Annotated in this window: 44 protein-coding genes and 3 pseudogenes (2 of these 47 only partly in view); 23 read left to right on the forward strand and 24 right to left on the reverse strand. The window is 71.2% G+C overall.

The window, feature by feature from the left end; genetic code table 11:
• The 17 genes from AB0D27_RS01285 to AB0D27_RS01365 all read right to left on the reverse strand — a co-directional run.
• Positions 1 to 596: the start of a hypothetical protein gene (locus tag AB0D27_RS01285; RefSeq protein ID WP_362500927.1), read on the reverse strand. It extends 694 nt beyond the left edge of the window; the window shows 596 of its 1,290 coding nt (coding positions 1–596); it begins with the start codon at positions 594 to 596; its stop codon lies beyond the left edge, outside the window.
• Positions 597 to 601: 5 nt separating this feature from the next.
• Positions 602 to 1,891 carry a DUF4910 domain-containing protein gene (locus AB0D27_RS01290; protein WP_362500857.1) on the reverse strand — a complete coding sequence of 430 codons (1,290 nt, stop codon included), beginning with the start codon at positions 1,889 to 1,891 and terminating at the stop codon, positions 602 to 604.
• Positions 1,888 to 2,913, reverse strand: a complete 1,026-nt coding sequence (locus tag AB0D27_RS01295) for an SDR family oxidoreductase (protein WP_362500858.1) — start codon at positions 2,911 to 2,913, stop codon at positions 1,888 to 1,890. Before AB0D27_RS01295 ends, AB0D27_RS01290 begins: the two co-directional genes overlap by 4 nt.
• A gap of 3 nt (positions 2,914 to 2,916) precedes the next feature.
• Positions 2,917 to 3,564 carry a PIG-L family deacetylase gene (locus tag AB0D27_RS01300; protein WP_362500859.1) on the reverse strand — a complete coding sequence of 216 codons (648 nt, stop codon included), beginning with the start codon at positions 3,562 to 3,564 and terminating at the stop codon, positions 2,917 to 2,919.
• The gene (locus AB0D27_RS01305; protein WP_362500860.1) at positions 3,561 to 4,355 is read right to left on the reverse strand and encodes a glucose-1-phosphate cytidylyltransferase; all 795 of its coding nucleotides are present in this window, start codon (positions 4,353 to 4,355) and stop codon (positions 3,561 to 3,563) included. The genes AB0D27_RS01300 and AB0D27_RS01305 overlap by 4 nt, the downstream gene beginning before the upstream one ends.
• A gap of 13 nt (positions 4,356 to 4,368) precedes the next feature.
• Positions 4,369 to 5,604 (reverse strand): class I SAM-dependent methyltransferase, encoded by a 1,236-nt coding sequence (locus tag AB0D27_RS01310; RefSeq protein WP_362500861.1) that lies wholly within the window; start codon positions 5,602 to 5,604, stop codon positions 4,369 to 4,371.
• Complete coding sequence (locus AB0D27_RS01315; RefSeq protein ID WP_362500862.1) at positions 5,601 to 6,842, reverse strand: glycosyltransferase; 1,242 nt, start codon at positions 6,840 to 6,842, stop codon at positions 5,601 to 5,603. Before AB0D27_RS01315 ends, AB0D27_RS01310 begins: the two co-directional genes overlap by 4 nt.
• A gap of 2 nt (positions 6,843 to 6,844) precedes the next feature.
• Positions 6,845 to 8,167 (reverse strand): O-antigen ligase domain-containing protein, encoded by a 1,323-nt coding sequence (locus AB0D27_RS01320; protein WP_362500863.1) that lies wholly within the window; start codon positions 8,165 to 8,167, stop codon positions 6,845 to 6,847.
• A 1-nt stretch (position 8,168) separates the two neighbouring features.
• Positions 8,169 to 9,701, reverse strand: coding sequence for a right-handed parallel beta-helix repeat-containing protein (locus AB0D27_RS01325; protein WP_362500864.1), 1,533 nt, complete (start codon positions 9,699 to 9,701; stop codon positions 8,169 to 8,171).
• A 161-nt stretch (positions 9,702 to 9,862) separates the two neighbouring features.
• Positions 9,863 to 11,869, reverse strand: a complete 2,007-nt coding sequence (locus tag AB0D27_RS01330) for an alginate lyase family protein (protein WP_362500865.1) — start codon at positions 11,867 to 11,869, stop codon at positions 9,863 to 9,865.
• On the reverse strand, positions 11,866 to 14,064 hold the full coding sequence (locus tag AB0D27_RS01335; protein WP_362500866.1) for a bi-domain-containing oxidoreductase: 2,199 nt from the start codon (positions 14,062 to 14,064) through the stop codon (positions 11,866 to 11,868). The genes AB0D27_RS01330 and AB0D27_RS01335 overlap by 4 nt, the downstream gene beginning before the upstream one ends.
• A gap of 25 nt (positions 14,065 to 14,089) precedes the next feature.
• Positions 14,090 to 16,018: an asparagine synthase (glutamine-hydrolyzing) gene (gene asnB, locus AB0D27_RS01340; protein WP_362500867.1), complete on the reverse strand. Its 1,929-nt coding sequence runs from the start codon at positions 16,016 to 16,018 to the stop codon at positions 14,090 to 14,092.
• Positions 16,019 to 16,021: 3 nt separating this feature from the next.
• A complete protein-coding gene (locus AB0D27_RS01345) occupies positions 16,022 to 17,542 on the reverse strand; it encodes a Wzz/FepE/Etk N-terminal domain-containing protein (protein WP_362500868.1) in 1,521 nt (506 codons plus the stop codon).
• Positions 17,539 to 18,909 (reverse strand): Wzz/FepE/Etk N-terminal domain-containing protein, encoded by a 1,371-nt coding sequence (locus AB0D27_RS01350; protein WP_362500869.1) that lies wholly within the window; start codon positions 18,907 to 18,909, stop codon positions 17,539 to 17,541. Before AB0D27_RS01350 ends, AB0D27_RS01345 begins: the two co-directional genes overlap by 4 nt.
• Entirely contained in the window at positions 18,906 to 20,171 is a 1,266-nt protein-coding gene (locus tag AB0D27_RS01355; protein ID WP_362500870.1) for a glycosyltransferase family 4 protein, read from the reverse strand. The genes AB0D27_RS01350 and AB0D27_RS01355 overlap by 4 nt, the downstream gene beginning before the upstream one ends.
• A complete protein-coding gene (locus tag AB0D27_RS01360; RefSeq protein ID WP_362500871.1) occupies positions 20,161 to 21,486 on the reverse strand; it encodes a nucleotide sugar dehydrogenase in 1,326 nt (441 codons plus the stop codon). Before AB0D27_RS01360 ends, AB0D27_RS01355 begins: the two co-directional genes overlap by 11 nt.
• Positions 21,487 to 21,559: 73 nt before the next feature.
• Positions 21,560 to 23,038, reverse strand: coding sequence for a sugar transferase (locus AB0D27_RS01365; RefSeq protein WP_362500872.1), 1,479 nt, complete (start codon positions 23,036 to 23,038; stop codon positions 21,560 to 21,562).
• 663 nt (positions 23,039 to 23,701) lie between these two features.
• On the opposite strand from AB0D27_RS01365, the pseudogene AB0D27_RS01370 reads away from it, so the two are divergent.
• From AB0D27_RS01370 to AB0D27_RS01395, 6 genes and pseudogenes are all read left to right on the forward strand, one after another.
• Positions 23,702 to 24,085: pseudogene (locus AB0D27_RS01370) on the forward strand (IS5/IS1182 family transposase); the annotation flags it as partial.
• A 435-nt stretch (positions 24,086 to 24,520) separates the two neighbouring features.
• Positions 24,521 to 24,847, forward strand: coding sequence for a hypothetical protein (locus AB0D27_RS01375; protein WP_362500929.1), 327 nt, complete (start codon positions 24,521 to 24,523; stop codon positions 24,845 to 24,847).
• A gap of 473 nt (positions 24,848 to 25,320) precedes the next feature.
• Positions 25,321 to 26,016, forward strand: coding sequence for an aquaporin (locus AB0D27_RS01380; protein ID WP_362500873.1), 696 nt, complete (start codon positions 25,321 to 25,323; stop codon positions 26,014 to 26,016).
• Positions 26,017 to 26,125: 109 nt separating this feature from the next.
• On the forward strand, positions 26,126 to 27,586 hold the full coding sequence (locus AB0D27_RS01385) for a catalase (RefSeq protein ID WP_362500874.1): 1,461 nt from the start codon (positions 26,126 to 26,128) through the stop codon (positions 27,584 to 27,586).
• 185 nt (positions 27,587 to 27,771) lie between these two features.
• Positions 27,772 to 29,109 carry a glutamyl-tRNA reductase gene (hemA, locus tag AB0D27_RS01390; RefSeq protein WP_362500875.1) on the forward strand — a complete coding sequence of 446 codons (1,338 nt, stop codon included), beginning with the start codon at positions 27,772 to 27,774 and terminating at the stop codon, positions 29,107 to 29,109.
• Between the two features lie 198 nt (positions 29,110 to 29,307).
• Entirely contained in the window at positions 29,308 to 29,697 is a 390-nt protein-coding gene (locus tag AB0D27_RS01395) for a response regulator transcription factor (RefSeq protein WP_362500876.1), read from the forward strand.
• Here the strand turns inward: AB0D27_RS01395 and AB0D27_RS01400 are convergent.
• A complete protein-coding gene (locus tag AB0D27_RS01400) occupies positions 29,675 to 30,328 on the reverse strand; it encodes a response regulator transcription factor (RefSeq protein WP_362500877.1) in 654 nt (217 codons plus the stop codon). The genes AB0D27_RS01395 and AB0D27_RS01400 overlap by 23 nt on opposite strands.
• 91 nt (positions 30,329 to 30,419) lie before the next feature.
• Here AB0D27_RS01400 and AB0D27_RS01405 point away from each other — a divergent pair, with 91 nt between their 5' ends.
• Positions 30,420 to 31,820: a CHASE3 domain-containing protein gene (locus tag AB0D27_RS01405; RefSeq protein WP_362500878.1), complete on the forward strand. Its 1,401-nt coding sequence runs from the start codon at positions 30,420 to 30,422 to the stop codon at positions 31,818 to 31,820.
• Between the two features lie 431 nt (positions 31,821 to 32,251).
• On the opposite strand, the gene glpK is transcribed toward AB0D27_RS01405, so the two are convergent.
• Together glpK and AB0D27_RS01415 are read right to left on the reverse strand one after the other, a co-directional pair.
• Positions 32,252 to 33,769: a glycerol kinase GlpK gene (gene glpK, locus AB0D27_RS01410; RefSeq protein WP_362500879.1), complete on the reverse strand. Its 1,518-nt coding sequence runs from the start codon at positions 33,767 to 33,769 to the stop codon at positions 32,252 to 32,254.
• Positions 33,770 to 33,809: 40 nt separating this feature from the next.
• Positions 33,810 to 34,577, reverse strand: coding sequence for an IclR family transcriptional regulator (locus AB0D27_RS01415; protein WP_362500880.1), 768 nt, complete (start codon positions 34,575 to 34,577; stop codon positions 33,810 to 33,812).
• Between the two features lie 197 nt (positions 34,578 to 34,774).
• Here AB0D27_RS01415 and AB0D27_RS01420 point away from each other — a divergent pair, with 197 nt between their 5' ends.
• Complete coding sequence (locus tag AB0D27_RS01420) at positions 34,775 to 35,200, forward strand: ATP-binding protein (protein WP_362500881.1); 426 nt, start codon at positions 34,775 to 34,777, stop codon at positions 35,198 to 35,200.
• 147 nt (positions 35,201 to 35,347) lie between these two features.
• Here the strand turns inward: AB0D27_RS01420 and AB0D27_RS01425 are convergent, their stop codons facing one another.
• Positions 35,348 to 36,676, reverse strand: a complete 1,329-nt coding sequence (locus AB0D27_RS01425) for a PP2C family protein-serine/threonine phosphatase (protein WP_362500882.1) — start codon at positions 36,674 to 36,676, stop codon at positions 35,348 to 35,350.
• A 96-nt stretch (positions 36,677 to 36,772) separates the two neighbouring features.
• Positions 36,773 to 37,528 (reverse strand): IclR family transcriptional regulator, encoded by a 756-nt coding sequence (locus AB0D27_RS01430; RefSeq protein ID WP_362500883.1) that lies wholly within the window; start codon positions 37,526 to 37,528, stop codon positions 36,773 to 36,775.
• A 302-nt stretch (positions 37,529 to 37,830) separates the two neighbouring features.
• Between AB0D27_RS01430 and AB0D27_RS01435 the strand changes: the two are divergent.
• The 5 genes and pseudogenes from AB0D27_RS01435 to AB0D27_RS01455 all read left to right on the forward strand — a co-directional run.
• Positions 37,831 to 37,996 (forward strand): annotated as a pseudogene (locus AB0D27_RS01435) (CBS domain-containing protein); the annotation flags it as partial.
• 73 nt (positions 37,997 to 38,069) lie between these two features.
• Entirely contained in the window at positions 38,070 to 38,894 is an 825-nt protein-coding gene (locus AB0D27_RS01440; protein WP_362500884.1) for an intradiol ring-cleavage dioxygenase, read from the forward strand.
• Positions 38,895 to 39,233: 339 nt separating this feature from the next.
• Positions 39,234 to 41,474: a LuxR C-terminal-related transcriptional regulator gene (locus AB0D27_RS01445; protein WP_362500885.1), complete on the forward strand. Its 2,241-nt coding sequence runs from the start codon at positions 39,234 to 39,236 to the stop codon at positions 41,472 to 41,474.
• A 175-nt stretch (positions 41,475 to 41,649) separates the two neighbouring features.
• Positions 41,650 to 41,871 (forward strand): annotated as a pseudogene (locus AB0D27_RS01450) (winged helix-turn-helix domain-containing protein); the annotation flags it as partial.
• A gap of 229 nt (positions 41,872 to 42,100) precedes the next feature.
• A complete protein-coding gene (locus AB0D27_RS01455; RefSeq protein WP_362500886.1) occupies positions 42,101 to 43,726 on the forward strand; it encodes a right-handed parallel beta-helix repeat-containing protein in 1,626 nt (541 codons plus the stop codon).
• 44 nt (positions 43,727 to 43,770) lie between these two features.
• Here the strand turns inward: AB0D27_RS01455 and AB0D27_RS01460 are convergent, their stop codons facing one another.
• The gene (locus AB0D27_RS01460; RefSeq protein ID WP_362500887.1) at positions 43,771 to 45,264 is read right to left on the reverse strand and encodes an FAD-dependent oxidoreductase; all 1,494 of its coding nucleotides are present in this window, start codon (positions 45,262 to 45,264) and stop codon (positions 43,771 to 43,773) included.
• Positions 45,265 to 45,341: 77 nt separating this feature from the next.
• A complete protein-coding gene (locus AB0D27_RS01465) occupies positions 45,342 to 46,553 on the reverse strand; it encodes a polysaccharide pyruvyl transferase family protein (protein ID WP_362500888.1) in 1,212 nt (403 codons plus the stop codon).
• Between the two features lie 511 nt (positions 46,554 to 47,064).
• Between AB0D27_RS01465 and AB0D27_RS01470 the strand changes: the two genes are divergently transcribed.
• From AB0D27_RS01470 to AB0D27_RS01515, 10 genes are all read left to right on the forward strand, one after another.
• Positions 47,065 to 48,027: an NAD-dependent epimerase/dehydratase family protein gene (locus tag AB0D27_RS01470; RefSeq protein ID WP_362500889.1), complete on the forward strand. Its 963-nt coding sequence runs from the start codon at positions 47,065 to 47,067 to the stop codon at positions 48,025 to 48,027.
• A gap of 123 nt (positions 48,028 to 48,150) precedes the next feature.
• Positions 48,151 to 49,812, forward strand: a complete 1,662-nt coding sequence (locus tag AB0D27_RS01475; RefSeq protein ID WP_362500890.1) for a carbamoyltransferase C-terminal domain-containing protein — start codon at positions 48,151 to 48,153, stop codon at positions 49,810 to 49,812.
• The gene (locus AB0D27_RS01480; RefSeq protein ID WP_362500891.1) at positions 49,812 to 50,900 is read left to right on the forward strand and encodes a glycosyltransferase; all 1,089 of its coding nucleotides are present in this window, start codon (positions 49,812 to 49,814) and stop codon (positions 50,898 to 50,900) included. Before AB0D27_RS01475 ends, AB0D27_RS01480 begins: the two co-directional genes overlap by 1 nt.
• The gene (locus AB0D27_RS01485; RefSeq protein WP_362500892.1) at positions 50,897 to 51,604 is read left to right on the forward strand and encodes an HAD family hydrolase; all 708 of its coding nucleotides are present in this window, start codon (positions 50,897 to 50,899) and stop codon (positions 51,602 to 51,604) included. The genes AB0D27_RS01480 and AB0D27_RS01485 overlap by 4 nt, the downstream gene beginning before the upstream one ends.
• Positions 51,601 to 52,761, forward strand: coding sequence for a glycosyltransferase family 9 protein (locus AB0D27_RS01490; RefSeq protein ID WP_362500893.1), 1,161 nt, complete (start codon positions 51,601 to 51,603; stop codon positions 52,759 to 52,761). The genes AB0D27_RS01485 and AB0D27_RS01490 overlap by 4 nt, the downstream gene beginning before the upstream one ends.
• Positions 52,758 to 53,723 carry a glycosyltransferase gene (locus tag AB0D27_RS01495; protein ID WP_362500894.1) on the forward strand — a complete coding sequence of 322 codons (966 nt, stop codon included), beginning with the start codon at positions 52,758 to 52,760 and terminating at the stop codon, positions 53,721 to 53,723. The genes AB0D27_RS01490 and AB0D27_RS01495 overlap by 4 nt, the downstream gene beginning before the upstream one ends.
• A complete protein-coding gene (locus tag AB0D27_RS01500; protein ID WP_362500895.1) occupies positions 53,720 to 54,991 on the forward strand; it encodes a glycosyltransferase in 1,272 nt (423 codons plus the stop codon). The genes AB0D27_RS01495 and AB0D27_RS01500 overlap by 4 nt, the downstream gene beginning before the upstream one ends.
• 164 nt (positions 54,992 to 55,155) lie before the next feature.
• Positions 55,156 to 55,803 (forward strand): SIS domain-containing protein, encoded by a 648-nt coding sequence (locus AB0D27_RS01505; RefSeq protein ID WP_362500896.1) that lies wholly within the window; start codon positions 55,156 to 55,158, stop codon positions 55,801 to 55,803.
• Positions 55,800 to 57,203, forward strand: coding sequence for a PfkB family carbohydrate kinase (locus AB0D27_RS01510; RefSeq protein WP_362500897.1), 1,404 nt, complete (start codon positions 55,800 to 55,802; stop codon positions 57,201 to 57,203). The genes AB0D27_RS01505 and AB0D27_RS01510 overlap by 4 nt, the downstream gene beginning before the upstream one ends.
• Before the next feature lie 46 nt (positions 57,204 to 57,249).
• On the forward strand, positions 57,250 to 57,671 hold the beginning of the coding sequence (locus AB0D27_RS01515; protein WP_362500898.1) for a glycosyltransferase family 9 protein. The gene runs 688 nt beyond the window's last position; only the first 422 of its 1,110 coding nucleotides appear in the window; the start codon lies at positions 57,250 to 57,252; the stop codon falls past the right edge of the window.

Below are 57,671 nucleotides of genomic sequence, written 5' to 3' on the forward strand. Positions count from 1 at the left end.
TAGCCGTACCCCGCCGCCACCGTGGCGGACGCGCCCCAGGCGAGCACGAAAGCGGCCACGCTGCCCACATGGGCGGCCAGCACCATGGCCGGGACAAGTGCGACACCCCACACGACGTCGTTGAGGAACGCCTTCCGCCCGGCGCCCGCGGCGAAGAACGAGAACCGCCAGGCGTCCTGGAGCAGCAGCCCCGGCAGCATGACACCGAGGGCGGCGAACGCGGGCCCCACGCGGCCGCCGACGCCGAGCCCGGCCATCAGACACACCGCGCCGAGGGCGAGACCTACGCCGAGTGCGGTACCCGTCGACCGGCCCACCGCCCCGCGCCAGGACGCGTCCGGCACGCCGCTGAAGCGCACCACGAGCGGATCGGTGGCCAGCCCGCGGGAGACGTTGAGCACCACGCCGTAGGTCACCCAGGCGAGGCTGAACACGCCGAACGCGGTCACCCCCAGCGAGCGGGCCACGTAGATGCCCACCACGAAGTTGGACATGCTGGAGGCCGCCTGGTCGGCCAGTCCCCAGGACAGCCGGCCGGCGAGGGCCCGCTTGGCGGATCCGGCCGGTGCCGTCGCCTTTTCCCCCTCGGTGGTCATCGGCGTCATGCCTTGATCAGCTCGGCGCCGTGCAGGGCGCCGGCCGCGGCGGCGACGGCGCTGAACGGCAGCCCGGACCGCTCGGCGACGTCCAGCAGACTGTGCTCGCCGTCGGAGAGATTGAGCACCCAGAGCATGGCCATCTGGGCCTGCTTGGTGTCGCTACGGCCGCCGAGCGCGTCGTACAACCCGCGCCGGCCCAGCTGTGGCTCGCCGTAGGGGCTGAGGTTGACGTACCGCCGGTTGCGGTCTAGGACGGCGAATGCCTCGCGGCAGACTGCGAGGGTGTCCGCCATCGCCTCCGGGGAGACGAAGTCCGGGTTGTCCGCCGAGGTGTGGTACTCGGGGTAGCCGGCGTACGGGGTCCGGCTGAGCGAGCCCACACCGAGATTGAACCCGGGCGAGCAGTACTGCCGCTCGTCGTAGCCGTACGGAGTGAACTCGGTGACGTGGTGCGGGCGTTCGGAGGCGGCCAGCACGTGCCGCATCACTCGGTCTATCTCCGCGTCGCCGCGCCTGCTCGGCTTGTACGTCAGCCGGCCCGGATCGCCGGCGCAGGCGAGCACCAGGCCGTGCTTGACCCGCTCCACCCGTTCCGCGTTGCGGGCCAGCCAGGTGATCGCCCCGATGGTGCCGGGCGCGTAGATGAACCGGTAGGTGTAGTACGGCGTCTCCTGCGCCAGCGCGCGGGCCAGGAACGTCGCCACCGCGATGCCGGCCAGGTTGTCGTTGGCCAGCGACGGGTGGCAGACGTGGCAGGAGACGATCACCTCGTCGGCGACCTGCCCGGGGACCACGTGCTCGGCGTAGGTGAGGTGGCCATCGGCGAGTGTGGAGTCGATGCGCACCTCGTACTCGCCGTCCGGCATCGCGTCCAAGGTCTCCTGGGCCAGGCAGAAACCCCATTCCGGCTTGTAGTAACTCGTGCGGTACGGCACCCAGGTCGGGTGGTCCGGAAGGGTGTGCAGGTGCGCGCGAAGCTCGGCCAGCGGCATGGTCGCCGACACCGGCACGCTGTAGCCGAGTACGTGCAGGCTGGACGCGGCGAAGTCGACGACCCGGTTGCCGGAGGTGTCGGCGATGTACGCGTCCCGGATGTTCCACTCCTGCGGCACCGTCCAGTCGAGCACCTGAGTCCCGGTCGGCACCTCGTGCACCTGCAGCGGGACGTACTCGCCGACGATCTCCAGGGTGGCGCGCACGCCGTCGCCGGTGATGCTCCGGCACAGCGGGTACAGTCGCTCCACCAGCGCGTGCATCTCGTCGCCCGCACTCTTTTTCAATGGCTCGGTCATCGGCGCCACCGCAGGGTGTCGTCGACGGCACCGGCGTCGGACGCCGCGCGCAGCACGGCAAGGCGGGTGAAGCGTCGCTCGAAGTCCTCCCGGGTCAGCCCGAACTTCCGGTATGCGTCGGCGAGTTCGAGCGCGCCCTGCTTCACCGTCCACTCGCATTCGAAGCCGGGCAGCGCGGCGCGGAACCGGGAGAAGTCCACCCGGTACGACCGCGGATCGGCACCGTTCTCCCCCGTGATCACCACCTTCGCGCCGGACACCGCCTCGGCGACCTGCTCGGCGATCTCGGCGACCGTGACGTTGTTGATCTCACTGCCGATGTTGAACGCCCGGTCGTGCACCGCTTCCCGCGGCGCGGTCAGCGCGGCCGTGAAGGCCCGGGCGATGTCGGCGGCGTGCACCAGCGGGCGCCAGGGGGTGCCGTCGGACAGCACCAACACCTCGCCGGACAGGAGCGCGTGACCCACCAGGTTGTTCAGCACGATGTCGGCGCGCAGCCGGGGCGAGTAGCCGAAGGCGGTGGCGTTGCGCATGAACACCGGGCTGAAGTCGCCGTCGGCCAGCGCGTGCAGGTCGTCCTCCACCCGCACCTTCGACTCCGCGTACGGCGTCACCGGGCGCAGCGGGGCGTCCTCGGCCACCAGGTCGTCACCGCCGGAGGCGCCGTAGACCGAGCACGTCGACGCGTACAGGAAGCGCCGCACTCCGGCGTCGCGGGCCAGCCGGGCAAGGCGTACGGACGCGTGGTGGTTGATGTCGTAGGTGAGGTCCGGTGCCAGCGATCCCAGCGGGTCGTTGGACAGCGCGGCCAGGTGGATCACGGCGTCCACCCCGGCCACGTGCTCGGCCGTGACGTCGCGCAGGTCCACCCGGTGCCCCGGCGGGTCCGCGGGCGGCTCGCCCAGCACGCAGTCGGCGAACAGGCCGGCGTCAAGGCCGACGACCTCGTGCCCGGCGGCCGTGAGGACCGGGGCCATCACGGTGCCCAGGTAGCCCTGGTGTCCGGTCAGTAGTACGCGCAAGGTTCAATCCCCCAGGTTGAGCATGAGTTTGGTGACGGCGAACGCCTCGGCGTAGCGCGCGTGGCATTCGATGCCGCGGATCCGTGCGAGGCCGAGGAAGGCCTCGCGGTCGTACCAGGGCCGGTGCCGCTGCGAGGGGTAGTGCTCCTGCAGCAGCCGCACCTTCTGTTCGGCGATCTCCGGCGACAGCGGCTGATACGCCGCCATACGGCCGAGATCGCCGTCCCACTTGACGATCTCGTAACCGAGGACCAGGTGGTCACGGAACGCCGTGGGTACCAGCCTCGCCAGGCCGCGGTGATCCTGGTGCGCGTCGTCCGTACGCGGGGCCAGGATCAGATCCGGCTCGGTCTCCCCGCGCAATTCCTCGACCGCGGCCTTGGCCTCTTCCCAGTGCACGGGCATCCGGCCGTCCGGCAGCTTGAGCACGGTCAGCCGCAGGTCGGCGCCCGGGCAGAAGGCGGTGAGCGCGGCCTGCTCCTCCTGCTCCCGCTCGCCGCCACCGCCGGAGAGCACCAGCGCGTCGATACGGATACCCGGCCGCGCGAGGCACAGCGTCAGCAGTGTGCCGCCGGCGCCGATGGCGATGTCGTCGCAGTGCGCGCCCACCGCGACGATCCGGTCCAGGCGCCCGGCACCGAGCCGGATCACGCGCTCAGCCCGGCGTTGTCGCGTTCCCACACGGCCCACGGGCGGTCGCCCCGGGCGTAGGCGGCGTCGAGCGCGGCCCGCTCCTTCACGGTGTCCGTCGGTTTCCAGAAGCCGCGGTGCTGGTGCGCCACCAACCTGCCCTGCTTGGCCAGTTGGGCGCATCCGTCGGCGACCAGGTCCCCGTTCTCCGGTATGTGGTCGAAGACCTCCTGGCGGAGCACGAAGTAGCCGCCGTTCTCCCACAGCGGCAGTTCGCTCACCGCGGTGATGCCCCCTACGAGACCGTCCTCGCCCAGCTCCACGCAGTGGAACGAGGACTGCGGCGGCACCACCATCATCGACGCACCGGCGTCACGCCGGGCGAACCGGTCGATCATCTCCGGCAGCGGGGCGTCGGTGAGCACGTCGGCGTAGTTGGCGAGGAACATCTCCTCGCCATCCAGGTGGTGCCGCACCCGGCGCAGCCGCTCCCCGATCGGTGACTCGATGCCGGTCTGCGCGAACGTGATGGTCCAGTCGGCGATGTCGGTGGACAGCAGCTCGGTCCGGCCGCCGCGCAGCACGAAGTCGTTGGACACCGTCTCCTCGTAGTTGAGGAAGAAGTCCTTGATGTGGTGAGCCCCGTACCCGAGGCACAGGATGAACTCCCTGTGCCCGAAGTGCGCGTAGTAGCGCATGACATGCCAGATCAGCGGTCGCGGGCCGACCATCGCCATCGGCTTGGGCATGTCGTCGGCGGCACCGTCGCGCATCCGCATCCCATAACCGCCGCAGAACAGAACGACCTTCATGCTGTGACCTCTTTCAAGACGCGACCTCGACAATGCTCAGTTCCGGGATGGGAAAGACAAGGCGGCCGCCCCAGTCGTGCACGAAGGACAGCTGCTCGACCAGCTCGGCCCGCAGGTTCCACGGGAGGACGAGGACGTAGTCCGGTTTGTCGGCGGCTATCTGCTCGGGCGGCAGGATCGGGATGCGGGTGCCCGGGGTGAACCTGCCGTGCTTGTAGGGGTTGCGGTCGACCGTGTACGGGAGCAGGTCGGGCCGGATGCCGCAGTGGTTGAGCAGGGTGTTGCCCTTGCCCGGGGCGCCGTAGCCGACGACCGTCTCGCCGCGCTCGGCCGCCTCGATGAGGAACCGCAGCAGATCCCGGCGCACCTTGGCCACCCGAGCGGAGAACTCGGTGTACCCGGACAACTCCTGCAGCCCGGCCGCCTTCTCCCGGGCCAGCACGTCGGCCACCCGCCGGGTCGGCTCGCCGGCCACCTCGGCCGGCCGGGCCCACAGCCGGATGGAGCCGCCGTGCGTGGGCAGCAACTCGACGTCCACGAGCACGAGTCCGCCGCTCGCAAGGGCCCGGATCGCGGAGGCGACCGTGTAGTACTGGAAGTGCTCGTGGTAGATCGTGTCGTACTGGTTCTCCTCGATCAGGGTCAGCAGGTGCTGCACCTCGATGGAGACCCAGCCGTCGTCGGCGACCAGGGCGCGCAGCCCCTGGGTGAACCCGACGACGTCGGGGATGTGCGCGTACACGTTGTTGGCCACGACCAGGTCCGCCGGGCCGTGCTCGGCGCGGACAGCCGAGCCGGTGTCCGGGGACAGGAACTCCGTGAGCGTGGGCACACCCGCCTCCCGCGCCGCGGCGCCGACGTTCACCGACGGCTCGATGCCGAGGCAGCGGATCCCCCGGTCCACCACATGCTTCAGCAGGTATCCGTCGTTGCTCGCGACCTCGACCACGAAGGCGTCGGAGCCGAGCCCCACCCGCTGTACGGCGTCGGCGACGAACGTACGCGCGTGCTCCACCCAGGAGGTCGAGTACGAGGAGAAGTACGCGTACTCCTTGAACGTCTCCTCCGGCGTGATCAGCGGCGGGATCTGCGCGAGCCAGCAGTCGGTGCAGACCTGCAAATGCAGCGGGTACGCCGGTTCCGGCAGGTCCAGTTGGTCCGCGGCGAGAAAGCTCTCACACGGCGGGGTCGCCCCCAGATCGACGACGCTCGCCAGCGTCACCGAGCCGCACAGTCGGCAACGTGTCATTTACTGCCCCCCATTGATTCCGTCCCTATCGGCGGCGCGCTGTCCCCGCCGCCGGACCGCCCCGCGATCGCGGTGCGGTACCCCTCCACCAGGCGCTCCAGGCCGACGGCCGGGCTGAACCCCTGCTCGTAACGGCGCCGGGCCGCCTGGCCCATCTCCCGGTTGCGGACCGGCTCGGCCGCGATCCGGCGTATGCAGGACGCGAGCGAGGCGGGCTCGCCCGGCCGGTGCAGCAGCCCGGTCACGCCGTCCTCGACGAGTTCGACGAAGGCGCCGTGGCCTGCGGCGACGGTCGGCACCCCGGCCGCCATCGCCTCGACGACCACCAGGCCGAACGCCTCCAGCCACGTCGAGGGAGCCACCACGGCGACCGACCGCGCGATGACCTGTCGGCACTGCTCCGGGTCGTACAGGCCGACGTAGCGCACGTCGTCCCGGCCCGCCGCCCAGGCGGTCACCTCTGGCTCCAGCGGCCCCGCGCCGGCGATCACGAGCGGTACGCCCACTCCGCCGCTCGCTGCGATCTCGTCCCACGCGGTCATGAGCAGCCGTACGCCCTTGGCCTCCGCGAGCCGGCCGAGATAGAGCACATGCTCGCCCGCGCCCGCTCGGCACACGCCCGGCTCCGGCACGAAGTTGTGCTTCACCGCCAGCCGCTCGGCCGGCATGCCCGACCGCACCAGGACGTCGCGCTGCGCCGCGGAGATGCAGAAGAAGCGCTCCACGCCGGACCACCACCGCCGCCGGTTGACCGACAGGCTGACCGCGAGCGGCACCGTCGCAAGGCGCGAACTCCGGTAACAGCCGTGCCGGACGGCCGGCAGTGGTGCGGAGCCGACGCACTCGGTGCACGGCCGGCCGTCCCGCTGCAGCGTGCCGGGCGGGCAGACCTGGGTGTAGTTGTGCAGCGTGGCGACGGCGGGCACGCCGGCGTCGGCGCAGGCGGCAAGGACCGCGGGCGACAGGAGCGGGAAGACGTTGTGGACGTGGACCACGTCCGGCCGCTCGGTGCGGAGCCGGGCGGCGAGTTCCGTGCGGACCGCCGGGTTCCACGGCACGAGCAACGCCACTGCGGCCTTGCCGAGCAGGGACCGGGCGGCGATGTCGTCGCTGCGCCGCTCGAACACCTCGACCCGGTGGCCGGCCGCGCGCAGCAGCTCCACCTCCTGGTCGACGACCTTGTTCTCGCCGCTCGGCTGCGCCGAGGCGTAGCGGTTGTGCACCACGAGGACGTGCATGGTCAGCTCACCTCCGTTCTCCGGGCCCAGCGCGGGATGCGTCGTCGAGGGACTTCGGGCGTCGATTCGGGCAGCGAGACGGGAGCGGCCTCGGCCTCGGCAGGTGCCGCCAACAGCGAGGCGGCCAAGGCCAGATGCAGCAGATACGGCGAGGCGTCGCCAAGGCCTGCCTCGGTGTACGACGCGATCGCGCAGTAGCTGATCAGGAAGATCGCGCAGGCCCGCTGCAGCGACGGTGGCCGCAGCAACGCGATGCCGCCAAGGACGATGATGATCGCCGCCACCAAGGCGACGCCGATCAGACCCTGTTCCTGGTAAACGGCCAGCCAGCTGTTGTCGATCGGCAGCCCGCCGAACGACTTGTCGCCCAGGCCCATGCCGAACAGCTTCTCCCCGGTCGTCCTGGGCGCTGCCAGCAGGGCGTCCCAGACCTTGGCCCGCCCGGTGAGGTTGGAGAAGTTCTCCTGGCTCTGCCCGCGCAGGAACCACGCCTGGAGCGCGGAGCTGAACCCGACCGCGGCCACCGTGGCGCACAGCACCGTCCAGGTGAAGAACCGGCGGGCCGCGGCGCTAGTCAGGATGAGCGAGCCGATCGCCAACGCAAGGCCGATGAACAGGCCGAGCGTGGCCGTCCGGGTATGGGTCAACGCGAGCAGGACGAGTGACGGCACGATGACCACCGCCGCACTGGCCCTGTCCGTCCTGCGGCCCAGTACGAGCAGCACGGTGAGCCCGATGATCACCGCGGCGTACTGTCCGATCTGCGGCGGGGTGAGCGGCCACAACGCGCCGACGAGGCGTCCGCCGTAGAGGTCGGGCAGGGCCGCACCCGGTGAGGCGACCAGGCCGACGGCCACAGAGCCGAGCACCGCGAAGTACATCCGGATGTGGTGCCGAACGAACGTCAGGCCGCCGTCCCACCAGCGGCTGAGCAGCCACAGCGTGCCGACGAAGAGAGCCAGCCGGGTGCAGCGGAACAGCGCGCCGAAGCCGGACTCCAGGTTCACGCTGGAGATCACGCTCGGCACCAGCAGCAGCGTCAGCAGGAACACGTAGGCGCCGGCTCGGATGCGCAGCCGGAGATTGACCGCGAGCGCCAGCGCGAAGGCGGCGACCAGCGCGCCCATGGTGACCATCTGGATGAGGGAGCGGGGCAGCGGGATGATGGTCTTCGCCCCGGCGGAGCCGAGCGTGTTGAGGACCAGCAACCCCCAGACGATCCCGACGATCTTCGGTGTCCCGGCAGGGCGCGGTCCGGCGCCGGGCCGCGTGCCCGCCGTGTCCGGTCCGCCCGGCAACCCGCCGCGCCGTAGGTCCCCGCCCATCTCAACCACCGGCCCGTACGCGGAAGGTGCTGCCCGCGTCCTGCTGGTACGGCGTGCCCTGCCACTCCCCGAAGGTGAATACCCGGCTCGGGTCGTAGGCGACGAATTTCCATGGACCGAGGTAGACGTTGTCGTGCCAGCGGTTGTGCTGCTCGCGGGTGATCGCCTCGGCCACCCGCTCGCCCTTGTAGGGCGACCAGTCCGGATAGGTGCCGTAGTTGGCAAGGACCGCCATGCGGTCGCACTTCTCCGTGCACTTGACGACGGACTTGTCCAGCACGAAGCGGTTGTCGTGGATGTCCACCCGCTGGGTCTTCCACCGGCAGTCGGCGTAGAGCGGTGCCTTGGCGATCGCCGGCTTCGCGCAGCGGTCGGTGTCCCGCACCAGCAAGGTGCAGTCACCGGACGAGGTGTTGGCCGGACTGTTGCAGAACCGGTCGGCGTTCTCCCACAGAGTGATCCCGGACCAGTTGTTCTCCAGCACGTTCCGGTAGATCTCGATCTTGTCGGTGCGGGCCTTGATCCGTGGTTCGCCGCCGGACTCGGACAGGTAGACGGTCGCGAACGGGAAGTTGTCGCCGAGGTCGGCTTCCCTGCGGCCCTCGACCCAGTTGTTCCGCCGGATCGTGTTCTTCCGGATGACCGCGTTGTAGCTGGTCTCGTAGATCAGCGCGGCACCGTCGTTGGCCTCGAGCACGTTGTTCTCGATGCGAAAGTCGTTGTTGTTGGTGTCCGCCCATAGCCCGGTTCCGCGGTTGTCGTGCACCCAGTTGCCGCGTACGTCGGCGCCGTTGACGGCCCAGAACTTGATACCTCCGGTGCAGCCGCAACCCTCCCGCCGCCGCTCCCAGTCGCCGGTGTTGTTGCCCACGATCTCGTTGCCCTCGACCACCAGGCCGCTGATACGGCCTTTGGCCTTGTACGCGTTCATGCCGTACTGGCCGTTGTCGCGCAGGCAACTGGCGCGGACCTTCTGACGGGCACCGGCCATCAGCCCGGCGCCGGAGTTGTACTGGATCTTGTCGTGCTCGATCACCCATCCGTCGGCCGAGTCATGGTTGACCACGCCCTCGTCGGGCGGCGCCACGAAACGTTGCACGGTCAGGTAGCGGATGGTGACGTTGCGGGCGCTGCCGCCGAACGCGTACTGGTTCTTCTTCCGGCCGTCGAGCACCGCGCCCGGCGCACCGAGGTAGCGGTTCCCCTCCTTGGGGATGACCTGGGCGTAGCGGTCCGGGTCGAGCCTGTGCTTGCCCGGTCGAAGCCAGAACGTGGTGTTCGGGGGGCTGCTCTTGGTCTTCGCTGCCAGGTCACCGACCACCGCGGGGTCGACGGTCACCGCGCCCGCCGGTGCCTTCGCGGGCCCGGCCGCGGGCTTGGCGCACATCCGGGCCACGGATGGGGCTGCGGACGTGGATGGCGCGGCCTTCGGCTCCGCCCCGGCGCCCGGCGTGCTCTCACAACCGGTCGCCGCCAGAAGGGCCAGCGCCAGCGGTGCCGCCGCCAACGCCGAGTGCCGCCTCTTGATCCCCACGCGCCCCCCTTGGGGGTGTTGTGAGTGCCCCACACAGCACCCGCGGCGCCCGGCACGCACCCTCGCCGCACCAGCCAAAGACCCAAGTAGCTCCGCTATGAGGGCCTTCGTCCGGCACGCCGAGGCCACGCACCGGACACCGCGGGCACCGCACAGGACTCTCACAACACCCCCAAGCCGCGGAACCTGAGTACGGTGATGAACCCCTCCGCGCCGTCGGCCAAGCCGGTGCCGACCAGCGTTGTGGTGGGTTCCTTGCGCCCGAAGCCGGCGGAGTACCAGCCCAGCGGCGGGTCACTCTCGCCGCGATGCGCCCGCCAGCTCAGCTGCCCGGGCAGGTCGAGCACCGCGGAGCGCCCCTCACCGTCCCGGGTCCAGGTGAGCACTGCCCGGTTCCCCACCAGGTCCGCGGCGATCGCCGGGCCGAGGTGGAACGTCAGGTGCACGGCCCGGCGCGGGCTGTGTTGGTCGCGGACCTCGTCAACCACCCTCAGCTCCTGGCTCGCGGCCGTCAGCTCCACCCGGCGGCGGTGCACTGCGCCCTCGGTGCGCCGGTAACCGTCGTGCTCGGCACACCAGCGGGCCGTCCCCCCTTCGGAGGCGCCGGATGTGTCCGCGGCCAGGACGCGGCTGCGGGCATGCCGGGTCCACAGGAACGGGCCGCCGGAGACGGACTGGTCACTGCCGTCCAGCTGCAGGGTGTTGTGGCCGCGGGTCGAGCGGAAGTACTGCCGCCACTCGGGTTGCCCGTGGTAGCAGAACGTCCCCGGGTCGGCGAGCACGTCGACCCCGTCGTGCCGGACCTCCACCGACAGCGCGTCCGCGTGGGCATGGGCGGCGATGGACAGGAAGCCGTGCGGACCACCGTCGCAGCGGCACCAGATCTCCTCCGGACCGCGCAGGATGGTGAGCCCCGCGTCGGCGAAATGAGCCGGTCGGCTTGCCGGGCGGGTCACGGCCGGTGCGGTTCCATCTTTCGCGTACGGCCGGATGAGCGCGGCCAGCAGCGGGGTGCGCACATCGGTGCCGGTCACCGCCGGCCACCAGGCGAGTCGACCGAACACGGCGTCCCCGGTGGCAAGGAGCGAGGCCCAGCGGTCGGTGCCCGCGCCGTCCACGACCAGACCGTGCCCGTCGTCCGCGTCCCCCTGGCGCGGCGGCCGCAGGTGGCTGTCCACGATGGCCGCGAGCGCGTCGGTCATCCGCAGCAGCACCAGCCGGATCGACGCGGGGACCGGCACGCCTGCGGCATCCGCCTCGGCCACCGCGGCCAGGCCGAGCTCCAGCACGAGTCCGTGATACTCGGTGGCCAGCTCGCGGTTGAGGCCGGAGTCGAAGGTGTTGCCGCGCAGGTGTCGCTCCAGCGACTGCAGCGCGCCGGCTCTCCAACGTGCCGAAGAGGGAAACCACCCGAACGCGCAGGCCCCGGCAAACTGCCCGGCGGCCTCGGCGATGACGTGGTTGTTCGCCGAAGACCCCCGGCTGGGGAAGGCGGCCAGCCAGCGCTGGTGGTGCCAGATCTGGTTCAGCGCCACCGGGTTGCCCTCGAACAGCCCGGACGCACCCGGCCAGCCGTCGAGCAGCCGGCGGATCCACACCCAGGACAGCAGCCGGATGCCCAGCTCGATGCCGCTGATCCAGTGCACGCCGCGCAGCGGTGGGTTGGCCGCCCACCACGACCGCAGATGCTCGGCCACTCGCTCGGCGTACCGCTCGTTCCCAGTGATCGCGTAGGCGGCGGCGAGCACGGTGAGGTACTGATGCCGGGACAGCTCCCAGATCTGCTTGATGTCCCCGACCGCGTCCTCGCTGCGGTACGGCACGTCGAAGGCGTAACCCGCCGGAGCCCGGCGCCCGGTCTTCGGGTCGCACCACCAGTCCGGGTCGGCCAGGTCGTCGCGGACCACCCCGAAATACTCGACGTGCCCGTCCATCAGCCGGTCCGCCTCGGCGACGAGACGTTTCGCGGCGTCCGGAGGTATTGCGGCGATCGTCCCGGCGGGCAGTACCGCGGTGAACCGGGCGCCGGTCACCCTCGGGCACTCCGGCCGCGCCGACCGCCACCGCCGCCTGCGCACCGCGTCGCCCACCCGGCCGCCGACCTCCCGCGGTCCCATCCGGGACAGCCGCCGCAGGTACCAGCCCGGACTCCCCGAGCTCACAGTCATCGAACCCTCGCCAACGTCACCGGCACGCCGCCCGCCAAGCCGGCCTGCACGGCGAGGGTGGCCGCCGTGGTGGCGGCCAGCGACTCCAGCGGCACCGGCATCGGCCCGCCGGTCCGCACGGCCTTGATGAACGCGGCCAGCTCGGCGGACTGGCCCTTGTCCCGGGCCTTGGGCAGCCGCGAACTGACCCACCGCTTGCGGCGGCCGTCGTACACAGAGGCACGGACGAAGTCGTCGAGCCGCAGCACCTTGCCGTCCGCGACCAGATCCAGCGTCTCCTTGGGGAAGCTGGGCGCGCCGGTGGTGACGTAACTGATGGTGGCGGTGGACCCGTCCGGGTAGCGCAGCACGACCTGCAGGTCCTCGTTGCCGGACGTGGCGACCGCGTACACCGATACCGGGTCTGCCTCGAGCAGCCAGCTCGCCGTGTCGATGAAGTGTCCGCCCTCGCCGGCGAACCGCGAGCCCTCGGTGCCCTGTTGGAGATACCAGCTGCCATGCTGCAGCCGTCCCGCGTTGACCAGGTAGCGGAGGCTCGCCGGACCGGTCCGGGCGCCGAACCGCTCCCTGGCCTCCTGCAGCAGCGGCGCGTACCGACGGTTGAAGCCCACCTGCAGCCGGTCGTTGCCGGACTCCTCCACCGCCGCGAGTACGCCGGCCAGCTCGTCCTCGGTGAGGGCCAGAGGCTTCTCCACGAACACCGTCTTGCCGGCGAGCAGTGCCCTTCGGGTCAGTTCGGCGTGCGAGCTGTGCCGGGTGACCACGAACACCGCGTCGATGGATTTGTCGCCGAGCACGGCGTCGAGATCGGTGGTCGCGTCGGCGAAGCCGAACTTCCGCTGCGCGTTGGCCGCGGACAGTGCCGTCGTGGTGACGACTGTAGACAACTCGACGCCGTCGCGCTGTGCCAGGTGCGGCAGCAGCATCGACGTCGCGTAGTTTCCCGCGCCGACGAACGCAAGGCGCACCGGCGTCTTGGCGGTCCGAGACGGCGTGGACACTCCGCCGTTGCCTCGCTTCACCGCGGGCACGGCCACCGCCGGGGCCTCCGTTTCCGCTATGGGTTCAGCGGGGCCGGGGTACCGGAACAGCACAGCCACGGCCTTCAGGTCGCCGTCCTTCAGACGCTGGTACGTCTCGACGGCGTCGTCGAAGTCGGCGATGTGGGAGACCAAGGGCTCCACGTCGACGCTGCCGCGGGCGAGGAGATCGAGGAAGCACGCCAGGTTGCGGCGCTCGGTCCAGCGCACGTAGCCGATCGGGTAGTCCCGCCCCTCGAGTTCGTACTCCGGGTCGTAGCGCCCGGGGCCGTAACTGCGGGAGAAGCGGACGTCGAGCTCCTTCTCGTAGTACGCGTTCCACGGCAGGTCCAGGCGGCACTTGCCGATGTCGACGACCCGGCCGCGGTCCCGGCAGAGCCGGGCGGCCAGCTCGACGGGCTGGTTGCTGGCGCCGCCGGCGGCCAGGTACACCTGGTCCACGCCGTGACCGCCGGTGAGTTCGGCGACGGCGGTTTCGACGGACGCGGAGGCGGGATCGCCGCAGGCCGCAGCGCCCAGGCGCTCGGCGAGCTCGCAGCGCACCGGGTCGGGGTCGACCCCGACGACGCGGACCCCCGAGGCGGTGAGGAGCTGCACCACCAACTGCCCGATCAGCCCGAGACCGATGACCAGCGCCGCATCGCCGAGCTGTGACTCGCCGCGGCGGACGCCCTGCAACGCGATCGAGCCGACGGTGCCGAAGGCCGCGTGCCGCGGCGCGAGGCCTTCCGGCACCCGGGCGTAGAGGTTCTTCGGCACCCAGTTCAGCTCGGCGTGCAACGCGTGCTCGTTGCCGGCGCAGGCCACGAGGTCGCCGACCTTCACATCGTCGATCCCGGTGCCGACCTGCTCGACCACCCCGCACAGCGAGTAGCCCAGCGGCGTGTAGGAGTCCAGCTTGCCCATCACCTTGCGGTAGGTGGCGGGCACCCCGTTGGTGGCCACGCTCTGCATGACCTTGGCCACCTGGTCCGGCCGGGAGCGGGCCTTGCCCAGCATCGACATCCCAGCCTCGGACACCTTCATGAGCTCGGTCCCGGTGGATATCAGCGAGTAGGCGGTGCGGACCAGCACACCGCCCGGCTTGCACCCCGGCACCGGCACGTCGAGCACCGCCAGCTCGCCGCTCTTATAGTTCTGAACAACCTGTTTCACTCGAGCTCCTCTTGTTTCCACGCCGTCAAGCCGCTTGGCTCTGGCCGGAGCCAGAGGTCGCGTCGCGATACCAGTACTCGAGCGTCAGCACATGCCACAGATGCTTGGAGAAGTCCCGCTGCCCGGCGGCGTCCTCGGCGACCATGCGCGCCAGCGCGTCGCGGCGCAGGAGCCCGGAGTTGACGAGCACGCCGTCGTTGACCACCTCGCGCACCAGCGGTGCCAGATCCCGGCTCATCCAGGCGCGCAGCGGGGCGCTGAACAGGCCCTTGGGCCGGTACACGATCTCCCGGGGCAGGATCGAGGTGGCCGCCTCCTTGAGGACGGCCTTGCCCTGTCGTCCGACGATCTTGCGATCGCCGGGCACGGCGAACGCCGCCTTGACCACCTCGACGTCCACGTACGGCACCCGCACCTCGGTCGAGGCGGCCATGCTCGACCGGTCGGTGTACGCGAGGTTCAGGCCCGGCAGGAACATCCGGGAGTCGCCCAGGCACATCCGGTTGACGAAGTCGTCGAGGTCGTTGTCCTGGTAGATGTCCGCGTGCTCGGTCAGCACGTCCTCGACCGTCCCGGCCAAGTCCGGATTGACCAGGGCGAGCAGTTCGTCCTGGTCGTACATGGTGTAGCTGCGCCGGAACGCGGTCTCCTCCGGGAGATCGGCGAAGGAGAGGAACCGCTTCGCGAAGCGCACCGACCGGTACCCCCGGCGGGCCGTGGCGACCGGCAGCCGGTCCACGGCCCTGGACAGGCCACGCCGCAGGGGCCGCGGGACGCGCTGGTAGCGCAGCGCGAGCAGGTTGGCCAGGTGCTTGCGGTACCCGGCGAACAGCTCGTCGGCGCCCATCCCCGAGAGCATCACCTTGACCCCGGCCTCCCGGGCGGCCGAGCAGATCAGGAAAGTGTTGATCGCGGCGGGGTCACCGATCGGCTCGTCCAGGTGGTACGTCATCTGTGGCAGCAGGTCGAGCACGTTCGGAGCGATCTCGATCTCATGCAGGTCGACGCCGAACCGCTCGGCCACTTGCCGGGCATAGCGCAGGTCGTCCGGCATCGCCTCGAACTTGGCGTCCTCGGCGCGGAATCCGATCGTGTACGCGGAGATCCCCGGTCGGTCGCGGGCCGCCAGCGCGGTCAGGTAGCTGGAGTCGAGGCCGCCGGAGAGGAAGGTCGCCACGGGTACGTCGGAGAGCAGGTGGCGCCGAGTCGACTCCTCGACGATGGCGGCCACGTCCGGCTGCTCGCCGGCCCGGGCCCGCTCCTGGCCCTCGGCGGCGACGTCCCTCAGGTTCCAGTACTGGCCGCGCTCCACCCGGCCGTCGGGCCGGCACCGCAGCCAGCTCCCCGGCGGCAGCTTCTCCGCTTGGCGGAACGCGCACCGTGAGTCCGGCACCCAGTAGTACAGCAGCGAGGCCACCAGCGCCGCATGGTCCACCTCCAGCGTCCCGCCGGTCGCGGCGGCGAGCGCCTTGAGCTCGGAGGCAAACACGAGGCCCGCACCGCGCCGGAGCAGGAACAGGGGCTTGATGCCGAGCTGGTCGCGGGCGAGCACCAGTTCACCGGTTCGCTCGTCAAAGATCCCGAACGCGAACATGCCGCGCAGCCGGGGCAGGCAGTCCGTGCCCCAGCGCCGCCAGGCCTCAAGCAGCACCTCGGTGTCGGAGGTACCGCGAAAGCGCACCCCGGCGGCCGCCAGCTCGGCACGCAGCTCGGGCGCGTTGTACAGCTCGCCGTTGTACGTCAGGGCGAGGCCGCCCGAGACCATCGGCTGGGCGCCGGTCTCGGACAGGTCGATGATGGCCAGCCGGCGGTGCCCGAGCTGCACTTCGCCGTCACCGACGGGGTGGCCGTAGCGGCCCGCCCCGTCCGGACCGCGGTGGGCGAGGGTATCGGTGAGCCGGTCGGTCACGGCCTTCCCGTCCGGCCATCGGTAAGTACCTGCGATGCCACACATGTCCTACCGCACTTCCTGGTCGTTGTCCGGGACCCGTACGGCCCACACCGGCAGCCGCTCCGTCCGCCGCTGGTCCATCACGTTCTGCCGGGCCGACCGCTCGCTCCGGCCGCGCAGCGCGGTGTGCAGCCCGTCCCACAGCGTGCCGTCGGTCCGATCACGCGGATCGGGGTCGATCAGCACCACACCGATCACCGGAATGCGCTGGTCCGCGAGTTGGCGCGCCACGGTGTGCAGCCATGCGGCGCTGCCGTGCCCGGCACGCACGACCAGCACGGTCTGAGTGCCGAGGTACTGGAGGTCGGTCCACGCCGTGCCGGGCGCCACCGAGCCGACGCCGATCCGGCGCTCCTGATGCGACACGGCCTCGGCACGCTCGCCGCTGACCACGGTGGGGCCTCCTGGCTTCGGGCGGTGGCCCCCGAGCTGCGGGCCAGGCAGGCCATCGACGATGACCACTGGCCCCTCCGCCGTCAGTGCACCGGCGAGGTCCAGGGCGATCACGCTCGTGCTGCGCGCACAGCCCAGTTCCAGCAGCGACACCGGTTCCGCGGAGCCGCGCACGGTGCGGGCCAGGGTCGCGGTGAGCCGTTCGCGGGTCGCCCGGGTCCGCCGGAGCTGCCACAGCCTGCCCGACCGGTGGGGCAGCTCCGCGATGACCGAGGCGCCCAGGTTCGCCGCGATGTCCCGGCGCAGCACGGGGCGGTCCGCCACCACCGCGCCGACCGCGGCCAGCGCGAGCCCGAGGACGAGCCCGAGGACGAGCCCGATCGCGGCGTTGGTGACGGCGGCCTTGGGCATGGAGTGTCGCACCGCGCGCGGGGCGTCCACGATCTCCGTGCCGGCGACGACCTTGGGTGTGCCGGTGCGAGCCTCCGCGGCGCGCTGGTCGAACTCGGCGATCCGCGAGTTGAGCTCGGCCCGGCGGGCGAAGAGCGACTCGATGCTCGCCGACGCTTTCGGGTCGCTCTCCGGCGATCGGTCTCCTATCGCCTTGTTGACCTGGGCGAGCTCGTTCCGCATGCGGTCACGCTGAACGAGCAGGGCGTCGGCTTCGGCCTTTGCGGTGTCCCGCATCCGCCGCACATGGTCCGCGACGAACGCGTCGGCCAGCGCCTTGGCCCGGGCGACAGCCTCCGCGTCGCTGTGCCCTGTCACATCGATCTGCAGCAGGTTGTTGGTCAAGCCGATGCCCCGGTAGTCCCGCATGAAGTCCTCAGGTTTTTCCGGGGACTTGAGGGACTGCAGGGCCAGCTCGGCGATCCGCGTGGTCCCCAGCACCTGGACGTCGGTGCGGATCAGTGTCCCGGTGTCGTTCGGCTGGTCCTCCGCATGCGCGACCAGCACCTTGGTCACCGCGCTCGGCGGCGGCGGCAGCAGGACCGCCACCGCCGCGCCGATCAGAAATCCCAGGAGCGCCATGGCGCACCAGAGGCGGCGGCGCCTGCGCACCGCAACCACCAGCGCCTGCAGGTCAAACAGCGGAGCGGCTGCAGACGACTCCGAAGTCGTGCTCGTCGTCACACCGAACCTCCCGTCGCATGGCCGCGAACCGCGAGCGCGGGAGTGGGTTCATCCGAAGGAGGGCCGGCAGACCGCTTCGGACGGGCCCGGACCGTGCCGGCGACGACGATGCCGACAACCTCATGCCTGCCGTCCGCACACGCCTCGGCGATGCCGGCGAGTTCCTCCGCGGTCCATCTGCCCGCGCTGAGGACGACCAGGGCACCGGACTCGGTGTCGCGGTCCGGCACGATCGGCCGGTCCACCGAGACCTCCACCACCCGCAGCAGCGGATCGCTCCTCGCCTCGGCGACGAGCTGCCCGGCGGCCCGGCGGGCGATCTCGTCGCCGTCCGGTACGACAGCCAGCAGCCGCCGGGGGGCAGGCAGCTGGTCCCGGAGGCGAGTGCATATCCGCCGGTAGCGGATCCGCCTGCCGGCCTCGTCGCCGGACCTCTGCGGGGCCGGTACGTCCCACCGGGTGTCGACACCAAGGAGTCGGCGGGTCCAAGCCAGTGGGCCACGGCCTTGTGGCCGGTGCGCGCCGCGCCGCTCATCGGGCACGTCGACCGTGCCCAGCAGCGCCGAGCCCAGCGCCGCGGCTATCTCCGGTTCGGTGCGCAGTCGGCGGTTCATCCGTGCGGCGGCGAGATGGCCGATGACCGCGAGCAGGAAGAACAGCACCGCCCCGGCGATGATGAGCTGCATCCTCGTCGGCGGCGCCTCGCCGGTCGGCCGGGCCGCAGGACCCATGACGACCATGCCGGCCTTGTTGGTCGCCGGGTCGGCCTCGTCCAGCTTCGTCATGGCCTCCTCCAGCGAGGTGCGCAGCTTCTCGAGCGCGGTGCGGGCCTCCACGCTCTCCACGGACTGCCCCGGATCGGCCGCATTGGCCAGGTCGGTGATGCGGCGGTTGGTCTCCTCCACCTTCTGCCGCAGCGCCCCGGGCCCCGTAGCCGCTCCGGGGTCGGTGCTGCCGCCCGCGATCCGCGCGGCGAATCTGACGAACTGCTGGGCCACCTGGTCGGAGAGCTGCTGCGCCCGCTCCGGGGTGTCGGCCGTACCCGAGATCTTGATGATGTTCCCGTCGGCGGCCTTGGCGCTCACGCGATCCCGCAGCTCGGTGCCGCTGACGCCGCTCCAGTGGAGAGCGGCGGCCGCGCGGTCGACCACTGTCGAACTGGTCGCGATATCCACCTGAGTCAGCAGCTCGCGCTCTTCCCACTGCCCCGGCAGCAGTACCGATGCCGACGTCGTGTACTGCGGCGGGAACACCACCGAGGCGCCGTAGCCGACGAGCGCGCCCACCACGGCGAGGACGGCGAGAAGCCGCCACCGCCGCCGGAAGATCCGCCCGATCGTGACCAGGCGGATCGTGTCATCGCTCAACGGCGCTGCCTCTTCCCTGTGCGGACCGGGTCGCCCGCCGACACCGGAGTGTGGTCACTGCACGCAGCGGCATAGGCGGCGAGCAGCGACGCTTGCGAGTTCAGCCAGGAGAGCGGCCCGCTGATCCGCTCCTGGCCGATCTTGCCCATCCGGGCCCGCTTCTCCGGATCGTCAAGGAGCAGCGCGATGAGCTTGGCGAATGCGGCCTCGTCGTTGGCGGGCGCGTAGACGGCGGCGTCACCGGCGGAGACGCGCGCCTCCCGGAGGTCGAACGAGACGAGCGGCCGGCCCATCGCCATGTACTCCAGGACCTTGTTCATGGTCGACACGTCGTTGAGCGGATTGCGCGGATCGGGGGAAAGGCACACGTCCGCGGTGGACAGGTAGCGCACCAGGTCGGCGTCCGGAATGCGCCCGGTGAACTGGACCTGCTCGCAGAGACCGAGGCGCCGGGACAGCTCCACCATCGCGTCGAAGGCGTCGCCGGCGCCGACGAACACCGCATGCCAGTCGGTCCGCCCGAACTCGTCGCGCAGCTTCGCGAGGGCGCGCAAGGCGTAGTCGACGCCGTCCTGCGGTCCCATGACGCCGAGGTAACACAGCAGATGAGGCTTGCCGCGCTTCAACTCCGGCTCGGGCGGCACCGGTTGGAACCGGTCGATCTGGGGGGCGCTGCGCACGACGAAGACGTCCTCCGGCCGCCGGCCGCCACGGCGCATCGCGACGTCCCGGTAGCTCTCGTTCGTGGCGAGCACGACGTCCGCGGCCCGGTACGTCAGCCGTTCCAGCGCGCACACGGCGCGGTAGAGCAGATCTTCGCCGCGGTCGAACCGGGAGAGGTACAGCTCGGGTACCAGGTCGTGCTGGTCGAAGACGAACCGCGCGCCGCGCCGCTTCAGCCACAGCGCCGGCAGGAACAGCAGGTCGGGCGGGTTGCAGGCGTGGACCACGTCGACCGGGCCGACCTTGCGGGCCAGCCGGGCCGTATGCCACAACGCCGATCCGTACTCCCGCAGGTAGCCGACCGGCCCTCCGGTGGCCGCGCGCAACGGGTAGCGGTGGATCCGCACCCCGTCGATCTCCGCCTCCGGTTCGGTGTCCCGCTTTTCCCCCCGGGGACAGATGACGTGCACCGTCCAGCCCGCGTCGCGCAGCGTCGTGCACTCCTGCCACACCCGTCGGTCGAACGGCACCGACAGGTTCTCCACCAGGATCAGCGCGCGTCGGTTCGACCCGTCGCCGTTGATTGCGTTACCAAGCAAGGCCTATGTACCCCGGTTCGGTCCGGCGCGTCTCGGCGTCGGGAAGGTGGATGAGGTCGACAATCACGGGGCCTTCGCCATGGGGCAGTGCCGACAGCACGGCCGGATCCCTGGTCCCGACCAGGCACACCTCGGCATGCTCGAGGACCTCGTCGACGGACTCCGCGAGCAGCTGCGCGAGGTGCGGCAGCCGGGTCTCGATGTACTCGCGGTTCGCGCCGAGCAGCCGGGAGAGGTTCACGTTGGGGTCGTAGATCCGCAGGTCGTAACCCTTGCCGAAGAGCCTCTCCGCCAGCTCGACGAGCGGGCTCTCGCGGAGGTCGTCGGTGCCGGGTTTGAAGGACAACCCGAACAGGCCCACCCGGCGCTTGCCGGTGCGCTCGACCAGCTCCACCGCGCGTTGCAGATGGTCGGAGTTGGAGGGCAGCACATGGGCGAGGATGGGCACCGAGACGTCGGCCCGCTGCGCCGCGTGGACCAGGCTGCGCAGGTCCTTGGGCAGGCAGGAGCCACCGAAGGCGAAGCCGGGCCGCAGGTAGGCGGGGCTGATGTTGAGCTTGCGGTCGGCCAGGAACACGTCGATCACCTGGTGCGAGTCCACCCCGAGCGCCTGGCACACCGCGCCCAGCTCGTTCGCGAAGCCGATCTTGAGGCCGTGGAACGCGTTGTCGGCGTATTTGATCGCCTCGGCCGTCGGGACCGGCACCCGGAACACCTCGCCGGGCAAGCCGTCGTACAGCGCCATCACCGCGTCGCCGCTTGCCGGGTCGAGCTCGCCGATGACGGTCTTGGGCGGGTCGAAGAAGTCCCGCACGCTCGTGCCCTCGCGCAGGAACTCCGGGTTGACCGCGACCCCCACGTCCACCCCGGCCGTGCCACCGACGTACTTCTCCAGGATCGGTACCAGCAGGTTCAGGCAGGTGCCCGGGAGCATGGTGCTGCGGAACACGACGGTGTGCCGGCCCCCCTGCTTGGCCCCCTCGGCCAGCGCGGCGCCGATCTGCTCGGTGACCCGCTCCAAGTACGTGGTGCACAGGCTGCCGTTGGGCTCCGACGGCGTGCCCACGCAGACCAGCGACACCTCGCTGCCCATGATCGCCTCGCGGACGTCGTCGGTAGCGCGTAGCGCTCCGGTCCGCGCGACCTCGGCGATGAGCTCGCCGATCCGCTCCTCGACCACCGGGGCCCTGCCGTCGTTGACCAGGTCGACCTTCACCTGGTTCACGTCCACCCCGATGACTTCGTGACCCATGCTGGCCAGGCACGCGGCCGACACGCAGCCCACGTAGCCGAGCCCGAAAACGCTGACTCTCATGACCCGTTCCTCCCCCCAGGCAGGCCGTACCGGCCTGCGGTCCGCGCGCCGGCCGGACGACGACTCCCGCGCATCAGTAGGCCCCCTGCCCATAGAGCACCGCACGCAGCGTCTTCCACAAGATCACTGTGTCCAGGGCGAGCGACCAGTCCTCCACGTACCGCAGGTCCAGCCGAACCGCCTCCTCCCACGACAGGTCGCTGCGTCCGCTTATCTGCCACAGGCCGGTGAGTCCGGGCTTGACCAGCAGCCGCCGCCGGATGTCCGGGCCGTACGCAGCGGACTCCTCCGGTAGCGGAGGCCGCGGACCGACGAGCGACATCGATCCGGTGAGCACGTTGAAAAGCTGCGGGAGCTCGTCGATCGAGTACCGGCGCAGCACTGCTCCCACCCGGGTCACCCGCGGATCCCGGCGGAGCTTGAACAGCAGCCCTGCGCCCTCGTTGCGGTCGGCCAGCTCGGCACGTGCCCCGTGAGCCCCGGTGACCATGGTGCGGTACTTGAGAATGGTGAACTCGCGGCCGTCCTTGCCGACCCTGCGCTGGCGGTAGAACGCCGCGCCCCGACTGTCCACCAGCACGAGCAGCCCGACGAGCACCATCAGCGGCGCGAACAGCACCAGCAGGACCGCCGCGCCCACCCGATCGACGACCCCTTTGATCGCCCGGCGCCCCCCGGTGAAGGTCGGCATGCTGACCCGCAGCAGCGGGATACCGAGCACCGCATCGACGTGCAGCCGCGGGCCGGCCACCTCCATCAGCACGGGGGCCACGACCATCTCGGCATCGCTGCCTTCGAGGTTCCAGGCCAGCCGCTGAAGACGGTCCGGTGACCAGTGCGGGTCCGGTGTGACCGCGACGACACGGTAGCCGTCGTGACGGACGTGCTTGGCGACGTCCTCCAGCCGACCGACGACCGGCACCCCGTCCAGTTGGTCACCGTCGAGCCCGCGACCGTCCGTCGTGCACACCGCATCCACCCGCCAACCGAGGTGCGGGAACTTGCGGGTTCGGGTGATCAGGTCGCGCACGGTGGCCGGGCTCCCGGCAGCGAGCACCGGTCTCAGGCACCGTCCTTCCTTCCGCTGTTTGTGCAGCCAGAGGCGGAGCAGATACCGCGCGGTCATGGTGATGAGCGCGATCGCGGGTATCGCGACGAATATCCAGAGCTTGATGTTGCGCGAGGTGAGGGCGATCCCGCCGAGCGCCAGTACGACGGTCGCCGTGAACAGTGAGCGTCCGAGCCGGCGGAATTCCTCGGCACCCTGGCCGAGCACCGCCGGAGCCCACGACCTGCTCACCGCAAGCGCTCCCAGCACCAGTAGCTCGGTGCCGAATGCGAGAATTCCCCACTTCTCGTGCCAGTTGGCCGCGTCCCGGGCCCCGAAGAAGTTGCCGATCGCCGCCACCACCAAGGCGGTGGCCACGGTATCGCTGGTGATCACGGTACGGCGGTACCGCTGCTCCCAGTCGATCGCGGGCTGGCTGATTGCCCCACTCGCCAGACTGCCGCGCGCCGACGAAAAAGGGCCGACTAATCCCCCCTGCCGCACAGAACCCCCCCGGTCCCCAGTGGTACGACGTGGTCGACTGACACTGTTCCTCCCCCCGGGAGGCCCCCGCCTCCCGCACGCTTCCTCCCGTCGGGAGGCCCCCCGCCCCCCGCACCGCGCTGTTCCTCCCCGCAGGAGGCCCTCGCCCCACGCGCATGACATCCCGGCTACTTCAGCGCTACGTGAACAACCCGCCCTGGCGCCAGCAGACTCGCATGTCCTGCCAACCTCTCGAGGTGCGCGGAAACCCGTCGAAACCTCGGGTGCTCCCCGCACCCAAAGCCCCTCTCGGGCTCCAAGAATTGATCACCCCCACGCCTGGCGCCGGAGACGCCGCTGCCGGCTGTCCGTAGCACTGGACCCATAGATCATCATTTGTTGCCTCGTGTCCCGGCATGTGAAGCACGGTCAATCTAGACCATCGGGACCCGTCTGAAGAGAGGGATGTGTGGAATTTGTGCACACGACTTGAAGCTGAGTCCACAAATCGGTCGCCACCTGCGGTGCCTTGGCGACGAAGGCGCGCCCTGTGACCTGTGGTGACGGAAGTTCTCCGGACTGCCGCGCCGACAATCCCGAGGCGTCCCGGCACTGCCAACTGGTCCGCGCTCAGGGCCTGTTCGGCGGATCTTGTCGGTGAGTACGGGGCGGTGGTTGCGGGTGTGGGCGATCGACGGCACATGGGAACGGATCTTCGCCGCTCTGCTCGCGCAGCCAGACGCCGAGGGCGACTCGGCTGGGTCGTCGTCGACTCCACGATCGTGCGCGCTCACCAGCACGCCGCCGGAGCCCGCCCGAACGGGCCCCGGCCGGCGAGCCGCATGACCACGCCCTCGGACGCGCCGCATGACCACGCCCTCGGACGTGCCATCGGCGGACTGGCCGGGGACGCCCCCGCCCCCACAAGTCATGGCCCGTTTGCGGGTGCCCAGGCGGACCGGCCGCCCCCGCTCGGCGCCAGATGCGGTCCTGACCGACAAGGCGTACTCCTCGCGAGCCATCCGAACTCACCTCATCAGGCGGGGCATTCGTGCAGTGGTGACGCAGATCCGGTGGCCGGCGGCCTGTGATGCATCAACGAGCTCACGCAATGGCGCGGCCCCCGAACGCAGAAACCCCCACCGGGGCCGGCCCGGCGAGGGTTCCTCACCTCTCACTTGTCGGGATCGAGTGAGGCCGTGTACCACAAGCAGACCAAGAATCTGCTGGTGTCGTATTCGCCGAAGAAGCTCGGCTTCTTCTAGACACAGAAAAAGGGCGTCTGACCGGGCAGATTGCCCTCAGGCGCCCTTCGCGGCGCGTTGTGGCGCGGTGGGTCGAAATCAAAGCGTCTCTCGCTCACCGGAAGGGGCTGATTCCTGCTGGCAGGTAGTCGGATCGGGCGCTGGCGGCGAAGACATGAGCGGACCTGGCCGCGAAGCTGGACAGCATGCGGCGCCACCCCAGGTAAGCCGCGCAGCGCAAGGAAGCGAGGCACGAACGATGACGGAGACTCTGGCTACGAAGACATCGCTTCCCGGATACGGGATGCCAGGCCCGTTCGAGACGGTTCGGGCCGCGGCGCTGTTCGTGTCGCCCCTGCAACTCTCCGAGTCGCCCTCCCCCGACCAGGTCCGTCGCGCGGTCGGAACCACGCTGCGACAGCTGGGGGTCCGCGGCTGTGCCGCCCAGATGGCCGGTGAGTTCGGCGACCATCCGGACACCGCGGTGACCAGGATGAGGTGGGCTCTGGCGACGATCCACACGGCCTATCCGGCGCCGTCGGTGAGCGCGACCCCCCATCTGCGACCACCTGCTTTCGCGGGTTGAGGTCCGTGCGCCCGCGCACGGGCGGCCGGACAGGTGCCCCGGGCGGCTGCCGGGCCTGGTGGCTGCCCGTGGGCGGATTCCAGCCCACGGAGCCTTGCCGACGGCCGCCCTCGACGGCAGGCCGAGCGTTTGTTCCCCGAACCCGCTTCCTGGCACAGGGGAATGCGGGAACTCCGCACGTATTCACTGTTCTCCTGCCCCGGTCAGTCATGGCACGGGGCCGCCTCCGCGTGCCCGTAAAGCGGAGGTCGCACCACGGTTGCAGCTAGCGGGAATCGTTCGGTTCGGCTGGCCGGGATGGTGAATGGCCGCTGGCAACGATGACGACGGAACCTCCTTAGCGGAATCGTTGAGTGCGTCACAGAAAACTCGACCCAGGAGCAGAAGAAGGCGGTATCCGCCGGATAAGACGCGGCGACTGCGTCCGCGACCTGGTCACGCCGCACGGGGCTCCCGGAGTAAGGAGGAAGCAAATGGCGAACGTCGTCACCCGCGACCGAGAAACGGTAGCGGCGGCTGTCCCTCAATGGGGAGCAGCAACCCGGAAATACGTCGTCGAAGTGATCGGCACGTTTTTCCTGGTGTTCACGGTGGCAGTCTGCGGGTTCAGCCACAGCACGTTCACCCCGCTCGCCGCCGGCGCAGTGCTCATGGTCATGGTGTACGCCGGAGGGCACGTCTCCGGCGGCCACTACAACCCGGCCGTGACCATGGCGGCGCTGTGGCGTCGCCGGATCAGGCCGGCAGACGCCGTCGCGTACTGGATCGCACAGTTGGCTGCCGGAGTGATCGCCGGAGTGGTCGCCCGCGCGGTGGTCAACCCGGCACAGGTCACAGCTCTGGCCCCGTCCGGTCACACCCTCGCGGCCACGGCCGTGGTGGAGCTCCTGTTCACCTTCGCCCTGTGCTACGTGGTACTCAACGTCGCCACCAGCAGGGACCAGGTCGGCAACTCCTTCTTCGGCCTGGCGATCGGTTTCACCGTCGTGGCAGGAGCGTTCGCCGTCGGCGGGATCTCCGGTGCCGCGTTCAATCCGGCTGTAGCGCTCGGTGCCGCGGCCGGCGGCCTGTTCGCCTGGTCGACGCTGTGGGTCTACATCGTGGTGCAAGCCGTCGCCGGCGCCGCCGCAGGCCTCGTCTTCCTCGCACTCAACCCCAGCGACAAGTGATCCGGCCCAGGTCCTCACACCTGGCCCGGCGTCCTCTCGGCCCAGTCAGCCACCCCGCACGGCCCCAGGTACGTCCATCTGGGGTTCCGTCCACCAAGGAGACAGACGTATGACCAGCACACAGCCTTTGCCGACGACGACCGATGCCGGCATCCCGGTGGAAAGCGATGAGCACTCGCTCACCGTCGGCCCGGACGGTCCGATCCTGCTGCACGACCATTACGCCATCGAGCAGATGGCGCAGTTCAACCGCGAGCGGGTTCCTGAGCGCCAGCCGCACGCCAAGGGCAGCGGCGCCTTCGGCCGGTTCGAGGTCACCGGAGACGTCAGCGCCTACACCAAGGCCGCGGTGTTCCAGCCGGGCACGCTCACGGAGCTGGTGACCAGGTTCTCCACCGTGGCGGGGGAGCGCGGCAGCCCGGACACCTGGCGCGACCCCCGGGGCTTCGCGGTGAAGTTCTACACCACCGAGGGCAACTACGACATGGTCGGCAACAACACCCCGGTGTTCTTCCTTCGTGACCCGATCAAGTTCCAGCACTTCATCCGGTCGCAGAAGCGCCGCGCCGACAACAACCTGCGCGACCACGACATGCAGTGGGACTTCTGGACCCTGTCCCCGGAATCAGCGCACCAGGTGACCTACCTGATGGGCGACCGCGGTATCCCGCGGACCTGGCGGCACATGAACGGGTACAGCTCGCACACGTACATGTGGATCAACGCGCAGGGCGAGAGGTTCTGGGTGCAGTACCACTTCATCAGCGAGCAGGGCGTCGAGTTCCTCACCCAGGAAGAGGCCGATGCGCTGGCCTCTTCGGACGGGGACTACCACACCCGCGACCTGTTCGAGGCGATCGCGCGCGGGGACCACCCCCACTGGACCCTCAAGGTGCAGATCATGCCGTTCGAGGACGCCAAGGACTACCGGTTCAACCCGTTCGACATGACCAAGGTGTGGCCGCACGCGGACTACCCGCTGATCGAGGTCGGCCGGATGACGCTGGACCGCAACCCGACCGACTACCACGCGCAGATCGAGCAGCTCGCGGTCGAGCCGAGCAACCTGGTTCCGGGCATCGGCCCCAGCCCCGACAAGATGCTGCTGGGCCGGATGTTCTCCTACCCGGACGCGCACCGCTACCGCATCGGCGCGAACTACAACCAGCTGCCGGTGAACGCCCCCAAGTCGCCTGTGCACAGCTACAGCAAGGACGGCGCGATGCGCTACGACCTGGTCTCCGACCCGGTGTACGCGCCGAACTCCAAGGGCGGCCCGCATGCCGACACCGCTCGCTACGGCGAGCCGGCGGGCTGGTACACGGACGGCGAGATGGTGCGCGCCGCCTACAGCCTCCACGCCGAGGACGACGACTGGGGCCAGGCCGGCACGCTGGTCCGCGAGGTCATGGGTGACGCGGAACGCGATCGGCTGGTCGGCAACATCGTCGGCCACCTGCTCAACGGGGTCACCGAACCGGTGCTGGAGCGCGCCTTCGAGTACTGGGGCAACGTCGACAAGGACCTGGGACGGCGAATCGAGAAGGGGGTCCGCGCCGGACAGTCCTGATCGGTGGACCACACCGTGACGGACGAGGGGACCGGCGCCGGCAGGTGCCGGTCCCCTCACGCGTCCGCGAGCCGAATCCCCACAGCCCCGTCCCTGAAGCCCGTCCCAGCGCCATCCCCATCCCCGTAGCCCCGTCCCATAGCCCATCCCCCGCAGCTCAATCCCCACAGCGAACGGCCAATGCGATGACGATTGTGAGCCTGAGCCTGTCCCACCGATTCACGCCGGCCGAGGTACTCGAAAAGCTTGCCGTTCCGTCCGCGCAACAGGCCGGCGTGCTGGCACGGTTGCACGCCGTGCCGTCCATCGACGAGGTGGTCGTCCTGTCCACCTGCAACCGGGTCGAGGTATACGCGGCCACACCCGGCCCTGCGGGACCGGTGACCCAGGCCGTCGCGGACCTGCTGGCCGACCATGGGCAGCTCCCGGTCGGTGACGTCCTGCGGATGACTCGCATCCGCGTCGGCGGCGCGGCGGCCGAGCACTTGTTCTCGGTCGCGTGCGGACTGGATTCGATGGCGGTGGGTGAGGACCAGATCGTCGCCCAGATCAAGGCCGCGGCGCGGGCGGCCGCCAACGCGGGAACCACCGGACCTGCCCTCACCGGCCTGGTCGACGCGGCCCTCCGGGCCAGCAAGCGGGCCCGCACGCAGACGACGATCAGCACCGAAGGCGTCTCGCTCGCCCGCGCCGGCCTGGACCTCGCCGACGCCCACTTCGGCGGGCTCGCGGCCCGCGATGCGGTGGTGATCGGGACAGGCAGCACGGGCAAGCTCGCGGCACGGCTGCTGCGCGAGGCCGGAGTCGGGCGCCTTTCCGTGGCCGGCCGCAGCCAGGTGCGAGTCGCTGAGGCGGCCACGGCGGTGCGTGGCATGCCCCTGCGGAACGGCGACGTTCCGGCCGCGCTCGCCGACGCCGATGTCTTGATCACCGCCACAGGGGCCGCCGTACCCCTCGTGTCCGCCGAGCAGGTGCGGGCAGCCAGGGCGAAGGTCCCCGGCCGACCGCTGTTCGTGCTCGACCTGGGTGTGCCGCGTGATGTGGACCCCGCCGTGGGAGGCCTGCCAGGGGTCACGCTCGTCGACCTCACCGCACTCGGCCGGCACCTGGCAGACCGAGCGGCACCGGACCAGATCTCCCAGGTACGGGCCATCGTCGCAGAGGAGACCGCCGTGTACAGGGACCGGCAGGAACAGACGGCTGCCGTGCCTGTCATCGCCGCGATGCACGCACAGATCAGGCAGCTCGCGGACGCCGAACTGGCCCGGTTGCACGATCGGCTCCCCGATCTCAGCGACCAGCAAAGGGCCGAGACGGCCGCCACGGTCCACCGCATCCTCCGCAAGATCCTGCACCGGCCGACAGTCCGCGCCAAGGAGTTCACCACCGGCCCGACAGGGCCGGTCTACCTCGACGCGTTGCGACAACTCTTCGACCTCAGCGCGGACGTCGGGGATGCTCACGCCACCATGGCAAAGATCACCCGGCAGGCAGAACTGCCCGACACTGAGAGCCGGTACTGAAATGGAACAACCCCGTCCCCGGCCCGTCGGCGCGTGCGCGACAGCGTCCGGACGGCATCGGCGCCGCCCCGAAGGCAGCGCCGAACGCGGGCAGGCGGGCGGGCATCGTCGATACTTCCTCGTTGCTACGAGCGGCACTGCTGGATGTACAGCTAGCAGGAATGCCGACGGCGCGCCCGTCCCATCACCATGGAAAGCATGGAAGTCATGCTGCGCTGCCTCATAGTCGACGACAGCCCGCACTTCCTTAAGGTCGCGCGGACGCTGCTCGGCGGCGAGGGCATCACCGTGGTGGGGGTGGCCTCGACCGGCGCCGAGGCGCTGCGCCAGGCGATCGAGTTGCGGCCGGACGTGACGCTGGTGGACATCAACCTCGGCGGTGAGAGCGGCTTCGAGCTGGCTGGACGCCTCGCGTGGGAGACCGGCGACGCGCATCCACCGACGATCATGATCTCGACGCAGGCGGAGGAGGACTACGCCGAGCTGATCGCCGCCAGTCCTGCGGTGGGGTTCGTGTCGAAGACAGCCTTGTCGGCTCGCATCATCCGGGACCTGCTCGACGGCGTCAGCGAGAATCCAGGAAGGTGAGCACCGCGAGCACACGGCGGTGGTCATCGTCGGTCTCGGACAGGCAAAGCTTGGCCAGGATGCTGCGCACGTGCTTCTCCACTGTGCCCTCGGTCACCCACAGCCGGCGGGCGATGCCCGCGTTGGAGCGCCCTTCCGCCATGAGGGCCAGCACCTCACGTTCCCGTTCGCTCAGGAGAGCGAGCGGGTCGTTGCGCCGCCGGGCGGCCACCAGCTCCTGGATGAGGCCGGGGTCGACCACCGATCCGCCGCTCGCGATGCGTTTCAGCGCGTCGAGGAACTCGTCCACGTCACTGACCCGGCTCTTGAGCAGATAGCCGACCGCACGGCCGCTGGCCATCAGCTCCATCGCGTGATCGACCTCGGCATGCGCGGACAGCACCAGGATGCCGATCTCGGGAAGCTCCTGACGGATCACCCGTGCCGCGTCGAGCCCTTCGACACTGTGCGTCGGGGGCATCCGTACGTCGACGACCGCCAGATCGGGGGTGGTCTCTCGGACCAGCGACAGCAGCCCCGGTCCGTCGCCGGCCTCGCCCATGACCTCGAAGCCGGAGCGCTGCAGGAGGCTGGCCAGGCCCGCGCGCAACAAGACGTCGTCCTCGGCCAGTACCACCCGCACCCCGGTCATCGCCCGGCCGTCCTCCCTCGCATGCTGACTATTATCACTGTATGTCCCAATAGCTCGCACTAAGGACGCATGGCGGGAACCGGAGGCTCCGATGCAAGGCGGCCTTACCCGGCGCGTACTGGTCGCCAGCGGCCTGCTCGCCGTGATCATCGCCGGGGCGTTCGCGGTGCTGCTCTCCTCCGTCGCCGCCCAGGACAGGCTCCAGGTGAAGGCACGGCAGTCCCAGCAGGTCCTGGTGGTGGCCAACCATCTCGAGCGGTCCATCGTCGACCTCGAGACCGGCCAGCGCGGTTTTCTGCTCACCGGCTCGGCCGATTTCCTCCAGCCCTGGCAGGCCGCACGAGCCGCCTTCCCCACGGAGGCCGCGACACTCGAACGCCTGGTCGCCGACATGACCCCGCAGCAGGAGGCCCGGGCGCGATGGATCGAGCACGCCGGCACCTCGTACCTGCGCGACTACTCGATCCCGCTGGTCGAGGCAGCCAGGCGAGACCGGTCAGCGGTGAACGCGGTGACGGCGACCGAGGAGGGCAAACAGCGGCTCGACGCCATTCGGGCCGAGTTCGACCGCTTGGTGGCGGCCGAAGCCACCATGGCGGCGGACAGGCAGCGCCGCTCGGCCGCCGCGGACAGCCGCGCGGTTGCCGGTGCCGTTGCCGGCCTGACCGGGTCCGTGGCGCTGGTCGCGTTGTTCGCCAGCTACCTGGCCAGGAGGATCGTCCGGCCGGTACGCAGAGTGGCTGCCATGGCATGCCGACTTGCGGGCGGTGACCTGGGCGCCCGGGTGCAGGAGCGCGGCACCGGCGAGGTCGCCGCGCTGCAGCACAGTTTCAACACGATGGCGAGCGCCCTGGAGGAGAACCGTCAGGATCTGGCCGCCTCCCGGGCGCGCATCGTCGCCGCCGCCGACCGGGAGCGCCGGCGGATCGAACGCGACCTGCACGACGGCACCCAGCAGCGCCTGGTGTCCCTGGCGCTGGAGCTGCGCGCGATCGAGGCGCTGGCGCCTTCCGAGGAGCCACACCTTCGCAAGCAGCTGGCCGAGATCGCGCAAGGGCTCGGCGATGCCCAGGAGGAGCTGCGCGAGCTGTCCCGCGGTATCCATCCGGCGATCCTGTCCGAGGGCGGACTGGGCCCGGCGCTGAAGGCGCTCGCCCGCCGCTGCCCGGTCCCGGTCGAGCTCGACGTAGCGGTGCCGGACCGGCTGTCGGAGCCGGTGGAAGTCGCCGCTTATTTCATCGTCTCCGAGGCGCTGGCCAACACCGTCAAGCACGCCCACGCGTCGGCGGTGTGGGTCAAGGCACGGGTAGAAGACGGACACCTGCGCCTGTCGATCCGCGACGACGGCGTGGGTGGTGCCGACGTCGGCCACGGGTCGGGACTGATCGGGCTGATGGACCGGGTCCAGGCACTCGACGGAACCCTCGCCGTGATCAGCGCCCCCGGTGACGGCACCACGCTGCAGGCCGGCCTGCCGACGGTGGATCGGTAGCCCCCGGTCCCGGTGCTGCGGCCAGGCACGGTACGGCTGGCCGGTAGACGAGCGTTACCGCTGCCTCGCCATGGAAACGGGCGCTGGCCTCGATGGCTTCGAAGCCATCTGCGGCCAGGCTGGACGCAAGTCGTTCGTCATCCTCTGGGAGGTGCGAGATGCATCAGGTCCGCGTGACGAAGCACCGTCGTACGAGGGGTTCGCGCGAGCGGCAGGACATGCTGCTGGATGCGCTGCCGCTCGACCCCCGGGACCCCGACATCGTGAGGGCGAAAGAGGCCGCAGTCTCCGCGCACGCAGATCGGCGCCGCTCCCGAAGAGCTCTGTGACCAGCTGCTGCCTGGAGCCGCCGACCGGCACTCCATGTCATCTGCTGGTGAGCCACTGGGTGCGGAAGCTGAGCTTCTTCCGGGGGGGAGTCCGGCCGGGCCTCAGGTGGACCTCGGCGGCGATTTGATCCACCCCAGCGACCGCTCGACGGCTCGCTGCCAGTTGTCGTATTCCGATTCGCGCCGCTCGGGGTCCATGTCCGGCAGCCATTGGGCGGCACGGTGCCAGTTACGACGCAGGACTTCCAGGTCCGGCCAGTAGCCCGCGGCGAGCCCGGCGGCGTAGGCGGCGCCGAGGGAGACCGTCTCGGCGACCATGGGCCGCACGACGGGCACGTCGAGCACGTCGGCCACGAACTGCATGAGCAGGTTGTCCGACGTCATGCCGCCGTCCACCTTGAGCTGCTTCAGGGCGACCGAGGAGTCCGCGTTCATGGCGTCGACGACCTCTCGCGTCTGCCAGCCCGTGGCCTCCAGCACGGCTCGGGCCAGGTGTCCCTTGGTGATGTACGACGTGAGGCCGACGATGACACCGCGTGCGTCGCTGCGCCAGCGGGGTGCGAAGAGACCGGAGAAGGCGGGGACGATATAGCAACCGCCGTTGTCCTCGACCGTCCGCGCGAGGGTCTCGATCTCCGGCGCGCTGCTGATCAGTCCCAGGCGGTCACGGAACCACTGGACCAGCGAGCCGGTGACGGCTATCGAACCTTCCAAGGCGTAGACCGGGGTCTGGTCCCCGATCTTGTAGGCGACGGTCGTGAGGAGTCCATGCCGGGACCGCACGACATCGGTACCAGTGTTGAGCAGGAGGAAGCTGCCCGTTCCGTAGGTGCACTTGGCCTCGCCCGGGGAGAAGCAGGTCTGGCCGAACAGGGCGGCCTGCTGGTCACCGAGGGCGGCGGTGATACGGACGCCCGGCAGGAGCGTGCGGGCCTCGCCGTAGCTCTCGGCAGAAGACCGGATCCCGGGCAGCATGAGGCGGGGAACCTCGAAGAACGCGAGCAGCTCCTCGTCCCAGTCGAGCGTGCGGATGTTCATCAGCATGGTGCGGCTGGCGTTGGTGGCGTCGGTGATGTGCAGGCCACCGTCCGCACCGCCGGTGAGGTTCCAGATCAGCCAGGTCTCCATCGTGCCGAACAGCACCTCGCCGTCCTTGGCCCGCTGTTCCAGACCGTTGACGTGGTCGAACAGCCAGCGGATCCGCAGCGCCGAGAAGTAGGTCGAGGGGGGCAGACCACACCGCTCGAGGAAGAATTCCTCCCCGGGCCGACGTCTGAGGTCCTCGACGAGCGGTGCGGTGCGGGTGTCCTGCCACACGAGCGCCCTGCCCAGCGGGGCACCCGTCCGACGGTCCCAGAGCACCGTCGTCTCCCGCTGGTTGGCGAGACCGATGGCGGCGACACCGTCCGCGCCGACACCGGCATCGGACAGAGCCTCGGGAACGATGCGCTGCAGATTGCGCCAGATCTCGACGGCGTCGTGCTCGACCCATCCGGGCCTGGGGAAGTGCTGGTGGTGCTCCCGCTGGGCGACCGACACCAGCCGCCCATGGTGGTCGAACAGAATGCATCGGGTGGAGTTGGTGCCCTGATCGATGGACACTACATACCGTTCAACCATGATCGGGTCTGCCTTCCGATGTACCGAGGATGCGGTGGGACTACCAGCGAGCCGCGCCAAGGTCTCTGGAGATCGCCCGTGCGGCCTCACGAAGCAGGATGATCAGGCTCGGCCGGGGACGGCCTTGGCTGTCACAGATCCTCTCGACAGGGCCGGACAGTCCGATGGCGCCCACCACGAGGCCGCCGTGCCCTCGGATCGGCGAGGCGATTCCGGCTTCGCCCATGCTCATTTCCTGGACTTCGGCGGCCCATCCGAGTTCCCTGATCTCGGCGAGCGCCCGGGTCAGCTGCTCCGGGACGATCAGGGTGTGCCGGGTGTACGCCTCGAGCGCCGATTCCAGGGCCGACTGCAGGGGCGCGGTCCCGAAGGCCAGCAGAACCTTGCCGAGCGAGGAGGCGTGCAGAGGCAGCAGTGAGCCCACGTCCAGCGTCTGGAGCGTGTCGTCGGGCCGGAACACGTGGTGGACGACGAGGACCTTGCCCTCCAAGGGAGTGCCCAGGCGGACCGCTTCCCCGCTACGGGCGGCCAGGGCATCGGCCCAGTTGATGGAGCGCGACCGCAGCTCATTGACATCGAGATAGCTGGTGCCCAGGTGCAGCAGGGCGGCCCCGAGCTGGTACTTTCCGGTCGCCGCGTCCTGCTCCACGAAATCCACATGCTGGAGCGTGCGCAGTATGCCGTGGGCGGTGCCCTTCGCCAGTCCGAGCGAGGCCGCCACCTCGCCGAGCCCGAGTCGGCGGGGCCCACCGGCGAGCAGACGCAAGATCGCCGCCGCCCGTTCGATCGACTGGACTGGGCCGGCCATGAAGCGAGCCTATAACCGCCACGAACCGTCCGCTTTACGTGCAGATGGACGCCCCGCCACCGGGTGAGCCTCGGCGTTCGGTAATGCCGACCGCCATTCATTGACCGGCCTCACCGCGCTCCCTAACGTGCTCTGAGGCCCGGAAAGGCGCGCTGCGGCTCGGCGCCCGGCGACCGGCGCTCACCGGAGGAGAGCAGATGGCGGTACCTCTCAACACGATGCTTCGCGAGACAGTCGAACACGTCTGCCCGCTGCCGCCCGTCGCCGGGGCCGTCTCGGCCGTACGCCGACGTGTGGGAGCAGTCCTCGCCGACTGGAACCTGTGCCCGGCGATGGTCGAGGACTCACTCCTGGTGGTGTCGGAGCTGCTCACCAACGCTGTCGTCCACGCCCTGCCCCCGGCGGAGCTGCGGCTGTCATGGATCCGGGGAGACGGGCCCAGCACCCTGCGCGTCGAGGTCACCGACAGGGGACCCGCGCTTGCGGCGGGGCAGTCGACTGCGGGGATCGACCCGGACGAGCACGGCCGGGGCGAGCAAATCGTCCACGCGCTGGCGACTCGGCACGGCATGCGCATCCACTCCGGCGGGGTTACCCGGTGGGCCGATCTCGTCGCGGCATGAGAATGCGCGGCGCTGTACGTCGGCGGCACTGGTTCGCGGCATGAGAATGCGCGGCTGTACGTCAGGGCGACTGGTTCGCCGCATGAGAATGCCCGGCTATACGTCAGGGGGACTGGTTCGCCGCATGTGAATACGCGGCCTGGCTGGTCAGGCCTGGTACGGCAGAGGGCGGCGACGGCCGTTCCCCGGCCAGGGAGAGCGCCCTGACGTGATCGCGGCGCGAAGAACACCCAGGTCCGCCGCTCCTTCCGCCATCCCGGCAGCCTGCCTCCCCCCGCCGCGACCGACCTCGGACGCCGGATCGGGAACGTTCGCTCCAGGAACCGCCTGTTCGGGAGTGGCCGGTTTCTGGAGCAGGAGCAGCGCCGCATCGTCGTGCAGCCGGCCGCCCACATGCGCCAGCAGTTCGTCATGGAGCGCGGTGAGGGTGCGCGCCGGCTCGTCGGACAAGTGGCGCGCCAGCCCTTCGGCGAGCGGATAGAACTCACGGCCGTGGTTGCGGGCCTCGGTGACCCCGTCGGTGTAGAGCAGCAGTTGATCCCCGTCGCCGAAGCGCAGCACCTGAAGGCTGGGGGTCTCGCCCGTGAGGGCGCGCAGCCCGAGGGGCGGGGCCGGATGGGCGGGCTCTACGGCGACGACGCTTCCGGATCGACGTACCAGCAGCGGAGGCGCGTGTCCGCAGTTGACCACCTCCAGCTGCCCTGTCTGCGGGTATCCGGCGACCACCGCGGTGACAAAGTCGTCCGTACCGAGGTTGCGTGCCAGGCTCCGCTCGATTCTGGCGACGACGGCGAGGAGATCGGGCTCGTCGTAGGCGGCCTCCCGGAAGACACCGAGCACGAGTGCGGCGGTGCCCACGGCCGGCAGCCCCTTGCCGCGCACATCGCCGACGATCAGCCTGACCCCGTACGGGGTGGGCACCAGTGCGTACAGATCCCCGCCGATACGGGCCTCCGCCGCCGCGGCGCTGTAGCGGACGGCCACCTGGAACGGGCCGACGGTCGCCGGTACGGGCTTGAGAAGCGCATGCTGGGCGGCCTCGGCGACCGAGCGGACGGCCGCGAGCACCCGTTCACGACGGCCGCGCAGTGTGCCGGCCAGGCCACTCGCCAGCGTGACGGCCACCAGGGCGGACAGTACGGCTGCCAGCTCTCGGCCCGGAACACCGTCCCGGACTCCGAGCGTCGCGCCCAGCACCGCGGCGAGGATGCCGACACCGAAGACTCCGCGCGGTCCGCTGGTCGTGGCGGCGAGCGCGGGCCCGGCCGCGAGCAGTGACAACCAGATCATCCCTGCTCCGCAGGCGAGGTCGACGACCACGACGACGAAGACGATCAGCACGGGCAGCGTTGCGGCGGCCAAGTGCGCGGCAGCGCGTGTCCGGTCCCGGGCCGACGCCCCGGGACCGGATACCAAGTTCTTGAGCGGCCGTATCGGCCAGTGGTCGCCACCACCATGGTCTCGGGCCTGACTCATATTTCGTCCGCAGTCCTCACCTGTGTGCGGGCACTCCTGAAATGTCTGTTTCCTTTAGGAAACGGGTTCGACTCGGGCGCCACAAGGAGAGGATTTTCAGATAGTGAGCGAGAGGCTCCTGGTCACGCGACTCGCGGTCGGGATCAGCCGGGCGAGGATCCGCTCGAGTCGGGGAAGCCGCTCCGCCGGCAGTGAGACGCCGAGTGAGCCGAGTGTGTCCCCGCTGTAGACGGGCACGGCGACGCAGACCGTGCCGAGGGCGTACTCCTCCAGGTCCATGACGGCCGGGGCCACGGGTGAGGAGTCGAGTCGCCGGAGCAGCTCCGGAGCGCTGGTGATGGTCCGTGGTGTGAGGTCGGCGAGGGCGTGCCGGGAGAGGTAGTCCTTGCGGGAGTCGTCGTCGAGTTCTCGCAGTACGGACTTGCCCAGTGCGGTGGCGTGGCCCGCGTCCTCGAATCCCACCCAGAGATCGACCCGGGGCGCCCGGGGGCCATCGACGATCTCGGCGACCCGGATCTCGCCGTCCTCGTAGAAGGTGAGGTAGGCGGCGGTCGTGCACTCGTCCCGCAGAGCGGCGAGCGTGGGACGGACACGGCTCAGCAGCGCCTGTCCGCGGCCCGCGGTGTGCAGCGTCTGCAGCTTGTCGCCCAGGACGAACGCGCCGTCCACCTTCCGTATGTATCCGTCGTGGACCAGTGTCCGCAGCAGGTGATAAGCGGTGGCCAGGGGCAGGTCGGTCTCACGTGCCAGCTGCTTCGCCGGCGCGCCGTTCTCGTGCGCGCTCACCGCCTCCAGCAGGCGAAAGGCCCGCTGTACGGATGAGATGAGCGTAGGGCCGTCCTGAGCACCCATACGACCAGCGTGCGCCGGGCGCACGGCGCAGGCAAGGTGCGCGCGACCCTTCGCGACTGCGCACGGCCGCACGCGCCGACGCCGACGCCGACGCCGACGCCCAGAACCTGGACGGCCCCCGCCGCCGACGGGGGGAGCGGGCGTTGACTCTGCAGTACGGGGACGACCCGCCGCATGGCCCGGTCATCGCGGCCGGCGTCCATCACTGGACCGGCCGGCACGCGGGGCCGGTGGCCGCCTCGGCTCCGTGCGGTGAGGGCCACTCGCCTCTCGCCCCACGGCATTGCGGTTCCGCCGGGCCCATGAGCCGGCGAGTGCGCGACGTGATGGAACCGGGCGCGGTGGCCGTCGAGCCGATGACCACGCTGGAGCGGGCGGCGTACGTTGCGCGAGCACGACGCCGGCGACGCCGCGGTGGTCTACGACTGTGATCTGTTCGGTGTGCTCACCGACCGCGGCGTTCGTCTCGGGTTTCGTCACGCCCCGACTCATCGGTCAGGTGAGGGATGTGCCGTGCCGGGACGGGGGCCACTGTCACCACATGACTGACACCCCCCACTCCAACTCCGCGGCAGCGGACCGCGGTTCAGAATCCGTCGACGACCGGGCGCGGGCCACCCGCAGATCGGTGATCGCCGGTCTGGGCGGCGTGACCCTGGGACTGGCCACCCTGGGCCTGACGGGTCCGGCGACCGCGCAGGCGACGACACACGCAGGCCCGAGCACCGCGGCCGAACCCCCCGTCCAGGCGGCCGCCGTCTGCGTCCTCACCCCCGAACAGACCGAGGGCCCCTACTACCTCGACCTGGAGACGGTCCGCAAGGACATCACCGAGGGCAAGCCCGGTGTGCCGCTCACCCTGCGCGTGACCGTGGTCGACGCCACGACCTGCTCTCCGCTTCCCGACACGGCGGTCGACATCTGGCACTGCGACGCTCTGGGGATCTACTCCGGCTATGCGGCCGGCGGCTCCACCCCGGACACGACGTTCCTGCGCGGTGTTCAGCTGACCGACTCCACCGGCGCCGCCACATTCACCACCATCTACCCAGGCTGGTACGTGGGCCGTGCCCTTCACATCCACGTCAAGACCCACGCCGGCGGCACCGTCTCCGACGGGAAGTACCAGGGCGGCCATGTGTCCCACACTGGCCAGCTCTACTTCCCGGAGGCGTACAACAGCAGGGTCGCCACACTGACTCCGTACCGGACCAACACCACCACCCGCACACTCAACGCCCGGGACGGCATATACCAGCGCGGCGGTTCCGCCACCCTGTTGACCGTCACTCAGGCGGGCAGCGACCTCAGCAAGGGAGTGACGGGCACCGTCGTGCTCGGCGTCCATCCCGCCGCCACACCCTGACAGCACGGGCAGCGGTAGCCGGGTCCGCCTCATCCGGCCCCGGCTACCGCATGCCGGTGCGTGCCTCGACCGCGCCGGCGACACGATGACGGTGGTTTCCCCTCGGGACATCGCGGCCAGGAAACGGGGATGAACCCGAGTCGAACGTGTGAGTTATGCGGCGCAGCCCTGACCGCAGGGCCGCACGGCGGCCGACCGGCCCGCTACTGCTCCGGCGCATGCAGACAACGGGCGTTCCGGCAGCGGGCGGCCCGCCGGGCGGAGTCGGCCCCCTCCCCCTCCCCTGCCTCCTCCACCGCCGCACACACCCAAGACCTGCCCCGGGCTCTCGACTCCTTCGTGGGCCGCCGGCCGGAGCTGTCGCGACTGCGCACCCTGCTGAGGTCGTCGCGGCTCCTCACCCTGACCGGTACCGGCGGAGTCGGCAAAACCCGGCTGGCGCTGGAGTTCGCCAGGGGCCCGGCCGGCAGTGCCTCCCGAGTCGACCTGGTCGAACTCGACTCGCTGCACGACGGCGCCGTGCTCGCACAGTCCGTGGCCGCCGTACTGGCCGTGGGCGAGCGGGCGGGACGGACCGGAGTCGATGTGCTGGCTCACGCCATCGGGGACGCTTCCCGGCTGCTGATCCTGGACAACTGCGAGCATCTGGCCGACTCTTGCGCGCATCTGGCGGCGGCCCTGCTGAGCCGCTGTCCCGGGCTGCGGATCCTGGCCACCAGCCGGGAGGCGCTTCGGGTGCCCGGGGAGGTCGTGTTCCGGGTGGAGGAGCTGTCGCTGGCCCCGCCCGGCGGCGAGGACGACCCGGCCGCACTGCTGCGGTCCGACGCCGTCCGGCTGTTCGTCGAACGCGCCTCGGCCCGCGCACCCGGATTCCGGCTCCACCGGGGCAACGGCCGGACCGTCGCCGAGATCTGCCGCCGCCTCGACGGCCTGACCCTCGCCATCGAGCTGGCGGCACGCCGGGTCGGGACGCTTCCGCTGAGCGGCATCCTGGCGGGACTGGACGATCAGTTGTCCCTGCTGGCCGACGGCAGCAGGACCGGGCCCGGGCGGCACCGTGAGCTGGCCGCCGCGATCGACTGGAGCCATCGGCTCCTCGATCCCGTGGAACAGGCGGTTTTCCGGCGCCTTTCGGTCCTCGTCGGCGGGTTCGACACAGTCGCGGCTCAGGCGGTGTGCGCCGGCGGGGGCATCACGTCGCGGCAGATATTCCGCGTGCTGTGCGCCCTGGAGGGCAAGTCCCTGATCGTACGGGTGCCTGGGGACGCGCTGCCCGCACGGTTCAGGCAGCTCACCGCCATCCGCGGCTACGCCCTGGAACGCCTGACAGCCTCCGGCGAGCTGCCCGCCACCCGTCGGCGGGCCCTGCGGTGGCTGGACGGGCTGGCGCGGCGCGCCGGTGACGAGGTGTTCGCCGACCAGATCGGCGGCCCCCTCGCCGGGGAACAGGACAACCTCGCGGCGGCCCTCGCCCACATCACGGGGCGTGACGGCGCCACGTACGTCAGGTTGGCGCTCGAACTCGCCCGGGTGCGCTACCAGCAGGAGCAGCCGTCCGCCGCCCGTACGCTGCTGGCGCGGCTCCTGGACGACGACGACGGCCGGGCGCTCGGCGGCGAGGTCCCGGCACTCGCCGCCCGTGTGGCCTGTCAGCAGGGGCACTTGGCGGAGGCACTGCGGCTCGGCGAGGACGCCGTGCGTGTCGAGTGTGCGGGCAACCGCCGCCCCGCCGGGCTCGCCAACGCCCTGGACGCGCGGGCCGCGGCCCGGCTGTGCCGCGGGGAGTTCGCCGAGGCCGTGACGGACCTGCGCGCGTGCCTGGAGGTCGTCACCGCGCTCGGCAACGCGCACGACACCGCGTGGTGCACTCATCATCTGGCCTGGGCCCTGCACCAGTCGGGCGGAGTGCGGGACGCCGACGTGCTGATGTCTCGCTGTCTGCCGGTGCTTCGACGGCACGCTCCCTGGCGCCAGCTGGCGGCCGCGCTGCACACCGCGGGCGCCGTGCGGCTCGCCCTCGGCGATCTGAAGAGCGCCGAGGGGCTGTTCGCCGAGGTGCTCAGGATCGCCCCGGGGGCCAGCTTCCACGCGCTGTACCCCGTCGAGGGCCTGGCGATCGTGGCGGCGGAGAGCGGTGATATGCAGCGGGCGCTGCGGCTGTGTGAGGCAAGCGCCGAGGCACGTCGCCGACTGGACACCGAGCCCGAGGGCCCGTGGCGGCGCCGGGTGGAGGAGACGGCCGCGCGGGCACGGACGCGGCTGTCGGCCGCGGCGCGGGAGGCGGCCGTCAGCCGAGGCCGCGGACTTCGCGGGGACCGGCTGGTCGCCTACGCCCTGCGCGCCATCGGCGACGGCGATGCCCCCGGCACCGGGGAGCTGACGGGCAGGGAGTTCATGGTAGCCGAGCTCGTCGCCGAAGGGCTGACCAACCGCCGTATCGCCGAGAAGCTGGACCTTTCGGTACGTACGGTCGCCTCGCACCTGGACCACGTCCGCGACAAGCTCGGCGTGCGGTCACGCACGCAGATCGCCCTGTGGGTGGCCGCCAGGAGAACGGAGCGGCCCGCCTCGCTGCGATGAGCCTCACAAGAGCCTCGGGTGGGCGGGTCAGTGAACGCGCGCTCCTTCCACGTCGTCTCCTCTCTACGGTGCGCCTGCCGCGGGCACCCGCTGCGCGACGGACGAGGGGTGGGTACGACATGCGCGTTCTGGTCATGGAGGAGGAGGAGATGCCCATCTGCCCGAGACCCACGGCGACGGCCGTCAAGTGGCCCTGTCACGCAAGGAGTTCGCGGTGCCGGAGGAGCTGTTGCGCGCGGCCGGTGCTCCGGTGTCGGCGGAGACGCTGCTGGAACGGGTCTGGGACGAGGAGATCGACCCGTTCACCACAATCGTCAGGGTCACTAGGCGAGGGCCGCGCCGCAAACTCGGCGAACCGCACGTCGTGGAGGCTGTCAGCGGTGTGGGATACCCCCTGCGTGAGCACGCATATCTCGCGGGCGGATTCAGCCCCACCGCGTACGTCCTCCTGGCTGCACGGCCTCGCCGTGGGGCTGACCGCGCTCGCTCCGCCCTGCGCAGAAGCTGCCAAGAGCGTCTGACCCGGGCTGATACCCCTCACGCATTCGCGACCTCCCCCGGGATTGGCTGCCACCGATCACTGGTACTCGGCGGTGAAGGGCCGGTGCGGCCCGGGAGGAGTTCGTATGTCCATCTCTGTGTCCTCGCCGCTGACGGTCGACGCACGCGAGCACGGTCTGGTCGGTGACGGGACCACCAACGATCAGCCGGCGTTCGCCCGGCTGGTGGACGCCATGGGCGCGGCCTGCGCCGCGGACGGCCGTCCCCGGGTCATCACGGTCCCCGCGGGCTGCTATGTCCTCCGGGACAGGGCGACGGTGTGGCGCAGCGGTGTGTCCCTGATCGGCGCGGGACGCGGCGCCACCTGCTTCGTGCTGTGCAATCCCGGCAGTCCGACGACACCGGTGCCGCTGGCCTGGTTCACCACCGCGCAGCACGGAGCCGGGCGCGACAACCATCTGGCGGACATCACCTTCGCGCATTTCGAGGTCGACGGTTCGGGCGTGCGGACACGGGAGTACGACCCGTTGGCCAAGGGGCTCGGCCTGCAGTACGTGCTGCGGGGCCGCTTCAGCGATCTGTACGTGCACGACACCGCGGCGACCGGCTTCGGCTGTGACTTCCTGCAGGACACGGTCGTGGAGGGGGTACTGGCCGAGCGGTGCGGCCGGCAGGACCCCGGCGAGAAGATGGGCGGCGCGGGCATCGGGATCGGCGTCGGCGGCTGGGGCGCGGTCGAACGCCTGACAGTCACCACCTGCACCGCGATCGGCAACGGCACCAACGGCATCTTCGTGGAGCTGCAACGCGAGAACTGGCCGCCGCCCCGCGGCATTCGTATCACCGCCTGCCACGCGGAGGACAACCGCTTCGGCATCTCCGACTGGGGAGCCGACGGACTGCTGGTCACCTCTTCGACGATGATCGGCAACCACGAGGCCGGGTTCGACGTGTCCTCGCAGGGCACCTCGGGTGTCGGGGGGCGAGGCGGCATCGTCAACGGCTGCGTGATCGACGGCAATGTGCGCAACGGCATCGCGATCGGAAACACCCCCGGCCCCTACGCCCTCCGCGGCAACCGCGTCAGCGACAACGGACGTTACGGCTACTGGGAGCACAACCTCGAGGGCGGCGATCGGGAGCCGGCCGCGGACGTCGTGCTGGAGTCCAACGACATCCGGGACAACGCGCTCGACGGTGTCCGTATCGACGCCGACCTGCGGGACCCGGCGATCCTGGGCAACCGGATCCGCAACAACGGTCGCCGCGCCGCGCCCGCGGCATCGGGCGGCGGCGCGGGAGTGCGCTGTACCCGTCTGTCCCTGGTAGACGAGAACGCCGACTGGCCCCCGGACGGTCATCGCGGCAAGGAACTGACCGTGGGCCGGCAAAGGGCCGTGGTCACCTCCAACACGAAGACGGATCTCGCCCTGGCCCCCGCACGTCCGGGAGCTGACACCGCGTGGAGCGACGGCACACCCGCGCCGGGCTCCTCGTACCGGCTGCCGGATTCCCCCGCCCCGCGAGCCGGAATCACCGCCGCGGCCGCGGTGACGGGAGCGCAGATGAACGGCAACCGCGTCTGGGACGACCAGCGGCCCAGGACCCAGATTCACGGCGTGTGGATCACATCCGAGGGCAGCTGGACACGCGGACGCGTCTGCGGCAACGACTTCACCGGGAACGCGTCGGCGGCCACCCGCTTCGACACGCCGCCCAGCGGCAGCCGCTGGCGCGACAACGACGAATAGGCGAGTACGCCAGCACGCGAATACGCGATACGACGTGCAGACCTTTAGACGCCCGGACGGCGCGTGCGGTCGGCGCTGCCGTCGCCCACGATGGCGCCGGACGTCTGGCCATCGGACCCGAGACGCAGGCGAGCGCCCTGCCGCAGGAGTTCTCGCTGGACGAGCGGGTAGGGCACGTCGCGCGGCCTGCGGTCGAGACCGATGGCCAATCCGGCGCAGACGCCTGCCGCCTGACCGGTCGCCATGGCGATGGGCATGACGCGGTAGGAGGAGTGCGCCACGTGCGAGCCGGAGATGCAGCGGCCGGCGACCAGCAGCCGGTCACTCTGCCGGGGCAGCAGACAGCGCAGCGGGATGTCGTAGAAGCGGCCCCGGGGGACGCGCTTGAGGACGGTGCCGGTGCCCGCCGGGTTGTGGATGTCGATGGGATAGGCGCCGTGCGCGATGACGTCGGGGAAGGAGCGGGCGTCCATGATGTCGTGTCCGGTCAGCTTGTAGTCGCCCATGATGCGGCGCGTCTCCCGTACCCCGATCTGGGTGCCGCTCTGCACCACGTACGACTCCTCGAAGCCCGGCACGTGGGTCCGCAGAAAGCGCTCGATCTGGGCCAGCTGGCGGCGGGCTATGAACTCGGCCCGGCTGAGGTCCCATACGTCGATGCCCAGCGCTGAGACGCGGGTGCTGTTGACGCTGACCTCTTTGTCGTGCGGAGTGGCGAAGAACAGCACGTCCTCGCGCGGCAGATGCAGTTCACCGGAGGCCCTGGCCTCCTCGACGAGGTCCCACAGCCCGTGCACGCCGCGCCACTGGTCGGGATGCTCACGCACGTACTCGGCGAATCGCGGCCGCAGGAAGTCGACGACGCGGAACATGAGCGTCATCGGCTGCACCAGCCCGTCCTCGGGACGCCCGATCTCGCACAGTGCTCCGCAGGCGTTGGCCACGTCACCGTCCCCCGTTCCGTCGACGACGACTCCGGCGTCGATGACCACCGGGCCGGACTTCGTCTCGAAGACGACCCGCCAGCCGTTCTCCAGGGGCAGCGCAGTGGAGGCGAAGGAGTGGAACAGCATCCGCACTCCCGCCTCGTCGAGCAGATCGAGGAGGACGAGCTTGAAGATCTCCGGGTCGAACGGCACGGTGTAGCCGGTCTCGAGGGACGGCGGGATGCATCCGCCACGCTCGGTGAGCCGGTCCAGCAGCCGCCACAGGAAGCCGGCGACCACCGGTTCGCCCTCTCCGTGATCGGTGGGCAGCAGCCGGTCCCCGACAGCGCCGGGCTCGGTGAACAGGGCCTGTTTCTGTTCGTTGTGGAACGACATCAAGGGCATGACGAGCGCCGCGGTCGCGTTGCCGCCGAGGAAGCCGTACCGCTCCACCAGCACGACGTCGGCCCCGGCATCGGCCGCCGCGCAGGCGGCGGCGGTTCCGGCCGGGCCGCCACCGACGACCAGAACGTCCGTCCCGCCTCCGTAGCGGGCCGCGCGCGGCGGCAGGGTGATGGTCTGGGAGTGCGGAGGTGGCTTCAGGATCGGCATCGTTTCTTCCCGTCGGCTGGATTTCCTGTACGGCAGGTCCGGCCCTGGTCCGGCGTCATGAGGCCGGTCGCGGCCTCTCAGCCCGCGGCCCCGGTACCCGGCCTGAGCAGGTGGAGGCCGGACTGTGCGGCATCCGGCGGGTTGCCGGCGTCGTCCATGAGGTCGAGCACCTGCCCGCAACGTGCGCAGGTCTCCCGCGCGAGTTCCTGCAACCGCTCGACGCGGACGCCGAGGTCCACTCGGCGCTGGGGGAACTCGTCCCAGAGCCGGTCCACTTCCGCCAGCAGCAGTCCGGCCTGCTCGCGTGCCACACCGACCAGCGCCGGTGCCCCGATACGGCGTGCGAAGTCGAAGACCTTGCCGGAGTAGGGCAACGGCAGGACGGGCAGGCCGGAGACGGCGGCGAAGATCACGAAGTGCAGGCGCATACCGACGACCAGGTCCAGATGGCTCATGAGGCCGAGGACCTGGCCCGGACGGTAGACGCTGTGCAGGATCCGGCCCCGGTCCGGCGCGGTCATCCGGGACAGCACGCCATGGGCGTGGTGGACGTCCTGGCGTTCCATCGGTACGAAGACCACGTGCGCGTCCAGACGCCGCACCAGGAAGTCCGCCACATCGGCGAGCAGCGCGTGGTAGTCGCCCTCGTCCAGCTTCTCCGCCGCCCGGCCAGGTTCTCGTACCGACATCCCCACCAGCCGGGTATCGGCGGGGACGCCCTCCTGGCGCATCATCTGCTCGGTGAAGGGCTCCGGCGGCAGCAGCAGCGCCGGGTCCGCGGTGACGGTGAGCTCCCGGTCGAGCCCGGCCTCCTCCAGCACGAGCCGCGATTCCTCGTCGCGTACGACGACCTCGTCCATCATCGGCAGCACAGCGCGCACCGCCGCCCGGTCGTCCGCGTCCCGCAGCGGGCCCGCGCCGACCGCGTAACCGAAGGTGCGGACACCGTGGGCCTGTGCCGCCTCCACCAGCCGCAGATACCGGCGGGCCTCGCCGTCGTAGAGGATGCCGCCGCCGCCGAGCACCAGCAGGTCCAGGCCGGACAGGGCGTCGAGCACCTGTTTCTGCGGGACTCCTTCCCAGCTCACCACGTCGTCGACGCCTGGATAGTGGGCGCGGGTGTGCTCGGCGTTGCGGCTGAAGATGACGAGCCGGGCGTCCGGGCGATGGGCGCGCAGGCAGCTCAGGACGCAGATCAAGATGGCCTCGTCGCCCATGTTGTAGCCGCCGTACGAGCCGAGCAGGCCGATGCGTGGGCCCGACCGCGGACGCTGTGTGGTGGTGGTCATCCGGAACTCCTGTTCCGAGGAGCTGATGATCGACGCGTAGGTCCTGGACGGCCCTGGGAAGGCGGCAGGAGCCGAAGCTCGGCGCGGCGCTGCCACGTCCGGGCTCGGGCCCGAGTTGCCTCCACGGCCCGGAGGAAACCCCCAGTGAGGCACTTTCCGGCAGCCGGCGGCGAAGAACGCGGCCGACGGTCGTGCCAAGTTTTTCATGGGACCCGATCACGCACCATCGCAGCCGACGAGCCGGCATCCGGAACGCGCCCGCACGTCCGAGATCCCTGGCATGAGCGGCGACCGGCGGGGAACCCCGCGCCACGTGCACATGGCAAAGCGGAACTACCGGGCGTCCTGGGTCCTCACTCTCCGTGAGTCACTCCGATGCCGTACACCACCGAGCCTCCCTCGCCCGGGCAACGGACGCTGAGCGGGTACTCGACGTGTCCTCTGCGGCATCAGCGGCCCGGGTCGACGACCAGGGCCGGATACGCCGTCGCCACGTACAGAGGAGATCTGAATGACCAGCACTTTTTCCCGGAACTGGGAGCATGCCGTCGTCACCGGTGGCTCGGGTTTCGTCGGTTCGCATCTGTGCGCCGCCCTGCTGGACTCGGGCGCCGCGGTCACCTGCGTGGACGACTTCAGCACCGGTCGGCCGGAGAACGTGGCCCACCTGCTCGACCGCCCCGGATTCACCCTTGTGCGGGCCGACGCCGCCGAGGGCCTCTCCGTCGACCGACCACCGGATCTGCTCCTCCACTTCGCTTCCCCGGCATCCCCGGCCGACTATCTGCGGCTGCCGCTGCACACGTTGGAGACCGGCAGCCTCGGGACGCGCCACGCCCTGGAGCTCGCCCACCGCTGTGATGCCCGCTTCCTTCTCGCGTCGACGTCCGAGGTCTACGGAGACCCCCAGCAAAATCCCCAGGACGAGCGGTACTGGGGGAATGTGAACCCGGTCGGGCCACGGAGCGTGTACGACGAGGCCAAACGGTTCTCCGAGGCCCTCACCACCGCTCACGCCGACGCCGAGGGCACCGACACCTGCATCGTGCGGCTGTTCAACACCTACGGCCCCCGGATGCGTGGCCACGACGGCCGTGCCGTGCCGACGTTCGTCCGTCAGGCGCTCGACGGTGAAGCACTCACGGTCACCGGCGACGGATGCCAGACCCGGTCGCTGTGCTACGTCGACGACACCGTCCGCGGCATCCTCGCCGCGGCGGCGCACGGCATGCGCGGCCCGGTCAACATCGGCAACCCGACCGAGATCACCATGCTCGACCTCGCGCGCCTCGTCATCGAACTCACCGGATCCACGTCGGAGATCCGCTTCATCGAACGGCCGACGGACGACCCGGCCGTCCGCTGCCCGGACATCACGCTGGCCCGCGACAAGCTCGGCTGGGAACCCGCGGTGGACGCCGAGGAAGGCCTGCGGCGCACGATCGACTGGTTCCGCGCCACCGCGAACCCCTGATCCGGTGCGAGCGCCCGCCCCACCGGCGGTGCACTCCCGCAGCGGAGACCGGCTCGACGCCCGGCTTCGCCCCGATCGACGGCTCGCCCGGCCCACCACACCGCCGAAAGGCCTGTGACCTCCATGCGCATCCTCGGAATCAACGCCCTCTTCCACGACCCGGCCGCCGCCCTGGTGATCGACGGCCGCACCGTCGCCGCCGCCGAGGAGGAGCGGTTCTCCCGCCGCAAGCACGGGAAGCGACCGGTGCCCTTCTCCTCGTGGGAACTGCCGGACAAGGCCGCCGCGTGGTGCCTGCGGCGGGCCGGTCTGCGCCCGCAGGACCTCGACGCCGTCGCCTACTCCTACGACCCGCGGCTCGCCCGGCCGGCCGAAGACATGGGCCTCGACGACCCCTGGGACCACCTCCGGCAGACGTACGCCCGCGAGGCACCCGGCTTCCTCGGTGCCGCGCTGCCGGGTCTCGACCCCGGAATCGTCCGCTTCGTGCCGCACCACATGGCCCACGCCGCGTCCAGCGCCTTCGCCGCACCCGACGCCGGGGACTCGTCCGTACTGGTCCTGGACGGGCGCGGGGAGCGTGCCTCGCATCTCGCCGCGCGCCGGGTCGGGGACCGGCTGGAACCCCTGTACGCACAGGATCTGCCGCACTCGCTGGGACTGGTCTACGAGGAACTCACCGAGCATCTCGGCTTCCTGCGCTCCTGTGACGAGTTCAAGGTGATGGCGCTCGCCTCCCACGGCACCCCGCGCATGCTGCCGGAACTGCGCCGTCACGTGTACCCCACGGGGGACGGCGGGTTCCGCGCCACCGCGGTGCCCTGGCACGAACTGTCCGCGCCGCGCGGCCCGGACGAGCCGTGGACGCAGGAGCACGCGGACGTGGCCGCCTCCGCCCAGGCCGTCCTTGAGGAGACGCTGCTGGACCTGGTGCGCTGGCTGCACGGAAAGACGCACCACAGCGTGCTCACCCTCGCCGGTGGCGTCGCGCTCAACTGCGTCGCCAACTCCCGGATCGCGCGCGAAGGACCCTTCTCCCGGGTATGGGTGCAGCCCGCCGCCGGTGACGCGGGTACGGCGCTGGGCGGTGCGTTGCTGCTGGCCGCCGACGCGGGCGACGAGCCGGAGCCCATGGACGGCGCCGATCTGGGCCGGGACTGGTCCGAGGCGGAGCTCGGAGCGTGGCTGAAGACGGCGGCCGTGCCGTTCGACCGCCCGCCCGACATCGCCGCGACGGTGGCCGAGGCCCTGGCGGAGAACGCGATCGTCGCCTGGTTCCAGGGCCGCTCCGAGTACGGTCCCCGGGCGCTCGGACACCGCTCGCTGCTCGCCCACCCCGGGCACGCGGGCAATCTCGAACGGCTCAACGACGTCAAGGGCCGTGAGCAGTTCCGGCCGGTGGCCCCCATGGTGCTGGCCGACCGGGCCTGCGACATCTTCGACGGTCCGCTGCCCAGCCCGTACATGCTGTTCGTCCATGACGTGGCCGACGCCTGGCGGGACCGTATCCCGGCCGTCGTCCACGTCGACGGCACGGCTCGCATCCAGACCGTGGACCCGGAGCGTGAGCCGCTGGTCGCCCGCATGCTCGGGGCGTTCGAGCGGCTCACCGGGTTGCCGGTGGTCGTCAACACCAGCCTGAACACGGCGGGCCGCCCCATGGTGGACGACCCGCGTGACGCCCTGGAGTGCTTCGGCTCCTCACCCGTCGACCTGCTTGCCATCGGCCCGTACGCGATCCGGCGCGGGGACTTCTTCCGCGCCACCGGCGACGGGAGGGTGTGATGACGCAGTACGGAGCGCGGCCGGCGAGCGCCCAGGAGGCGGACGACGCGTACGCGGTGGTGATCCCGACACTCGGTCGGCCCAGCCTGAACGCCTGCCTGCGTGCGTTGGCCCGGTCCGATGGTCCGCGGCCGGTCCGGATCGTCCTGGTCGACGACCGGCCGGACGCCTCGGGCACACCGCTCGCGGTCGGCGTCCCGGAGCCACTGGGGGCCCTCACCACCATCGTGCGGGGCGGTGCCCGGGGACCGGCCGCTGCGCGGAACGCGGGCTGGCGGGCGGCCGGCCGGGTTGCCTGGATCGTGTTCCTCGACGACGACGTGGTGCCCGGCCCCACGTGGGGCGACGACCTCGCCCTCGACCTGGCCGCGGCGACGTCCCGGACCGCCGCGATCACCGCGCGTATCGACGTCCCGCTCCCGGCGGAGCGCCGGCCCACGGACTGGGAACGCAACACCGCCGGGCTCGCCACCGCCCGGTGGATCACCGCCGACATGGCATACCGGCGGGCGGCCCTGGAGGAGGTCGGCGGCTTCGACGAACGGTTCCGGCGAGCCTTCCGGGAGGACGCGGACCTCGCGCTGCGGGTGCTCGCCGCCGGGTGGGCGGTGACCTCCGGGGTCCGCGCCACGACCCACCCGGTACGCCCCGCCGACCGGTGGGTCTCCGTGCGCGTCCAGGCGGGCAACGCCGACGACGTTCTGATGACCCGGCTGCACGGCCGCGACTGGTGGAGCCGGGCGGGCGCGCCACGGGGGCGCCTGCCCCGCCATCTGGCGGTGACCGCAGCGGCGGTGGCGGCGCTTGCCTGCGCCGCCCTGCGCAGGCCCCGAGCCGCCACGGCCTGCGCCGCGGTGTGGCTTGCCGGGACGGCCGAATTCGCCCTGGCCCGGATCGCTCCGGGGCCGCGGACCCGGGACGAGGTCGTCACCATGGTGCTGACGAGTGTGGTCATCCCGCCCGCCGCCGTCCGGCACTGGCTGCGCGGGCAGGTCGTCCACCGCAGGACACCGCCCCTCGATGCGTACGGGTCCGGTGAGCCGCCCCGTGCGTGGCGAGAGCCCGATCGGGAGCGGGTGCGCTCATGACCCCCCGCCGCCCGACGGGCCCGCAGCGCGCCGACGCCGACGGCCCCTGGCTGTTCGACGGACCGGCGGACGGAGCGCCGCGCGAGTGCGCCTGTGGGGGCGCCCTTCCGGCGGCCGTCCTCTTCGATCGCGACGGCACGCTCGTGGCCGACGTGCCCTACAACGGCGACCCGGCGCGGGTCGAGCCGATGCCGACAGCGCGGGAGGCCGTCGACGCCGTACGGGCGCGGGCCATCCCGGTCGCCGTGGTGAGCAATCAGTCGGGCGTGGCGCGCGGCTTGCTGACGCTTCGTCAGGTGGAGGCCGTGCGGCTGCGGGTGGAGGAGCTGCTCGGCCCGTTCGATGTCTGGGCGGTCTGCCCGCACGGGCCCGACGACGGATGCGGCTGCCGCAAGCCCGCGCCGGGCCTGGTGGTGGCCGCCTGCGCACGTCTCGGCGTCGCGGCGGAACGCACCGCCGTCATCGGTGACATCGGTTCCGACATGGCGGCCGCCCGTGCCGCCGGCGCCCGTGGAGTGCTGGTGCCGACTCCGGTGACCCGCCCCGAGGAGACCGAGAGCGCCGAGACCACGGCCCCCGACCTGCTCGCCGCGGTGCGCCTGGTGCTGGCCCCGGAACCCGACCTCGTCCGCGGCGCGGAAGGCCGGCCGGCGGGGGCGGCATTCGGCGCCGAAAGCACCGTGCGGATGGCGGGTGAGTCATGACGGCCGCTTCCCGAAGCCTCCCCCGCACCCTGATCGTGCGCCTGGACAGTGCCGGTGACGTGCTGCTGGCCGGTCCCGCCGTGCGCGCCGCCGCTGCCGGATCCGCGTACACGGCACTGTTGTGCGGGCCGCAGGGGGCTCAGGCGGGCAAGCTGCTGCCGCGCGTGGACGAGGTGCTGGTGCACGACGCCCCGTGGGTGGGCCTGGAGCCGGCGCCGGTCTCCCTGGCGCAGACCCGGGAACTGCTCGAGGCGCTGGCGGCCCGCCGCTTCGACCGTGCCCTGGTGCTGGTCTCGTACCACCAGAGCCCGCTGCCGATGGCCCTGTTGCTCAAACTCGCGGGGGTCGGGTGGACGGCGGCCGACAGCGAGGACTACCCGGGTGCCCTGCTCGATCTGCGCCACCACCGGCTGCCCCACCGGCATGAAGCCCTGGCCGCCCTGGACCTGGCCCGGGCCGCCGGATTCGCGCTGCCGCCGGGCGACGAGGGGGCCCTGCGCGTCGACACCCCGCCGGACACCACGCCTCTCACCGGCTCGGAGCCGTACGTGGTGCTGCATCCCGGCGCCGCGGTGGCCGCGCGGGCGTGGAGCCCCGGCCGGGCGGCACGGGCCGCGGCCGCCCTGTCCGCCGAGGGGTACCGGGTCGTGGTCACCGGCGGGCCCGACGAGAGGGCACTGACCGCGCGGGTCGCCGGCAGGCACGCCCTGGACCTCGGCGGGGTCACCGATCTGCGACACCTGGCGGGGGTGCTGGTCGCGGCGCGGGTGGCGGTGGTCGGCAACACCGGTCCGGCACACCTCGCCGCCGCGGTCGGGACACCGGTCGTCTCACTGTTCGCCCCGGTGGTGCCGGCCGAGCGGTGGCGGCCGTACGGCGTCCCGCACGTCCTGCTCGGCGACCAGGAGGCGGTCTGTGCGGGGACCAGGGCCCGGCACTGCCCCACACCCGGACATCCGTGTCTCGACGGGATCGGCGACGCCGAAGTGCTCGCCGCGGTGGCCGCACTCGATCGAAACCGACTAGTCGGGATGAATGACTTCAACAGGACAAGGAAGACGAAACGGGCGGGGGCCGACGCGGACTCGTCCCCTGGACCGCGCGACCCGTCCGACCGGGGCGGCGCGGCCGAAACGGAACGAGGAGCGACCATATGAATATTTTCTTGTGGCATGTGCACGGCTCTTGGACGACGGCGTTCGTCCAGGGCCCCCACACCTACCTCGTTCCTGTGACACCGGACCGTGACGCGGATGGCCGCGGCCGGGCCCACACCTTCTCCTGGCCCGCCTCCGTGCGGGAGGCGAATCCCGAGGAACTGCGGGAGGCGGAGGTGGACCTGGTCGTCCTGCAGCGCCCGCACGAACTCGAACTGGCCGAACGCTGGCTCGGCGGTCGCCGCCCCGGCCGTGACGTGCCCGCCGTATATCTGGAGCACAACGCGCCGGACGGCGATGTCCCCGGCACCCGGCATCCGTTCGCCGACCGCGATGACCTGACACTCGTTCATGTCACCCATTTCAACCAGCTGTTCTGGGACTGCGGCTCCACCCGCACCGAGGTGATCGAGCACGGCGTCGTCGATCCGGGGCACCAGTACACCGGCCGGCTCCCGCGCGCGGCCGTCGTCGTCAACGAACCGGTACGGCGCGGCCGCTACACCGGTACGGATCTGCTGCCCGCGCTGTCCGAGGCGACGCCGCTGGACGTCTTCGGCATGCGCACGGAGGGCCTCGCCGCCCATCTCGGCCTGCCCGAGGACCGCTGCCGTACCGCGGACCTGCCGCAGAGCGAGCTGCACACCGCCATGGCGGAACGCCGGCTCTATCTGCATCCGGTGCGCTGGACATCGCTCGGTCTGTCGCTTCTGGAGGCCATGCACCTGGGCATGCCGGTCGTGGCGCTCGCCACCACGGAGGCGGTCGAGGCCGTCCCACCGGACGCGGGCACGCTGTCCACCCGCCCCGACGTGCTGGCCCGGGCCGCACGGCACTACCTCCAGGAGCCGGAAGCCGCGGCCGAGGACGGGGCCCGTGCCCGCCAGGCGGCCCTCGGACGGTACGGGCTCAAGCGCTTCCTCGACGACTGGGAGCGCGTGATGACGGAGGCGCGTTCATGACCTCATCTCTCGGATCCCTCACCCACTCCGCCCTCGACATGGACGGTCCCGGCTCCCTCGCGATCGCCCTCGTCTCGGAACACGCGAGCCCGCTCGCCGCGCTGGGCGGGGTGGACGCGGGCGGGCAGAACGTCCACGTGGCCTGCCTCGCCGGCGCCCTCGCCGACCGAGGTCACCGGGTGACCGTCCACACGCGCCGCGACAGCCCCGACCTGCCCGACCGGGTGGCACTGCGCGACGGGGTCGAGGTGCACCATGTGCCCGCGGGACCGGCGGAACCCATACCCAAGGACGAACTCCTGCCCCACATGGGCGACTTCGGGCACCAGCTGATCCGCAGCTGGCAGGGCCGGCCGCCCGACGTGGTGCACTCGCACTTCTGGATGTCGGGACTCGCCTCGCTGGTGGCGGCACGTCGACTGGACCTGCCCCTGCTGCACACGTACCACGCACTCGGCACGGTGAAGCGACGGCACCAGCAGCTGGCGGACACCAGTCCGCCGCGGCGGATCACCCATGAGACGGACGTGGGCCTGGGGTGCGACCGGATCATCGCCACCTGCCGGGACGAGGTCGTCGAACTGGGCAAGATGGGCATCCCCGCCGACAGGATCAGCATCGTGCCGTGCGGGGTCGACACCGAACTGTTCACTCCGCGAGGACCGGCCGCGGCGCGCGGCGCCCACCCCTACCAGCTGCTCCAGCTGGGCCGCCTGGTCCCGCGCAAGGGGGCGGCCGTCTCCATCGCGGCACTGGCCCTGCTGCCCGACGCGGAGCTGGTCGTCGTCGGCGGCCCCCCGGCGGACCGCCTGGACGACGATCCGGAAGTACGGCGTCTGCGCCGCATCGCCGGTGAGACCGGTGTCGCCGACCGTGTCCGCTTCACCGGCGGGGTGCCCAGCTCCCAGGTGCCGTCGCTGCTGCGCGCCGCCGATGTGGTGCTGTGCCCGGCGGACTACGAACCGTTCGGCATCGTCCCGCTGGAGGCCATGGCCTGCGGCAGGCCGGTCGTCGCCAGCGCGGTGGGCGGCCAGCTGGACACGGTCGCCGATCCGGGCACCGGACGGCTGGTGCCGCCCCGCGACCCCGACGCCCTCGCACGGGCCGTCGCCGAACTCCTCTCCCGCCCCGAGACACGGCAGGCGTGCGGCGAGGCCGGCCGCCGTCGTGTGCTGCGCCGATACAGCTGGGCGCACGTCGCGGCCGAGACCGAGACGGCGTACTGCGCCGTCCTGGACGCCCAGTCCGCTGTGACGGAGGTGGTCTGAGACACCACCCGCCCGCCGGTCCGGGCGATGGGCCCGGCCCTCGACAGCGGTCCGGGCGACCTGCCCGGGCCCTCGACAGCGTTCCGACCGACCGCGGAGCACCGACGTCCGAAGGAGGTGCGGGTCCGGCCGCCGTCCTCTGCGACGCGGTACGCCCGATCAGCATGACCGAATCCCCTGCACTCGATGCCGCACACGTGCACTGCCGGTCTTTGGAGCAAGCGCTCGTCCGTCTGCGCCTCGACGGTCTCGGCCGGATCGCGGACTGGGGCGGTCGTCTCGCCGCGGTCCTTCCGGCGGGCGGCCGGCTGCTGGCCGCGGGCAACGGCGGGAGCGCCGCGCAGGCCCAGCACCTGACCGCCGAACTCGTGGGCCGCTACCGGCAGGAACGGCCGGCCTTCTCGGCCATCTCCCTGCACGCGGAGACGTCCAGTCTGACCGCCATCGGCAACGACTACGGCTTCGACCATGTGTACGCCCGTCAGGTGGCCGCCCACGGCCGGCCCGGGGACGTCCTGGTGCTGCTGTCCACGTCCGGCCGCAGCGCCAACCTGATCAGCGCCGCCGTGACCGGCCGGGCGGCGGAGATGCGCGTCTGGGCGATGACCGGGCGGAGTCCGAACCCGCTCGCCGAGGCCGCGGATGAGGCGCTGTGCATCGAGGCCGACAGCACCGCGACCGTCCAGGAGGCCCACCTCGTCGCGGTGCACCTGCTCTGCGAGGGCTTCGACCTGGCCCTCGCGGCCCCTTCCCCGACCGCCGCGCGCGCCGCCGCCTCCCGCGCGGTCGCGGCCCACGGGAGGGCGTCATGACGGGACCGAAGCCGCTCGTGGTCGTCGGAGACGTCCTGCTCGACGAGGACATCGAAGGCGTCGCCACCCGGCTGTCCCCGGACGCCCCCGCCCCCGTCGTCGACGTCACCCGTGACCGGCGTCATCCCGGCGGGGCGGGACTGGCCGCCGCGCTGGCGGCCCGGGGCGGCCGTGAAGTCGTCCTGGTGACCGCCCTCGGCGACGACTCCGCCAGCGAGGCCGTACGCAGTGAACTGCGCGGCCGGGTCCGGTTGGTGGAGATACCCCTGGCAGGCAGCCTGCCGGTGAAGACACGTGTGCTGGCGAGCGGCCGCCCGCTGGTGCGGATCGACCGGGGCGGCGGCACACCCGGCGAACCCGACGAGGCGGTGCGGGACGCGCTGGCGCAGGCCCACGCCGTCCTCGTCGCGGACTACGGGCGCCGCACGGCGCACGCCGTCCGTGAGCACCTGGCCGCGGTCACCCCCCGCACGCCGCTGGTATGGGATCCCCACCCCAAGGGCGAGGTTCCCGTGCCGGGAGCCCGGCTGGTCACGCCGAACGCCGCGGAGGCGCTCAGCCTGTGCCCCGGCGAGGGCGGCACATCGCTGCGCGCGTACGCCGAGCGAGGGGCCCGGCTGGCGGAGCGCTGGCACGCCGCGGGCGTCGCCGTGACGCTCGGCGAACGCGGTGCCCTGCTGGCAAGGCCCGCCTCGGGTACGCCGATGCTGGTGCCCGCGCCCTATCGGGCCGCCGGGGATCCGTGCGGCGCGGGCGACTGCTTCGCCGCGGCGACCGCCGCCGCCCTGGCCGACGGCGCGCTCCCGGAGGAGGCGATCCAGCGGGGTGTCGCCGAAGCCGCCGCGTTCGTGTCGGAGGGCGGTGCCGGCAACCCCGCCCTTTGGCGGACGGAGCCCGTCTCCCCCACCGCCGATCCTCCCGGGAGCGACGCGTTCGCCGTGGCGGAGCACGTCCGGGCGCGCGGTGGCACGGTGGTGGCCACCGGCGGCTGCTTCGATCTGCTGCACGCGGGCCATGTCGGCCTGCTGGAGAGCGCCCGGGGCATCGGCGACTGCCTCATCGTCTGCCTCAACTCGGACGCCTCGCTCACCCGGCTCAAAGGCCCGGGACGCCCGCTGAATCCGGTGGCGGACCGCATCCGCGTCCTGGAAGCTCTCGGCAGCGTCGACGCCGTCGCGGTCTTCGACGAGGACACCCCGCGAGAAGTGCTGAGCCGGCTGCGGCCCGATGTGTGGGTGAAGGGCGGCGACTACTCCGTACAGGATCTTCCCGAGGCGGAAGCGCTGCGCGCCTGGGGCGGGCAGGCGGTCGTGCTGCCGTACCTCGACGGCAGGTCCACCACCCTGCTGGCGCGCCGGGCCGCACGGGCCGCCGTACCGCTGGGGCCGTCCGCGTCCTGAACACGACCGCGGCGCTACGACCCACCCGCAACCCGGAGAGGCATCCGTGGACCCGAAGGCTGAGAAGGGCGCGTCGGCCCGAGCCACCCGGCCCCGGGCGCTGGTCCTGCGGGCGCTCGGCCTGGGCGACCTGCTGACCGCGGTTCCCGCCCTGAGGGCGCTACGACGGCATCTCCCCCGCCACGAGATCGTGCTGGCCGCGCCCGAGCGGCTGTCCGGTGCCGTCGCCGCGACCGGGCTCGTCGACCGGCTGCTGCCCGCTTCGGCCGCCGGGCGGGAGGTGCCGGCCGAGCTGGCGTGGGAGGGTCCGGCACCCGATCTCGCCGTGGACCTGCACGGCAACGGCCCGCCGAGCCATCTGCTGCTCCAGCGGCTTCGACCCCGGCGGCTGATCGCCTACGCACACCCGGGGACACCCGACATTGCCGGTCCCGACTGGCGCGAGGAGGAACACGAGCGGGCCCGCTG

The organism is Streptomyces sp. NPDC048415 (assembly GCF_040651675.1).
Lineage (GTDB): Bacteria > Actinomycetota > Actinomycetes > Streptomycetales > Streptomycetaceae > Streptomyces.

Bases quoted from the DNA above. Each gene is read 5' to 3' on its own strand.
- AB0D27_RS01415 (WP_362500880.1), bottom strand. From the start codon at position 34,577: ATGGCCGGCCCAGTCCAGTCGATCGAACGGGCGGCGGCGATCTTGCGT.
- AB0D27_RS01505 (WP_362500896.1), top strand. From the start codon at position 55,156: ATGACCGAATCCCCTGCACTCGATGCCGCACACGTGCACTGCCGGTCT.
- AB0D27_RS01475 (WP_362500890.1), top strand. From the start codon at position 48,151: ATGCGCATCCTCGGAATCAACGCCCTCTTCCACGACCCGGCCGCCGCC.
- AB0D27_RS01385 (WP_362500874.1), top strand. From the start codon at position 26,126: ATGACCAGCACACAGCCTTTGCCGACGACGACCGATGCCGGCATCCCG.
- AB0D27_RS01375 (WP_362500929.1), top strand. From the start codon at position 24,521: ATGACGGAGACTCTGGCTACGAAGACATCGCTTCCCGGATACGGGATG.
- AB0D27_RS01360 (WP_362500871.1), bottom strand. From the start codon at position 21,486: ATGAGAGTCAGCGTTTTCGGGCTCGGCTACGTGGGCTGCGTGTCGGCC.
- AB0D27_RS01470 (WP_362500889.1), top strand. From the start codon at position 47,065: ATGACCAGCACTTTTTCCCGGAACTGGGAGCATGCCGTCGTCACCGGT.
- AB0D27_RS01440 (WP_362500884.1), top strand. From the start codon at position 38,070: ATGACTGACACCCCCCACTCCAACTCCGCGGCAGCGGACCGCGGTTCA.
- AB0D27_RS01405 (WP_362500878.1), top strand. From the start codon at position 30,420: ATGCAAGGCGGCCTTACCCGGCGCGTACTGGTCGCCAGCGGCCTGCTC.
- AB0D27_RS01490 (WP_362500893.1), top strand. From the start codon at position 51,601: ATGACGGCCGCTTCCCGAAGCCTCCCCCGCACCCTGATCGTGCGCCTG.
- AB0D27_RS01380 (WP_362500873.1), top strand. From the start codon at position 25,321: ATGGCGAACGTCGTCACCCGCGACCGAGAAACGGTAGCGGCGGCTGTC.
- AB0D27_RS01485 (WP_362500892.1), top strand. From the start codon at position 50,897: ATGACCCCCCGCCGCCCGACGGGCCCGCAGCGCGCCGACGCCGACGGC.
- AB0D27_RS01425 (WP_362500882.1), bottom strand. From the start codon at position 36,676: ATGAGTCAGGCCCGAGACCATGGTGGTGGCGACCACTGGCCGATACGG.
- AB0D27_RS01400 (WP_362500877.1), bottom strand. From the start codon at position 30,328: ATGACCGGGGTGCGGGTGGTACTGGCCGAGGACGACGTCTTGTTGCGC.
- hemA (WP_362500875.1), top strand. From the start codon at position 27,772: ATGACGATTGTGAGCCTGAGCCTGTCCCACCGATTCACGCCGGCCGAG.
- AB0D27_RS01510 (WP_362500897.1), top strand. From the start codon at position 55,800: ATGACGGGACCGAAGCCGCTCGTGGTCGTCGGAGACGTCCTGCTCGAC.
- AB0D27_RS01330 (WP_362500865.1), bottom strand. From the start codon at position 11,869: ATGACTGTGAGCTCGGGGAGTCCGGGCTGGTACCTGCGGCGGCTGTCC.
- AB0D27_RS01420 (WP_362500881.1), top strand. From the start codon at position 34,775: ATGGCGGTACCTCTCAACACGATGCTTCGCGAGACAGTCGAACACGTC.
- AB0D27_RS01455 (WP_362500886.1), top strand. From the start codon at position 42,101: ATGTCCATCTCTGTGTCCTCGCCGCTGACGGTCGACGCACGCGAGCAC.
- AB0D27_RS01430 (WP_362500883.1), bottom strand. From the start codon at position 37,528: ATGGGTGCTCAGGACGGCCCTACGCTCATCTCATCCGTACAGCGGGCC.
- AB0D27_RS01315 (WP_362500862.1), bottom strand. From the start codon at position 6,842: ATGCACGTCCTCGTGGTGCACAACCGCTACGCCTCGGCGCAGCCGAGC.
- AB0D27_RS01465 (WP_362500888.1), bottom strand. From the start codon at position 46,553: ATGACCACCACCACACAGCGTCCGCGGTCGGGCCCACGCATCGGCCTG.
- AB0D27_RS01460 (WP_362500887.1), bottom strand. From the start codon at position 45,264: ATGCCGATCCTGAAGCCACCTCCGCACTCCCAGACCATCACCCTGCCG.
- AB0D27_RS01290 (WP_362500857.1), bottom strand. From the start codon at position 1,891: ATGACCGAGCCATTGAAAAAGAGTGCGGGCGACGAGATGCACGCGCTG.
- AB0D27_RS01480 (WP_362500891.1), top strand. From the start codon at position 49,812: ATGACGCAGTACGGAGCGCGGCCGGCGAGCGCCCAGGAGGCGGACGAC.
- glpK (WP_362500879.1), bottom strand. From the start codon at position 33,769: ATGGTTGAACGGTATGTAGTGTCCATCGATCAGGGCACCAACTCCACC.
- AB0D27_RS01500 (WP_362500895.1), top strand. From the start codon at position 53,720: ATGACCTCATCTCTCGGATCCCTCACCCACTCCGCCCTCGACATGGAC.
- AB0D27_RS01305 (WP_362500860.1), bottom strand. From the start codon at position 4,355: ATGAAGGTCGTTCTGTTCTGCGGCGGTTATGGGATGCGGATGCGCGAC.
- AB0D27_RS01320 (WP_362500863.1), bottom strand. From the start codon at position 8,167: ATGGGCGGGGACCTACGGCGCGGCGGGTTGCCGGGCGGACCGGACACG.
- AB0D27_RS01310 (WP_362500861.1), bottom strand. From the start codon at position 5,604: ATGACACGTTGCCGACTGTGCGGCTCGGTGACGCTGGCGAGCGTCGTC.
- AB0D27_RS01495 (WP_362500894.1), top strand. From the start codon at position 52,758: ATGAATATTTTCTTGTGGCATGTGCACGGCTCTTGGACGACGGCGTTC.
- asnB (WP_362500867.1), bottom strand. From the start codon at position 16,018: ATGTGTGGCATCGCAGGTACTTACCGATGGCCGGACGGGAAGGCCGTG.
- AB0D27_RS01395 (WP_362500876.1), top strand. From the start codon at position 29,308: ATGGAAGTCATGCTGCGCTGCCTCATAGTCGACGACAGCCCGCACTTC.